The organism is Adhaeribacter aerolatus, from assembly GCF_007991635.1.
In the GTDB taxonomy this organism is placed as follows: domain Bacteria; phylum Bacteroidota; class Bacteroidia; order Cytophagales; family Hymenobacteraceae; genus Adhaeribacter; species Adhaeribacter aerolatus.
In genome coordinates this window covers 1-57671 of the sequence record NZ_BJYS01000029.1, presented here as the reverse complement: position 1 = coordinate 57671, position 57671 = coordinate 1, and the positions used below count along the sequence as shown (strand labels likewise).

The following is a 57671-nucleotide window of genomic DNA, read 5'->3' as shown; positions in this document are numbered from 1 at the left end:
ATCAATATCATCGTCGCTGATATCGTCTACGTCCACATCGTCCAAATCATCTTCTTCGTCTAAATCATCGTCATCACCCAGTTTGCTGGTTACAGCAGTTCTGGCGTTTAACTGCGAACTAATTTGCAAGCCATCGGTATGCCCGTTGGGATCTGCGGTGTCTTCGTTTATAGAAATAGCCGTGGCACCATCACCGGTATCTGTGCCAAAACCATTGCGTCCGTCGCGGTCGCCAAAACCACCCCGGGCATGGTCGTTCTTTGGCGGATCAGCGCCCGGAATAATGTGACCGGCTTGCATTTCTTCATAGTCGGTATTGCTTTCAATAACCCGAACACGTCTTTCGCTATTCTTTACTGGTGCCATAACTTTCTTAATTATTGCTGTATTAATTTACTAATTTGAGGTTTATAATTACACGAGAGTTGCAATTTCTGTTTTGTACTCATTTTCGGCTTGCGAGGTTTAATTTTTTAACCCGCAACCAATTCCCCGCCGTTTACATGTATCACCTGCCCCGTAACATAAGAGGCATCTTCGCTGGCCAAAAAAACATACGCCGGCGCTACTTCAGAAGGCTGTCCCATACGGCCGAGCGGCGTATTCTTGCCAAAGTCTTCTACATTTTCTAACGTAGCCGGAATCAGGGGTGTCCAGATGGGGCCGGGGGCTACCGCATTCACCCGGATGCCTTTACCGGCCAGATTTTGCGACAAAGAGCGGGTAAAGGTAGTAATGGCGCCTTTGGTAGCCGAATAATCTATTAAATGGCTGCTGCCCCGGAAAGAAGTTACCGAAGTAGAGTTAATGATAGCATCGCCTTTTTGCAGGTGTTTTAAAGCGGCCTGCGTTACAAAAAAGAACGAGAAAATATTGGTGCGGAAAGTTTTTTCGAGTTGCTCGCCGGTTATTTCTTCCAGCTCTTCCTTTTCGTGCTGTTCGGCCGCATTGTTAACCAGAATATTTAACTTACCCAGCTCTTTAACCGCTTTTTGTACTATGTTTTTACAGAACTCCTCCTCGCGGAGGTCGCCGGGCAACAGCAAACATTTACGGCCTTCCGCTTCTACCATCTTTTTGGTATCCTGGGCGTCTTTGTCCTCGTTTAAATATACAATGGCTACATCGGCACCTTCGCGGGCGAAATGTACTGCTACCGCCCGGCCAATCCCGCTGTCGCCACCGGTAATCAGGGCTACCTTGCCCTTTAGCTTTTCACTTCCTTTATAATTTTTCCGGATTATTTCCGGTTCCGGGTTCATTTTGTGCTCTTTACCCGGCTGCTCGGCCTGATGCTGATCGGGCACCGATGAGGGTTTCTTTTCCATAGCATAAACAATTAACGGCGCATTTAATATTAAAAGGCTATTCTATACGACCATCTATTATACTGGTTATGTCCAATCCGGTATTTAGCCCAAATAATTGATAAATATTTCCAACAAGTACCTCACGCTACCTATTTCTCCTTTATTCTGCTATCTTTTGCTATCTTACCCGAAATACATTACCGGTACGTTAATTACAAACTTTACGCGTACAATTTTCTTTTCTTAGTTCCGGAAAAAGGCGGCAAATTTTCAATTCTCCTGTAGCATATGAAAAAACAACTTTTGGTTTGGTACAATTATTTATTCATTTTTCTGCCGCTGGCCAGTTGGAGTCAGAACCAAACCGCGTTAAATAATCAAAACCCCGAATCCGTAACTATACAGGTAAATTTAGCCCAGGAAAAAGGCAGCATGGACCCGGTATGGGCGTGGTTTGGTTACGATGAGCCCAACTATACTTACATGAAAGATGGGAAAAAACTACTTTCGGAATTAGCGGCTTTAAGTCCGGTGCCGGTATACGTACGGGCGCATAATCTGCTTACTTCCGGCGATGGCACACCCGCCTTAAAATGGGGTTCTACCAATGCATACACCGAAGACCAGAACGGCAACCCAATTTATAACTGGACGATTGTAGATAAAATAATGGATACTTACGTGGAGCGGGGTATGCGGCCGCTGGCCCAACTGGGGTTTATGCCCGAAGCCTTATCGGTTAAACCGCAACCTTACCGGCATACGTGGCAACCCGGCCAGCCGTACGAAAAAATATACACCGGCTGGACTTACCCGCCCAAAGATTATAAAAAATGGGCTGATTTGGTGTATGCCTGGGTACAGCACTCCGTAGAACGCTACGGCAAAGAAAAAGTAGAAACCTGGTATTGGGAACTATGGAACGAACCCGATAGCCCATACTGGTCCGGCACGGTAGAAGAATATTGCAAACTCTACGATTACTCGGCCGATGCGGTAAAAAGAGCTTTGCCTACGGCAAAAATAGGCGGCCCGCACGTTACCGGTCCAGCCGGTAGCCGGGGCGCCAAATTCCTGCAAACCTTTTTAGAACATTGTTTACGCGGCACCAATTATGTAACCGGCCAGAAAGGCAGCCCTTTAGATTTTATTGCTTACCATGCTAAAGGCGCGCCTCGTCTGGTGGATGGCCGGGTACGCATGGACATGGGCCGGCAGCTTCGCGATATTTCTAAAGGCTTTGAGATTGTAGCTTCTTACCCCGAACTTATAAATTTGCCTATTATTATCGGCGAATCGGACCCGGAAGGTTGCGCGGCCTGCGGCATGCAAACCAACCCCGAAAATGCTTACCGCAACGGTACCATGTACGCCAGTTATACGGCGGCTTCGTTTGCCCGCAAATATGCCCTCGCCGATCATTTTGGTATTAATTTTAAAGGAGCCGTATCATGGTCTTTCGAGTTTGAGGAGCAGCCCTGGTTTTACGGGTTCCGCGATTTGGCTACGAACGGCGTAGATAAACCGGTGTTAAATGTATTCCGGATGTTCGGCATGATGCGCGGGAATAGGGTAGGAGTAAGCGGCAACCTGGCTTATGATTACTTAACCGTTCGCGACCAAAGTATAAGAGGCGCACAACCCGATGTAAATGCGTTAGCCAGCAAAGACCGGCAAACTGCTGCTGTTATGGTCTGGAATTACCACGACCTGGATGTGCCCACGCCAGCCGTGCCGGTAAGCATAAATATTACCGGTATACCGGCTAAAAAGGTAACCCTAACACATTACCGTATCGACCAGGAACATAGTAATTCCTATAGTGCCTGGCTGAAAATGGGCTCTCCGCAAAATCCGACAACCGAACAAATTGCGCGACTCGAAAAAGCCGGCCAACTACAAACAATGGGCAAACCCCAGAAGCATAAAACAAAAAACGGCGCGTTAGCTTTAAATATATCGTTGCCGCACCAGGGCGTTTCTTTGTTAAAACTAGATTGGCAAGAATAAAGTTAAAAATTATGAGTTGAAAGTTAAAGGTTAAAACTGTGATCGATTTTACGTAAAAGTAAAAATTAAGCGATTAGCCAACGCTCTCCTGTCATCCAGAAGGGACCTTGTTAGCAGGTAGTCAACAAGTTTCCTCTTGAATGACACGTATGAGAACCGAAATAAAAGGAGGTGGAAAATATCTCAACACTATAAACAACCCAAAATATGTGGCAGGAAGAAGACAATAAACTGAAGCGTTCTTTCACCTTCAGAAATTTTAAAGAAGCCTTTGCTTTTATGACCGAAGTAGCCGAGGTGGCCGAAAAAATAGATCATCATCCGTGGTGGGCCAATGTGTATAATAAAGTAGATATAGAATTATACACGCACGATGCCGGCAATACCGTAACGGTACGCGACCACCGGCTGGCCGAAGCCATAGACAAAATAGCTGCCAAATATACCTTAAAGGCTTAGCCAGTTTTTGAGAATATAAATATTAATTAATCCGCGATTCGAAACAGATCGCCTGAAATAATATTATCTAAATATCAGGCGTTGGCTCATTATTATCTCACGTCTTAATTATTTACCTTTGAGCCATGTCAGCAGACGAGGAAACCCGGTTATATTTAGTACCTACGCCCATTGGCAACCTGGAGGATATTACCCTTCGGGCCATTCGGGTATTGAAGGAAGTAGATACCGTACTGGCCGAAGATACCCGCACCAGCGGCAAATTGCTGCAGCACCTAGGCATTGATAAACGCATGCACAGCCATCATTTGCACAACGAACATAAAGCCGTAGCCCACTTAATTGAACGCTTAGGCAAAGGCGAAAAAATGGCATTGGTTTCGGATGCTGGTACGCCGGGTATATCAGATCCTGGCTTTTTGCTGGTGCGCGAATGCCTCCGGCATAATATTAAGTTTGAGTGTTTGCCCGGCCCAACGGCTTTTGTACCGGCCCTGCTGAAATCCGGTTTTAGTGCCGAGCGGTTTACGTTCGAAGGATTTTTGCCTCAGAAAAAAGGCCGCCAAACCCGCTTACAACAACTCGCCACCGAAGAGCGCACCATGATATTTTACGAATCGCCGCACCGGCTGCTTAAAACGCTTACCCAGTTCTCCGAATATTTAGGACCAGAGCGACAAGTCTCGGTGTCACGGGAACTAACAAAGTTCTTCGAAGAAACCATAACCGGCACCCTTACCGAAGTACTGGCGGCATTTGAACAGAAAGCGATAAAAGGGGAATTTGTAATTGTGGTGGAAGGCACCGATAAATAAAAAGAAATTACCTATGCACATTAAAGCATTTTGCTATACCCTAACATGGCTTATCTTATGCTTCTTTTCGGGCCTTGTCAATCCGGCCAAAGCTTTGGATTTGTCGCCGCAGGCCCAGATAAGTTTAATTACCGTCTCGCCCGGCGAGGAACTATATTCTATGTATGGGCACAGCGCCATTCGGGTTTACGACCCAGCTCAGGCCCTCGATATTGTCTTTAATTACGGTACCTTCGATTTTAATACCCCTAACTTTTACGTAAAATTTATAAGGGGCAAGTTGCCTTACCAGCTTTCCATTAATTATTACGAAAACCTGAAACAAGGCGCCATCCGGGAGAACCGGTCGGTTTACGAGCAGGTTTTTAGTTTAAATCCCGCCGAAAAGCAGAAGGTATTTAATTTTTTAGAGAATAATTACCTGCCCCAAAACCGGGCATATTTCTACGATTTTTTCTACGACAATTGCGCTACTCGCATCCGCGATGTCTTCATGACCGGATTAGGCAACAATTTAGATTTTAAACACAAGCCCCAGCCCGAAGCCCCAACTTTTCGGCAACTGGTAGATATTTATCAGCGCCCGCACCCCTGGGTAGATTTAGGCATTGATTTACTCATGGGATTGCCCGCCGACAAACTGGCTACGCCGCTGCAGCAAATGTTTTTACCTGACTTTTTAATGGAAGGCTTTGCACCCGCCCAGGTAACATCGTTGTTCCAACCGGCCCAGGCCGGCGGCCAAACAGGGGCCCGGCCTTTGGTAAGCCAGGTAAAGCAGGTGTATAAAGCCACGGCCCCGCCCGCCGTTCCAACTAAATTTACCCCCACAATATTTTTCTGGATTCTGTGCGCAATAATCGCCCTTATTACTTTCTGGAAGATAAGAAGAAAAGTGGCCAGTCACGGAATAGATGTCTTGCTTTTTGGCCTGGCCGGACTTTTAGGAATATTGTTAACCTTTTTGTGGTTCGGCACCGACCACCAGACTTTCGGGAATAATTTAAATGTACTGTGGGCTTTTCCGCTGCACCTGCCGCTGGCTTTTATGTTGCTGCGCCGGCAGCTATCGCCGTTTGTTAAAAATTATTACCTGGTTTTTTCGGTATTGCTGGTCATTATTGCTTTAATCTGGAAAATATTTCCCCAGGATTTTCATCCGGCCGTATTGCCTATTGTAATAATGCTGGCCTTGCGGGCCTGGTATATTGCCAAAGCTGCGCCCAAACTCCGGAAAGGTATTAACCCTTACAGATGATACGTTAAATATAAAACTATGAACTTAACCCAACTGTGCGACCAGGTAATTGCCATCACCAAAAAAACCGGTGCCTTTATCCGGACCGAGAGCAAATCTTTTGACCCCGGCAAAATAGAACATAAAGGCGTAAACGACCTGGTATCGTACGTAGATAAAACGGCCGAAGAGCAAATAGTAGCGGGCCTGAGAGAAATATTCCCGGACGCCGGTTACATTACCGAAGAAGGCACCGCCCAGGATAAACATGATATTTACAACTGGATTATCGACCCACTGGATGGCACCACCAATTTTATTCATGGATTGCCAATTTTCTGCATCAGCATTGCGTTAATGGAACGAGGCGAGGTAGTACTGGGTGTGGTGTACGAAATAAACCAGGACGAATGCTTTTACGCCACGAAGGGCGGCGGCGCTTTTTTGAACGGGAACCGTTTAGCGGTAACTAAAATACAGCACCTCCGAGATGGCCTGATGTGTACCGGCTACCCGTACACCGATTTTGGTTTGCTGCAGGTATACTTGCAAATGTTGGGTGCCTTTATGGCGAAATCGCACGGGGTACGCCGCTTAGGCTCAGCAGCCGCCGACCTGGCTTATGTAGCGGCTGGCCGGTTTGAGGGCTTTTTTGAGTATAACCTGAAACCCTGGGATGTAGCGGCCGGGGTACTGCTGGTGCAAGAAGCGGGCGGACGGGTGACCCTATTTGACGGCAGCAACGGTGACCCGGTTTTTGGCAAAGAAACCCTGGCGACCAACGGCCTGGTACACGACGAAGTAAGCAACCTCATTGGCGAATACTGGAACAAAACAGAAAAGTAAACTTTTATTTCTTTGAAGTAGTTATTAAAGCATCATGATTCAGCAACTAATCATTTTTCTGCTTTTTATTGCCGCGGCTGCTTACGTGGCCCGGCTGGTTTATAACAGCTTTAAAAGCAAAAGCGGCTGTGCCAAAGGTTGCGGCGCCTGCTCTACCATCGATTTTAGTAAAATAGATAAACAAATAAAGACTTCGGCGGGCAAGTAAACGATTATTACTAATAGCCATACAACGGCCGCTTTAAAAAGCAGAACCTTTTAAATAGTAACCATAATTTCCTTTATACCCGCGGGAGAATATATTTCTTTTTGCTTCGCCTATTCCGAAGCACTTTCGTTTAATAAACCAGGAGCGATAGCCGGGAAATTATTTTTTTTGCGGGCTTTTACTTAACTCTTACGGGTTTTTACGTATAGTAGCCATACTATTTTTGAATCAGACGCTTTAAAATATACTGCTATGCAAGACAAAGAAGAAGAAAGAACACTAATTAATGTAGAGGCCAAGCTAAACCGTGATGGATTTAAGAAAAACTTTCGGGTATGCGATAACCGCCTCCAGTCTATTGATGACACCGAAAAGAGCTATGGGGTAGAAGATGTTAGAATTGTAGACTTTTACCGGTTTGAGGGTGAAAGTAACCCCGACGATATGTCTATTTTATACGCCATTGAGTGCAACGACGGCACCCGGGGTACCATCTCTAACTCTTATGGTCCATTAGCCGACTCCGAAGTAGATGAGTTTTTACTGAAAGTACAGGACCTGGGCAAGAACCTGGATAAGAAACACAAGTAAAACTTTTACGGTATTATTATAATAAGTAAGCTGAAAGATTAAGTTCTTTCAGCTTTTATATTTTATTATTATCCCGATTATTCTGGCCGTTTTCGTTGCCCTCTTCTTTTAATACCTTTAACTGTTCCCGCAATTTTTCGCCGCCTTTAATAGCAAAATCCAACGTGCGAATGGGAAAGGGTATCTGCACATTATTTTCGTCGAAAGCCTTCTTGATTTTAATAATGGCTTCGCTACGAGCCGATACATAATCAAACTGCCGGCTATAATGAATCCAGAACCGCACCAGGAAGTTAACCGAGCTTTCGCCGAACTCTTCGTACACCATTTCTACGTCTTTGTGTTCTACCATGCCCTTAATATTTACAACAGCCGCTTTTACTAACTGCTGCACCCGCTCCAGATCCTCGGCGTACGATACGCTTCCTTTTACATCTACCCGCCGGATGCCGTAGTGGGTATAAATAACCATCACGTTTTCGAATACCTTGCGGTTAGGTACTTTTACCAACTCGCCGGTAACCCGCCGGATATCAATGGTGCGCAGGTTTACCCGCTCAATGGTTCCAAAATAATCATTCGACTCCACCACGTCGCCGACGCCAAAAGGCTTGCGTACCGCAATAATTACCCCCGAAATGAAATTGGTCGCAATATCCTGAAAAGCAAGGCCGAGGGCTAAACCAATAATACCGACCCCGGCCAGGAGCGAAGTAACCGTTTTATCGAGTTGTAAAATACTCAGCACAAAGAAAATGCCGATTAAGATGGAGGCAGTATAAACCAGCGAGGAAACCAGGTTATTCAGAGCCACACTGTGCGAAAAACGGGGCAGCAGTTTTTCGGTGGTTTTCTGGATAATCCGGGCTGCCACAAACGTAAGAACCAGCATTACCAGCGCTATTACCAGATTGGGCAGCATTAATATTAAATGCCGCACCCACAACTCCAGCTTATTATATAATAGACTAAAAGCTTTATTTATTTCCAGCATCATCCTTCATTAATTTTCAAGCCGCCACCGGTAGCCGCAGTTTAAGCAGGTTAATTTTACACGGGTACGCATTGGGTACAGAAATAAGATAGATTTTATCAGTGGCCAGATACCCGATATTTGTTTCTGTTTAAGATTCTGAGAGCTGCAAACCGGGCAGGTCAGCGGCTTGTAAGTCTCGCCTTCGTCTGTTTCGGCAATTAAACCGTGCCTGATTTCGTTAACCAGGGCCAACGCTTTTTCCTGATCCTGGGCGCGCACCCGCAGCTTTACGCCGCCGTAGGCAATAGAATGCCAGGGCTGGTTGCTAATAATATTTTCATCGGCAATTACGCTCGGAATTCCTTCGGCTTCGAGGCGATTACGGTAAATATGGGCTTCTATGGCCTCCGGAAAAGTAGCCACCGTTACCAGTACAATATTGTTGTCTTCTTTTCCTTCGTCCATATTTCAGCGGCATGCTATCCCCAAACCTTGGTACCCTGCGTACAATTGCGGCACATGTCAATTTCACCCCGCGACTTTAGAAGCGATTTACGGAATTGCCGGTAAGGAGTTCCACGCCATAATTGCTTAAAAGGTTGGGTTTTTAAATCGCCCAGGCGGTGTTCGGCATCTTTATCGAAACAGCAGGGTACCACCAACCCATCCCAGGTAATAACGCAGGAGTGCCACATTTTCCAGCAATGGTTAAGCAATTTATTTTTTATGGTGTACGTGCCGTTTGGCTGGTGCTGATACCGTGAATAATAATCAATGGTAGGTATCAGGGGCGAACCTTGGGCATAATCGTAAATCTGGGCCGTTTTAAACCACACATCGTCTACTTCCAATTCTTTAGCTAAAGTTTTTACATCTTCCAGTTGGTGTTCGTTGGGCCGGACCACCAAAAACTGAAAAATAATAAACGGCTTTTTCGACTTTAATTTTTTCTTCCAATTTACCAGATTACGCGTACCCTCCAGTACTTTATCCAGGCGGCCGCCCACCCGGTAGGCCTGGTACACGTCCTGGGTGGTACCATCTATCGAAATAATAATACGGTCCAGGCCGGATTCTACGGTTTGACGGGCATTATCGTCGGTGAGGTAATGGGCATTGGTAGAAGTGGCGGTGTAAATACCTTTGCCGGCCGCATAACCAACCAGTTCCAGAAACCGCGGGTGCAAGTAAGGTTCGCCCTGGAAATAAAATATTAAATACCACAGTTGCTGGTGCAGCTCGTCGATGGTTTGTTTAAATAAATCAGCGGGTAACATACCGGTAGGGCGGGTAAACGACCGCAAACCGCTGGGGCACTCGGGGCAACGCAAATTGCAACTGGTAGTTGGCTCAAACGAAATACTGATGGGGCTGCCCCAGAAACGCGGCTGTTTCGTAACTTTCGAAAGCAGGTAACTACCGGTTACCTGCACCACGTTTACCGCTCGCCGCAAAGTTAGTTTCGATAATAAATTAAGCCCATCAGTAATACTACTTCTCATGCAAATTAATTAGCGGCGGTTGCGTCCCCGAAAATAAAGCTAAAATTAAGATTAACTACGCAAAAAGAAGTACGTTGCTTCAATTATCCTTTAGACGGCGCCTTAAAAACAAAGCCCGATCAGGTTTAGTAAACCGACCGGGCTTAGGAGTTCTGCTACGGGTTCGTTACCAGGGAGGAGGTAAAGCAAAATATTAGTGTCTATGAAAAGACTATTCCCACTCATTCCGCAAGTTCTTCTGGATGGTAAGCGGCTCTTTTTCTAAATTAACTTTCCCGCAATACTTGAAAGCATTTACTCCTTTCCGAATGCTTACACTTTCAAGGGCTTTTTGAATATTGATATTATCTGCACCTTTCTTAATAATGGTTATCATATTAAATATGCAAATCCTAAATAGTAGATAAAGATTATGAATTTACCGTCTATTCACTTACTTCAACCCGCAACATTGGTATAGAAAAGTTATAAGGTTAGTTTTGTATTTTACCCATCCTGCCGTACAGGTTTTGTTGGATTTAGTATTCCTTTTTTTGTTTCTGCCTTGTTTTTAGCTTTCTCAGCTTGAATATAGTTGCTGATTGCTTTCTGTTCTTCTTCTGTTAAAGGACGTGGATCAACCGTAAAATCAATATCCAGTGGTTCTTTTATATGTCCCATAATATTAAGATCTAAAGTATGTATCAATAAGCTTAAGTGCACCCGTCGTATTTATTACCATCAAATGTCCGCCCACATGGGTGGCTTGTAATGTTTGCTGATAATGGTCTATTAATTTGGATTTAGCCAAAAAAGACACAAAACCATCATGACCTCTGTGAAAAGACAACTTACAGGCAAAGGCCACTAAGTTTCCTGGTACACCCGCGTACATCTTATTTCTTCCTTTATTAAACGGTGCGCTTTCAATAAGGTGTAAGTAAATGTGGTCTTCTTTTTCAGTCAAACTTATCAGTCCTTGAATAACAGAGGGATATTTGCTATGGTTAATTTATAGATGTCTCGGTTAGCTTCTTTAAACTCCTGCTTCCAGTTAAACTCCCACCCATTCTTTTTGGTAATATTTTTTAAATCTGCCTTTGTAAAAACAAGTATATCCGTTGAAAATTTATCACCGGTTACAATATTTTCTATAGAATTGGTAAGCTTGTCTATTTCGAAATCAAGTGGCTCGTTGTTCTTTTTCACTTAATAAAGATAAGCAACATGCGCGTATCTGTCAATTTAGTCGAAGCGCTAGGTATTACGTAAAGCCCATCTAAAATATTTAGCTGGTGAAAACACGGAACCAGGGCAGCGGCATTCCCCAATTTATAAAATCCTAAACACCTTCTACGCAAAAAAGTAGCCCCACTTAAATTATTGTTCCACACACCACGGCAAAAACAAAGCCCGGCCAGGTTTAATAAACCGGCCGGGCTTTGCCAAAATATATTAAACTGTGAGTACTATTTCTCCATAGCGTGCATAATCTGCTCTTTGGCGCCGGCATTGCTCGGGCGCTTGGCTTTGGTGCTGATAAAAGTACCGTCGGTATCAATCAGGAAGTAAGAAGGCATATCTTCTACTTTGTAGGCTTTGGTGATGGCCTCCTGGTTACCGCCGAATAACTGTACGCCTTTCAATTTGCGGCGGGCAATGGCATCGCGCCAGTAACCTTCGTTCTCATCCATGCCAATATTTACAAAAACCACGTTTTCGTTGGCTAGTTCTTTTTCAAGTTCCATGGCATAAGGCACATCCAGTTGGCACAAACCGCATTTGCTGTTCCAGAAGTTCAGGTAAACCAATTTGCCTTTAAAATCGCGCATGGTCATTTCCTGGCCAGTGCTGGATTTGAGTTTAAAATCGGGAGCCGGGCTACCCAGCGCAAAAGCTTTGCCGGTGTTGTACGACGAGGCGATAAACTCATTCAGGTCTTTGTTGGTGTTCAGCTTTTCGAAGTCGTCGAACATGCGGCTGGTGTACTGAATAAAGCCATAGCGGATAGATTCGTGCAGTACATTTGCCAGTACCAGATTACGCGGCTCGCCGGCCAGCTTGGCTTTTGCCAGGTTGTAAATTGCCTCGTAATAATCTAAATCGGCGGGGCGGTGGTTAGCGGCAGTGGCCTGAAAACGAATATAATTTTTTAGGTAGCTTAAATAAGAGTGGCTTTTCACGCCCGCTGCATTATCTAGTTTTACATCTTTAAAAAAGCCGTAATAATTTTCGGTTAATTTAATGGGGCCGCCCAGTACCTTCGTCCGCATCTCGTTAAAAGTAAGCCGGTCGTTGGCATAAGAATATTCTATTTCGGCGAGGATGTAATTTTTGAAGGCATCGGAAACCGGGTTTTTAGCGGTATGTTTTTCGAAGAAGTTCAACTGGTCTTCTTTCCGGAAATCCAGAAACTCGATAAAGCTTTTCTCATTCAAAGTAATATTTTCCGGCAGCACCTGGTAATCTTCATTTTCCAGGAACTTCTGGTTATACGCCAGCAGGAAATTATTTTCAGAAGCGCCTTTGCCTTTAAATTTAAGCGATTTCATGAGGCTGCCGCCGGTAAACCGGGCTTCCAGTTCATCGCCGGGCTGCAGAAACAAGCTCACCGATTCGTCCTCGTATACAAAGTCAACCACCGAAGCTTCTTTCAACGGCACCTCTATCGAAAAGCTTCCCTCGGTATTAATCTTCCCAATGCTTTGCGCTTCCTGGGCACTCAACGGATTCGGGTTGACGCCAATCTGAATACTATCACTTTTTGGTTTTGTTACTTTTCCAAGCAATAAGGCCCGCTGGGCCCACGATACATTTGCTAACAACAAAAAAGAAATAAGGAGTAAATGTTTTCTCATACCAACAGAATATAATTTTGTGATTTAAAAATAAGTGCAATTAATTAATAACGCACAGTTTTAGTTTAAAAAATATAACTTTCTTTATGCGGTGCAATAATTTACAAAAATGATTAAACTTAATTAAATACAAGATTGATTTGGTTTTCCAGAAATTGGAAAATCAGGAATAAACCGATTATTGAGAATCCAAAATATATAAATAAAAAAAGCTGCCCCAATGGAGCAGCTTTCTAAAATTAAGCGCCGGCAGGTAGCTGGCCACCCGATAATATTAGCTAAATAAGCCGCTGATTACCTCGTCGAGTTTACTAACGGCGTGTACTTTTATGCCGTAGCGTTTCAGGTCGAGGCCGCGCACGTTAAACTTAGAAATATAAATTTCCGTGAAACCCAGTTTCTCCGACTCGGCAATGCGCTGGTCTACCCGGTTTACGGCGCGTATTTCGCCGCTTAAACCCACTTCGGCCGCAAAGGCAGTGGTATTGGGCACCGCAATATCTTCAAACGAAGACAGGATAGAGGCACAAACCGCCAGGTCGATGGCCGGGTCTTCAATCTTGAGTCCACCGGCAATATTCAGGAACACGTCCTGCGTGCCCAGTTTAAAGCCGCCGCGCTTTTCGAGTACGGCCAGCAGCATATTCAGGCGTTTGGCATCGAAACCGGTAGAAGACCGCTGCGGCGTACCGTAGGTAGCCGGACTGACGAGGCTCTGCACTTCTATTAATAGGGGCCGGTTGCCTTCTAAAGTAGCGCCAATGGTAATGCCGCTAAAGTTTTCTTCACGCTGCGAGAGCAATATTTCGGAAGGATTGCTCACTTCGCGCAGGCCGGTGCCCTGCATTTCGTAAATACCCAACTCGGAGGTAGAGCCAAAGCGGTTTTTGGTGGTACGCAATATGCGGTAAGTCATGTGGCGGTCGCCCTCGAACTGCAGAACCGTATCTACCATGTGCTCCAATATTTTGGGGCCGGCCAGGTTGCCTTCTTTGGTGATATGCCCGATTAAAAAAACCGGTGTACCGCTTTCTTTCGCGTACTTCAGCAACTCGGCAGTACACTCCCGCACCTGCGATATACTGCCGGCCCCCGACTCAATAAAAGAAGAATGCAGCGTCTGGATAGAATCAACTATTAACACGTCGGGTTGCAGTTGTTCTATTTGCTTGAAAATATTCTGCGTACCGGTTTCGGTTAAAATAAAGCAGTTGGGGTGTTTGGCCCCCAGGCGCTCGGCGCGCATTTTTATTTGCTGGTCGCTTTCTTCACCCGATATATACAGTACCCGGTTATTCTTCAGGCTCAAGGCAATCTGCAGCATCAGGGTAGATTTACCAATACCGGGTTCCCCACCAATCAGCACCATTGAACCCGGCACAATGCCGCCGCCCAATACCCGGTTTAATTCCCCGTCTACGGTTTGGATGCGCGATTCTTCGAGATAACTGATTTCCGAGATAGGCCGGGGCTTGGCCGCAACCTGTAACGAACTGGACGATTTCCAGGAACCGGCCGTGGTTACATCTTCGCGCTGCAGCACTTCTTCTACATAGGTGTTCCACTCGCCGCAAGCCGGGCAGCGCCCTATCCACTTCGCCGACTGTGCTCCGCAATTCTGACAAAAATAGGATGTTTTTAATTTAGCCATTAATTATATAAATCCCGGTTTAAGGGGGTAAGTTAAAACTTTACAAACCCTACAAGATACGTAATTTTACCGTTTTTAACAATTCTAAACCCGCTTGTGCCGGATATAAGCTGAAAAGCCGGCAATCGGGAAAAGCAGGATAATTTGCCTAATTCAGGAGTCCACGGAGAAGGTACGTTCACAGTGTAGTTATTCTCTGAGGAGATCCGGGATACTTTTAATCTTTATAAAATAATGATGAACCTACGTGGATTTTTGGGTTTATTAGCCATTACGCATTTATCTCTAAAATAAATGGTTGGCCCATGATATTACCGCAAGAAAGAGACCCCAGATTTATAACGATAAGACGCGGCGGAACGCTAACCGATACCAACCACCGCTTACTGGCCTTATGGGCGGCTACTTGTGCCGAACACGTACTGCACCTGTTTGAGCAAGTCAACCCGGAAGATAAAAGGCCGAGAAACGCCATCGCATTAACCCGGGCTTGGGTAAAAGGGGAGATACCCATGAAGGTAGCGCACCAGGCGGCTTTTACGGCCAATGCGGCGGCCAAAGGCTTGCCGGATGCCGCTAAGTTTGCGGCCCTGGCCACCGGACAAGCTGTGGCGGTAGCGCACGTGGCGGCCCATGAACTGGGTGCCGCGGCCTACGCCATCCGGGCAGTAAAGGCGTCTGTGGCAGAAAAGGAGCAGGATGAAATGGGACGAAAAGAAGGGGAATGGCAACGCAACCAACTACCGGAGGCTATTCGGGAACTTGTCCTGGATGACCAGAAATTAAGAAATCACCTCTGCTGGTTTGTGTTTGATTGTTGAACAGTTTGAATAAACACCAATGACTTTCAAGGCGAACACTACTATGGCGCGGAAGTTACTTCCGTGACTTTGCGATAAGGGCAACGGTCCTAATAATTATATTATATATTTATTTTAATATTAATTATTAAGGATAATAAATTTTAATTAAGTTGTAGGTTCAGCAAGGCACGGAAGTAACTTCCGCACCATAGAGGGCAATAAAGGGTAAACAGCATCTTCGGCCTAAGGCCGCCGCTAACACGAGGCCGTTGGCAGTAACTATAAATTTACATTATGGCACTTTTAAAAGTTTTTGTTTCTTCAACTTGTTATGATTTGAATATTGTAAGAGGGCAGTTAAGAGCTTCCTTACAAGCATTAGGACACGAGCCTGTAATGAGTGATTATAATGATGTATTATTTGATCCGAGAAGTCATACACACGAAAGTTGCATCAAAGAAATCGCCAATGCCGATGTAGTAATATTAATAATAGGATCCCGTTTTGGAGGAACAGCAATACCTAAAGCGGTAAATTCTTTAGACATTGACAGCTTGAAAAGCATGTCAAAGGGGAATAAAATATTAGAAGCGCCTAATAAGATTTCAATAACGCAGCTTGAAATATTCAAAGCGATAGAGTCGAGTATTCCCATATTTACTTTCATAGACAGCAAAGTCTTACATGATCATTTATTCTATGAAAAGAATAAGGATAAAGGAATTTTAGATTCTCTGGAGTTCCCCTCTATTGAAAAGAAGGAGTCAGCCGTATTTATCTTTGAGTTCATAAACTTTTTGCGACTTCGCTCCAAAAATAACAGTTTAGTTGAATTCAGCAGGCTAGCAGACATCGAAGAATATCTCAGGAAACAATGGTCAGCTCTTTTTCAAAGATTATTGTTTGAGCAGAGGATAATGAAATCTGAGTCACGAAGGCTTGATGCATTTTCTGAGGAATTGAAAGATATTAAGTCTCTAATACTATCAAGCATTTCCGTTGGGCAAGCTAAAGAGGTTGGTAGAGGGGTTTTGCGATACAGGCGGCTTATTGATTTCCTTAATAATTTCATTCATCCAAACATCCAAGAAATCCTTTTGTCTGACATTTCATGGGAAGAATTGCTTAAATGCTTAGATATAAAAGAATTAAAGGTTGTAGAATTAAATAGTGGGATCAGACCAACCGTTTATCTTGTCAAAACGGACGGTACATTCTACATTACGAGATATCCCATTCATTTAATTCAAAACATAGCTAATGAATGGAAAACATTCAAAAATCTTGCTACTCCGGTAAAACAAGAAGTAGTAGCAGCTCTCACTGAAAACTTAACCAATTCTTCTATAGGAGGACCTGTATCTTACAGAAATAAGCAACTTGAAGATTATTTGAGAGAACGAACAGAATCTACAGAAAATGCGACAATAATTACTGCCACTACTATTAGTCCAAATACTATGAGCGATTCCGGAATAACCACCGAAGAGGAATAACTACTGTCAACATGGTAAAAACGGCAGCCTCGGCCGATGGGCTTGCAGTCGTTTAAACTAGCCGTTACCTTTCATTTTATGACGACTCCAAAACGATATAGAGCAATAATTTCATCTTCACATGTTGACAGACATGGAGATATGATGACCAAGCAAGCTTTAGAGCAAATGGTAAACTCTATTAATTGCACAGATAAGATGATTAGATTGGGAGTGGATCATAGAAGGGATTTTCCTCCAAGGGGCAGACTTGAAAATGCAGAACTATTAGAAAAAGATGGAGATTTCTATGTTGAAGCGGATATTGTAGAATATGAAAATACAGATGCCGTAGATTGGCACGACAATTACATCATCCAATACTTTGACAATGCATTTCAATTTGCTGAAGTTGAACAAGAAGAAAGTCTTGAAAATTCCATTTCAATAGACCCGCATAACTTTAACTCATTTCTTGAAGCAAAGAATTTTTCCGACAGCCTAAAAGCAAATCCTAATTTTACCCCTAAGATTAATTTTCATGGGCGTAAATCAGAAATTCCTGATCCTGAAATTATTTTCAAGTTTGCTACTGCTGGCATCCTGTATCAAATATTAAAACCAACTGCCAAAAAGCTGGGTGAAAAAGTTGCTGATGCTATAACTAACAAAGCAGTTGAGGAAGCAAAGAAACTATCATCTTTTGTAGAAAAGTCCTTAAAAGAATTATTTTATAGATGTGTCCCTAAAGCAAGACCAGTAACAATCGTTTTTGATTTACCAGGCAAGCCACACATCGAATTGATTGCAAGGACAAGAGATGAAAAACTGGTTTTGAAGGGACTGCGTGAGAAAAAATTAGAAGCCATCCGAGATGAGATTGATAGTCTAAGTAAAAATGTGAAAATAGCAAAAGCCCAATTCATTTTGACTAACAAAGGCAATTGGAAATTCAACTATTTAATTACGGAAATTGGTCAAACTATTGGCACAAAAGAAGGTATAAAAAAACGAGAGCATCAATTAGAAATAATGTCTTCAAAGCAGAAAAAAAACGGCAGGTAACATGGTATTGCCAATAGTGGGGCTGCCGCAATACTCTTGGGCTGACGGCGGTAATTCAATTTTTGTAATCCTTTTAAGCGGTAGTGCTGAAATTACCCGCCTTCGGAGATACCTGAACCGTTATACGATTCCTATAACCCACCAAACAAAAAAGCCATTTTACCCATTAGGTAAAATGGCTTTCCCATTCTAAGACAACCTCCTACTGCCAGCCACCACCCAATGCCCGGTAAATATTCACCGTGGCATTCAATTGCTGCATTTTGGTTTCAACCAGGTCGAACCGCGATTCCAGGGCTTCCCGTTGGGTCAGCAACACTTCCATGTAATCGGCGCGGGCTGACATAAACAAACGATTGGAAATATCAACCGACTGCGTGAGCGCCTGTACCTCCCGCGATTTGGTATCATAGCTTTTCTCCAGGTTGCTGATGTTCGATATCTGATTGGCCACTTCCAGGTAAGCATTTAAAATGGTCCGTTCGTAATTGTAAACGGCCTGAATCTGCTGGGCATTGGCGCTGTAATAAGTTGCTTTTATCGCGTTCTTGTTTATCAAAGGCCCGGCCACATCGGCCGTCAGGGTTGCCAGTAAAGATTCCGGAAAATTAGCCAGGTAGGCCGGGTTAAAAGCCTGCAGGCCCAGCCCGGCCGAAATACCCAGCGAAGGATAAAAGTTGGCGCGGGCCACCTGTACATCCAGTTTAGCGGCGGTTAGTTCCTGTTCGGCCTGCCGGATATCCGGCCGGTTAGCCAGTAACTGCGCCGGTATACCAGCCTGTACTACCTGGGGCACCAGGTTATCAAAACCCTGGCTGTTCCGGGCAATGGGCTGCGGATACCGGCCCAACAGGAAATTAATCCGGTTCTCGGTTTCGGTAATCTGCTGCTGAATGGCGTACTGCCGGTTCTGGGTATTCAGTACCTGGGCTTCAAACCGGCGCACCGCCAGTTCCGTTACCCGCGTGGCTTCTTTCTGCAGCTTCACAATGCGTAAGGCATTATTCTGAATCTCCATATTTTGCCTGACAATATCCAGTTGGCTGTCGAGGGCCAGCAACTCGAAATAGGAATTGGCTATTTCGGCAATCAGGTTAGTGGTCATGAAGTTTTTTCCTTCCACCGACGCTAAATACCTTGATACGGCAGCTTTCCGGGCCGTCCGCAGCTTGTGCCAGATATCTACTTCCCAGCGGGCAAAGAAGCCACCCACAAAATCCGGCAGCGGTTCGGGCATTTCTTTGCCCGGCTCTATATCGGTGGTTGCTTCGCTGGCGCCAATATGGGTGTAACGGGGTGCTTTTTCCAGGCCGGCCCCGGCTCTTACGCCTACAAAAGGCAAATATTCCCCCTTCCGGGCCCGAACTTCATTGCGGGCAATTTCAATTTCCTGCAGGGTAATATTCAGCTCCTGGTTGTGTTGCAGAGCCGTATCAATCAGGGCCGCCAGGTTCGGGTCGGTAAAATATTCCTTCCACCGGAGGCGGGCGGTATTGGTGGTATCCTGCGCGTTGTTGTAACGCGCAGGCACTTGCTTATTCTCGGTTTTTTGTACCACCGCGGGTACGGTACAGGCGGTATAGGTTAGGGCAACCAGTATTATCCCCACCCAATTTTTTACTTTATTAACGAACATTATCTTCAATTTCTACAGGTTGGGGAAAACTGTCTGTGGCATAAACATACTCTTCGGTCAGCGGCGTTTCGTGTTCATCTCTAATCAGGTGACGACCATCGGCCAGACTGGCGAATATGTAGTACAAGCCCGGGATGATGATAACCCCGAAAATGGTCCCGAATAACATACCACCCAACGCCGATGCACCAATCGTCCGGTTACCAATCGCCCCGGCCCCGGTTGCCACAATTAACGGTATTAAACCGGCCACAAAAGCAAACGAGGTCATTAAGATAGGCCGGAAACGCACCCGGGCCCCTTCAATGGCGGCTTCGCGGATAGAAGCGCCCTGCTGACGTTTTTGTACGGCAAACTCAACGATAAGCACAGCATTTTTACCCAATAACCCGACGAGCATGATAAGACCAACCTGGGCATAAATATTGTTTTCTAGTCCCATCAGCTTCAGCAATAAAAACGAACCAAATACCCCCACCGGCAGCGAGAACACGACGGCCAACGGAATAATAAAGCTCTCGTACTGCGCCGCCAACACCAGGTAAACAAACAACAGCACAATCAGGAACACGTAAAGCGATTCATTTCCCCGGATAGATTCGTCGTAAGAAAGGCCTTCCCAGGCAATGTCGTACCCTTTGGGCAAAGTCTGGGTGGCAACTTCCTGCACGGCCTGGATGGCATCGGCGGTGGTATAACCCTTGGCCGGCAGCCCCTGGATAGAAGCTGAATTATACAGGTTGAAACGGGTAACTTCGTTGGGGCCCTGCGTTTTCCTCAGCTTCATAAACGACGAGTAAGGCACCATTTCCCCGGCTTCATTCTTAACAAACAGCTTTAAAACATCCGATGGCAACCTTCTGAACTGGGGATCGGACTGCACGTAAACTTTAAAAAACTGGTTAAATTTAATGAACCCTTGTTCGTAGGTACTGCCAATTAAAATATTCAGGTTTTCCATGGCTTTGCCAATAGACACGCCTTTTTGCATGGCCAGATTATTGTCTATCTCCAGTTCGTACTGCGGATAATTGGCGGCGAAAAAGGTAAACAAGCCCGAAAGCTCTTTCCGCTTGCCTAAATTATCCATGAACTCCTTGTTTATCTTATCGAACTCATGATAGTCCGTACTGGAATTTTTGTCTAATAAACGCATCGAAAAACCGCCGGAAGAACCAAAGCCCGGAATGGCCGGTGGTTCGAAGAATTCAATAACGGCTCCCAAGCCTCTCGATTTTTCTTCTAATTCTTCCATGATTTCTTTCACGGTGTGGTGGCGGTTTGACCAGCTTTTTAAGTTAATCAAACAGGTACCGGCATTGGAACCCCGACCTTCGGTCATGATTTCGTAACCGGCCAGCGAAGATACCGATTCTACCCCCTCTACTTCTTCGCAGACTTTCTGCAGCCGTTGCGAAACCTGGTTGGTGGTTTCCAGGGTAGAACCCGGTGGCGTTTGAATAATGGCATAAATGGTGCCCTGGTCTTCGTTCGGAATAAAGCCGGCCGGCAGAATTTTATTTTCGAAGAATATTCCCACCCCGAAAGCCAGTAATATTCCGAAAGTAAGCACTCTTCTGGTCACGATGGATCTTAATAAGCCTACGTACCGGCCGGTGAGTTTCTCGAAACCGCGGTTAAAGCCATCGAGCCCCCGGGAGAGGATATTCTTCTTCTTGGGTTTGCCATGATTATTTTTTAATAACATGGCGCACAGTACCGGGGTGAGCGTAAGCGCGATTACGGCCGAAATGATAATGGAACTTGCCATGGTAATAGAGAACTGCCGGTAGAAAATACCCACCGGGCCGGACATAAATACAAGGGGCACAAATACGGCGGTCATTACTAGCGTGATGGCAATAATAGCGCCCCCGATTTCCCGCAGTACTTCTATGGTAGCCTTGTAAGGCGAAAGATTTGTTTCTTCCATTTTGGCGTGCACGGCTTCTACCACCACAATCGCATTATCTACCACAATACCAATGGCCAATACCAGCGCGAATAAGGTAATCAGGTTAATGGATAGCCCAAAGAACTGAATCACAAAAAACGCCCCGATTAACGATACCGGCACCGCCAGAATAGGAATTAAGGTAGAACGCCAGTCGCCGAGGAAGATGAAAACCACAATAGCTACCAAAATAAACGCGTCGCGTAAGGTATGCAGCACCTGATCGATAGAAGCATCCAGGAATTGAGAAACGTCGTAGCTGATTTTATAATCCATGCCCGGCGGGAAAGAGGCTTTCATCTCTTCGAGTTGGGTTTTTACTTCAGCAATTACATCGCTGGCATTACTGCCGTAGTTCTGCTTTAATACAATAGCGGCCGACGGGTGGCCATCCAGGTTCGAGTAAATATCAAAGAATTCACTGCCTAATTCAACGGTACCAATATCTTTCAGGCGGATGCTTTCTCCTTCGGCATTGGCCCGGATAATAATACTTTCGTACTCTTCGGGTTTGTTGTACCGGCCTTTGTAGGTAAGCACGTATTCCAAAGACTGGGCGGCTATACCGGAGCTTTGGCCAATCCGGCCGGGGCGGCCAATAATACTTTGCTCAGCTAAAGCCTCCATTACTTCCTCAACCGATATTTTATAGGCCCGCATCCGGTCCGGGTTTAGCCAAACGCGCATGGCGTACCGGCGGCTACCTAATATCTGGGCCCGGGCTACCCCTTTAATCCGTTGTATTTCCGGAATCATCTTCACGGTGGCGTAGTTGAACAGGAACTTTTCGTCCATACTCTCTTCCTTAGAATAGAGATTAACGTACATCAACATACTGGGCTGAATGGGCGTAATTACCACCCCTTCCCGTTGCACCAATTCGGGCAAAAGCGGCATTACCTGGTCTACCCGGGTTTTCACCCGGATAACCGCATCGTTGGGGTCGGTGCCCGGTTCAAAAATAATCCGAAGGGTAGCCTCACCGGCGCTGGTGGCATCCGAGGCGATGTACCGCATTCCCTCCACACCATTTATAGCCTGTTCCAGGGTAATGAGCGTAGATTGCACCAAAACATCGGCACTGGAACCGGGATAGGCAATAAAAATATTAACAGTAGTGGGGGCAATATCCGGAAATTGCGAAATGGGCAACTTCTTAATCGCCAGGCCACCTACAAAAATAATCATGACCGATATTACAATAGCGAATACGGGCCGATGTATAAACTTACTAAACATGTCTGTTGCTCTTTAATACTCTACTATTCGGCATATAATTCTAATCCAGACATAACTTTGCGAGGTGCCACGAATTTGGTATGGATTTTTTCGTTTTCCCGAACCAGTCGTAAGCCTTCCAGCAAAATCTTGTCTCTTTCGGCCAGGCCTTTATCCACTACAAAAATGTGCGGCAACTCGGCGGCTACCGAAATTTCCCGCGACCGTATTACATTGTCTTTGTCTACCACGTACACGTACTTTTTGTCCAGTACTTCGAAGGTGGCTTTCTGCGGAATAAGCAACGCATTTTTCATCGGCACTTCCATTAAAATATTACCGGTTTCGCCGTGCCGCAACAGCCCTTTGGGGTTGGGGAAAACTGCCCGGAAGGCAATATTTCCTGTTTCGTTGTTAAAGTCGGCTTCAATGGTTTGTACCTTTCCCGGGTACTCAAATACCTGGTGGTTGGCCATTAAGAGTTTTACCTGGGTCATATTATTGTTTTTCAGAGTGGTTTTATAGTCCAGGTATTCGGCTTCCGGCACATTAAAATAAACCCACATCTGGCTGTTGTCGGATAGAGTTGTCAGCAAATCGCCTTCGTCTACCAAACTACCTAACCGTACCTGGAAATGGTCCATAATGCCGTCGAAAGGCGCTCTGATTTGGGTAAATCCTAAATGCACTTTGGCTAAAGAAACTTCTGCCTTCGCCTTGTTTAGTTTGGCCTTTGCCATGGCCAGTTCGTTGGGCGCTACCACGTTGCTGGCGGCTAACGAACTGGTATTCTGGTATTCAATCTGGGCAAAACTAGCTTCGGCCTGTGCTTTTTGTAGTTCAGCCTGGTACATGGTGGGCATAATCTGGAACATCAATTGCCCTTTTTTAATAGATTGCCCTTCGTCTACAAAGATTTTCTCTAAGTACCCCTTTTCCAGGGCTCTTACCTCAATATGACTAATGGCGCGAATTTGGCTGACGTATTCCTTCGTAATTAAGGTGTCTTTTTTTAGAGGGCTGGTTACTAAAAACTTAGTTTCCTCTTCTTTTTTTACTTTTTCCGATTGGCAGCTTGTATGCCACAACAAAGCAAACAAACCCATGAGAATGGATATTCTCTTCATAACTAATTTGATTATATAAAATGATTTAAAAGGCGAACAGTGCGATACACGGCTGCACCCATTTGCTTCTTATTTGGGGTGCCGGGCCGTAGAAATTAAGTGTAAGTTTAGGCAAACGCCGTTGCCTGGCTTGTTTAAAGATTATAACCAGAAACCTGGAATGGGAATGGCTTGCCTGATTTTTAGAGGGAAGATAAAAATGCACCCTGGGGCATCTTTTTAGCACAAATGCTTATAGATGCCGCTGTATAAAAACCAACAAGTCAGCAATAGGGAAGGCCGGCAATAGGATATTACCTGCGGGGAAAATTAAATCAAATCCGGAAAACCCGGAATAGGAGATACCATCTGTGCGATGAGAAACTAGAATAGCTCTTACAAAAAGCTAAATATTTTTCGAGGGATTTAAAAAGATACGCGAATATTTGGCCGGATAAAACAGCCGTAAAGAAGGTACTGCTCTCCAAAAATTTTTTAGCAGAGCTAGATTCTACTTCCTCGGCCTCCTTTTCAACGGTAGCAACAATTTTACTGCCTTTCCGGGTATCGGAATCGGTAGCCTTAATTAAAAAGGAATATTCGGGCTGTCCCAGGGCCAGGCTGGCCTGTACAGAACGTTTAAGCTGATTAACAGGAGAAAGATAAGCACTATCGGTAGGCGCATGCGCTGTCAGTTGGCCCAGAAAGGCTAACAGGACTATGCACAAGGGCAGCAGATATTTCAGAAATGCCTTAATCATTCAGGATTGTAAAATTATATCAGGTTATCCATAAAGACAAGCATGGTAGTAAATATTTATAAATAATTATTCTCGTTTGTTAATAATTTTTCATCTTAAAAGATAAAAGATTAGATATTAACAATTTGTCTGAAAATAAATTCCATTATTTAGCCCGCCTGCACTGCTGCTAAACTAGATTATTCTAAGCCAATAACACCGGTTCGGGTAATCTTTGCCAGCGCCACGGAATACCTCTAAACCAAAGATTATTGCAAATCTATCTAAGATATACCTTGAAAAGATAAAGTACCGGGGATAAAAAGCCCCGCCATACAAATTAGCAATAACTTAGTTGCAACGCCAACGGGGTAGCGCAGCAGCACAAATCCGTCAACATCCATTTTGTAAAGAGCAGCCGGCTAATTATCTTTCATCTGCAAAAAACGGATAAACTACTAAACAGAAGTGTGGCAATAGCCTTTGGTTTACTGCCTGCGCATAAAGCTGTTGAGCGTTAGCGCAAGTGGTTAAACTAAACAGACGTAAATTAACTCGAGCGTAAATGATTATACCAAAAGACAGACAAATTTTTGAGGGGGAAATAGCGACGTATTGGTTTGAGGCGGGTATATTGGTTTCTCTTTCTAAAAGCCCCAAACGTACCGTTGAAAACATAAAAGGGAATGTGGCTTTGGTAAAACAAATTACGAATAATCAAAAACACCCATTATTAATTTATCTGACCGATTCTCCTGTTCCGGATAAAGAAACCCGGAAGTTTTCAACCGAACAGTTACCCACTATTTATTCGGCAATGGCCATGGTGGCCAAACCCGGACTTTCCAAACTTATTATGAATTTACTGTTTGCCTTAAAACCACCACCAATTCCGATGAAGAGTTTTACGGACGACCAAGCCGCCAAACAGTGGTTACAACAGTTTATTTAAATAATTTCTCGGCGAACCAGCTTTTGAGAAAAGCCCGGCTCTTAAAAATAACTTTACGGTAAGCGCGTTTAATTCCGGCGCTCAGGCTATATAACCAGGATGTTCTTCAGTTAACTTTTTTGGGTTAGCCTGGCTTAATTTTTTCCTAGCAGCGGCCTTAAGCCTTAACAACTAAAAAATTGGTAAAACTCCGAATTGTTCAACCCTGTTCGCGCCCTCCCGTACATCCGTAGCTATGTAAAAAACTATAACAATGGATATTAAGATAAATCACGATAAAGAAGCGCAGGAATTTACCGTTCAGTTAGACGACGACCAGGCCGAGCTGGCGTATGCCTTACCCGAAGAGGAGGTCATCGACTTTCAGCATACCTTTGTACCGGAAGATTACCGCAACGAGGGCGTGGCGAACCAACTCATCGAAGCCGGCCTGAATTATGCAAAAGAACAAAAACTAAAAGTAATTGCTTCGTGCCCGGCCGTATCGGCCTATGTGCGGCGGCATAAAGAGTACCAGCCGCTTTTAAAGAATTTTCTGCCATAACTACCTTTTATAGAAAAGCGGCCGGAATATTTAACATAACCAGCCGCTTTTCTGTTAAAACTAAGCCAGCATTTTCCCGGAAAAGCATTCATGTATGAAGGGCATTTGGTTTTACCATTTCTTTTCTACTTTCTTGTCTTTATCAAAAGAGAAAACCCGCGAAATATTAAAGCCAAAATATATGCCGCCATCGCCCCACTTACCGGCGGTTTGTGGAATAAAGAATTTCTCGATCATGCCCTGGGCGTTGGTTAGGTGCAGTTGAAATACGTGCCCCCCGGTTTCAATATCAAAGCCTAAGGAAAAGGAATTAATATAATCGTCGGCGGTAGCGCCGGGCAGCAGGTAAAAATATTCGGCGTTAAAAGAGGTGCGCTTGGTTAGCTTATAGCGGCTGCCGGCCCCAATGGCATACACGTTGTTTTCGTCGCGGGTGGTGGTTACCAGGTTGCGGTGCACCAAGGTAGGGGAGAGTTGCAGCGAGAACCGGTCGTTAAACTTACGGGCAATAAGTAACTGGTACGTATAAGCCAGCCGCGAAGAGAAATCTTCGTTTTTTTCGGCATTATCGTACCGCAGGGTAGTAATGGCGGTGCTGGCAAAACCGGTTACCGTAACAGGCGCTGCCCAGGTACCCTCTTTTTGCCGCAACAGTTTATATTTTAAATAGCCATCGTACGTTTTTTCCAGCGAGCTGCGCCCAACGCCCACCGAAAACCGGTCGGTTAAGCCGTATTCCAAAGCCAGCCGGATGGTAGCCGCATCCAAACCAAAGAAATTATAAGCCCCGCCATCTAAGGTGCCAAACCGGTGCGAAATCATAAAAAGCAATTCTTTACCCGGTATGGTTTGCACCGAGTGGCCATTAATGATGCGGGTAGTTTTAAACGTAGCCGTGGTAAAATCCGAGGTAACCGCGCTATCAGCATCGGCTAAGGCCAGCAGGTCGTCTTGGGCCGCCGCACTGAAGGGCAACAACAAAAAAGAGGCGAGAATAAACTGGTATATCCTTTTCATAAGCAGGGGGTTTATAATCAAGGCTGTTTGGCAGCATTGGCCTGGTAAGGCTCGTACAGCAAATCAATAGTAACCTGGATAATTTCGGCAATGTGACCCCGCACCAGGAGCGGGATCTGAATATTGTAATCTTCGGGCTTGACGTTAATGACGGATTTCGCACCGATGCGACCGCCTTTTACCTCCAGGGTACCATCGGCATCGATGGGTTTGGTAACGCCGTGAATGGTTAGCTGGCCGTTTACTTTTACTTTATAAGTACCATCCTGCTGCAGGTTTACAGCTTGCATGTTCTGAATATTGCCCTTAAACGTACTCTTCGGGTACTTATGCGACTCGATATAGTTTTCGTTGAAATGTTCCTGCATTAAAGATTTCCGGAACTGGAATGCTTTCATGGGAACGGAAAAAACGAGATCTCCGGTACTTACATCCAGAAAAGAAGAAACCTGCTTGTTATGGGCCTCAATATTTTCGAGTACTTCTTCGGAGAAAAAAGAAATACTACCGGTACGGGTGAAATAGCGGCTTTGGGCGTGGCCGGCGCAAATGGTCAGCCAAAATAGGAGCAATCCTGATATCCATTTCATAAGCTAAAAATTTAATTGTTAAGCGTACCGGTTTCTACCCACTTGCGAATTCTGGCAATGTCGCAGGCCGGTAATTTGGCACCGCCTTGCGGCATGGGCGGGTGGCCCGGTTCGTGGTTAATAACGGCCAGCAAATCACCCTGGGCTTGTTTCTTCACGCCTTCGTACGTGTCCAGTATTACGCCGGCTGTTTGAATATTGGAAGCATGGCAGGCGTAGCACGCACGCTGCAGAATAGGTTTTACATCCGTCAGATAGGTAGCACTGGTTACCTGGCAGGTGCTTTCTTTATCTCCGTACAGTTCTTCTTCGTTCTCGTTGGTGCAGGCCATTACGAGCAGCAGTAGCAATCCGGGCAAGTACTTTTTCATAGTTCACTATCTATATTAAAACAGCAATTCTAAAATATTTGAGGAATAAATATCCGAAGTCTGCCGGAACGCAGGCTTAAAAAGCATAAGAGGCAACTGTTTATTGCGGATACCGGTAACTCAGCGAGAAGAAAACGCCTGCACTAGCCAGTTTTACTTTACCCGCGCCCACCCCGGCCAGCGGTACTTTTACAAAAGGCTCCACGCCAGCTATTACACTCGGGCTCAGAAAGCGGCTGTAGCGCCCCGACAGGTTGTAAATGCTGAACAAGTGCCGGTTTTTATTATTTATTTCGTAATAGCTGGTATACCCTTTTTTGCCGCCGTAAGGCTTGTATTCGTAGGCATATTCTTCATTCAGCATCAGGTAGCTCGATAAACCGGTTTGCACCGAAACCACCGATTTTTCTTTTTGCCAGATGTTATACCCAATATTTACCGGAATATCTATTACCTGGCAAACCGCCGAAATAGCATCGGGCTTGTGGCGGTTGTACCAATAACCAGCACTACCGTAATCGTCGGGTTTGGCATCGTAAATTTTGCGGGCCTTTACGATACCGGTAGCCAGGCTCCATTTACGGTTTAAACTGTAACCCAGCATTAACCCCGCATTGGTACTAATGCCGCCGGGGTTGGCAAAGCCCACTGTACTTAAATCGGGGGCAGCCATTACGCTTATCGTGAACCGGTTTAAGGCCAGCAGTTTGCCGCGTTTGTTAGTGGCGGCGCTATCGCTGAAACGTTGGGTCGATTCTGTTTTAGCCTGGCTGCTATCAACAACCGCAGGTTTATCTGCTTCTGCTATTTTAGTTTCTGCTATTTTTTCCGTTGCCGAATCAGCGGCTGGTACGGAGATATTTAAAGGCTGCTTAACTTCTCCGGTTGTAAGTTGGTTATCGGTTTTATCGGCGGTATTAATATTTTGGTGCACCTCTGCTTCGTTAGCCGCCGCCGGGTTAGCCGGTAGTAAACTACCGTTCCGGTTGTGGTTGGCCGGCTTAGCCGAAAACCGGGAAACCTGTTTACCCGAACCTGGCCTTTGTCTTTGGCTATGCTTTATTTCCGTTTCATTACCTGCCAAACGATTAGTTGGTACATCAGTAGTCTGTAAATTTGGCTGACTGAGCGCTGTTGTTGAGCCGCTACTATTCTCTATGGTTTCTGCGGTTGCAACTTTATCCGGAGCAATCGGATTAATATTAATGCCTTCCGTCTTTGCGGGTGCAGGCGGGTTCAGGATTGCTGGCTCGTTAGTTTCTTTATTTGCGGCAAGAACCGGCGGCTCTGTTCCGGTTGTTGTGTTATTTCTATCTAACTGGTTATAACCTACCCAAACCCCGATGCCGGTAAGTAAAAGGAGTAATATCAGCCCGCTCCACCGCCGCCAGTTGGTTTTAGCAGCCGGCGCAGGCGCCCCAAACTGGGCATCCAGCTTCTTCTCCATCGCCTGCCAGGCTTCCGGGTCAAATTCCGGATGATGTCCCGAAGCCGCCCGCCGGAAAAGGTCGTCTAATTCTTCTTCAGGCATATTTTCGGTACTCATCCTTTAAACTTTTTTTTAAACGGGCCTGCAAATTGGCGCGGGCCTTCGATAAATTTGATTTAGACGTTCCCACCGAAATCGACAAGATCTCGGCTATTTCTTCGTGGGTATAGCCATCTATTACATACAGGTTAAAAACCGTTCGGTAAGCCGGCGATAATTCCTGTACCAGCCGAATCAGGTCCTCGTAGCCCAGTTGGGCTTCTACACTCTGGATAGTAGTGTCCGGTTCCAGCTCTGTCACATCGTGGGCGTAATAATGTTTTAAATTATGCCGGTAATTATCCAGCGCCGTGTTTATCATTATTCGCCGTACCCAGCCCTTAAAAGACTTTTCCGGATTGTACTTGCTCACTTTTGTAAAAATTTTTAAAAAACCATCATTCAACACCTCCGTCGCCTCTTCACGGGTTTGGGAATACCGCAGGCAAATGCTCATGGCATAGCCATAAAAAAGCTTATACAGCTTTTTCTGAGATTCCCTGTCCTCCCTGATACAGGCCTGTACCAGGTTCAGCAAATCAGTATTGCTAATTTCCCCCACGCGTTTATGTTGTTTGCGCCCCCAGCACGGATACTTTTCCGGAACGGTTGCCTGTGTTCTCTTAAATTATAGAAATTTATTTCAACTATCTGAATAGTAAGGAATAAATATTCTTCAACCTGCCTGGGTCGTCGCTGCTTTTTTATACCTATCCTATCAAATTCCCTTTATTTTTCTATCCGGAAAAGTTTACCGCACGTAAATATAACCTTACTTAACCTCCTGCTAAACAGGCAGGGACCATACCACTTAAGCCGGGCGAACAGGCGTGCATCTGCGGGAAGAGAAAAAAAAGATTGAAATATTGTCTTTTCCACGGCCGATAACCGGAACCCGGCAAATCCTTATGTTTAACTAAAAAGTTTAGAGCGATGAAAAATTTTCTGAAAATAATACCGGCAGTAGCCTTTGTGTTTTGTTCCTATGCAAGCTTTGGCCAGAGCAGCGGTACTACCACCAAAGAAACCAAACAATCCAGCACCAAAACTACCACTTCTAAGAAAGCGGGTTCGGCTACCCGTACCGAGAGTGCCGTGGGTGCTCCTACCCGGGCCGATGACCAGTTAAACCAAGGTAACCCCGGCAACCCGGAAAACAATGCCACTTCTACTCAGGCCGGTACCAACAACGCGAGTCAGGGCTTAAACAAAAAGGCTACGAAATCTACCAAAACCATGAAAACCAAAAAGAGCAGCAGTACCGGCGGGGGTAACGGTACCAGCGGTGTTTTTGAAAGAACCGGTACTAACCGGGCTGGGGGTATGGCCACCATGGTAAACGCGGCCGAAGCCGATGCCATGACCATTCAGATGCAGATGATGAGCGATAAAATGCGCTATATGAACCGTAAAATGGAACTCATGAACAGCGTAATGACCAAGAAAAAGAACCTGAAAGAGGTACAGCAGGAATTAAAAGAAATTGACCAGGAAATCGCCAGCCTGGATAACCAGATGAGCCACCTGGACGAAGATACCGGGCATCAGAATTGGTAATTATTTATTTAATTAAAGCCAGCTTTCATGCTGGCTTTTTTTAGGCATTATAGCTAACTGGTTTACGGGCATATTTACGTTTTGCCAGCCTGCCGGTGAAAATTATGGTATGTCCGGCGATTATACAGTCCATTTTACAACTAAAAATCTGGTCAGGCCGTAAATAAAGCTATATTAAAATACCTAAAGGAATGATTATAAATATATTACCCTCCAAAAAGCTAACTGGCCTACTAATTCTACTGTTGCCTTTCCTATTTAGCTGCTCAGCCCTAACCGGCGGGTCGGCCTCCAACGACCCCAATGTTATTGCCCAACAGCAACAGGTAGATTACCTGGAGCAGGAACTGGAAGCCCAAAAGCGCCGCACCGATGAAGCCGAACAACTGTATAAGCGGGAGCGAGATTTATTAGATGCCAAAAAGAGTGAGTTAAAAGCAGCCGAGCGCCTTTTAAAGGTTTACCGCGACCAGGCTAAATAAGTGCCCCGGTACTTGCCCGGCAAACCCGAATATATGCTAAAATGAATAAATAAAAGCCAGCCAACTGCTGGCTTTTTTAATGATAATACAATTAGGCTATAAATTTTATACAAATTTTACCCCCCGGCTTGTTCACTTTAACCGCGATATCACGTAATACAATCCGGAAGTACTTTTTACTTATTATACCCCCTTGACAACAGAATCAACTCCTGCCAAAAAATCGACGGGCCGTACCGTCCTGAAAGTCCTCTTGTGGATTATCGGGATACCCTTGCTTTTGGTTTTGCTGGTAATAATTGCCTTACAATTTACCGCCACCCAGAATTTCCTGGCCGATAAAGGCACGGCTTGGCTATCAGATAAATTAAAAACCGAAGTAAAAATAGGCCGCGTTAAAACCGACTTTCGGAACAGCTTTGTGCTGGAAGACTTTTACATGGAAGACCAGCAACGGGACACCTTGCTGTATGCCGGTCGCCTGGGCTTGGATATTAATTTCTTTTCGTTGCTGAACAGCGAAATTAATATCAGCTCGGTTTCGCTGCGCAATGCCACGGCGCACATTAAAACCTTTATGCCCGACAGCACCACCAATTACGATTTTGTGCTGAACGCCTTTGCTACCGATACAGCTACGGCCCAACCCGTAGATACCACCGCCGCACCTTTTACCTATAATATTGGCAATATCGAGCTGGAGAATATTTTCTTCACCATGACCGACCAGATTTACGGCAACAACGTCCGGAGCCGCATTGGCACCCTAAAGGCTAGCATGAACGAGCTGAACCTGGAAAAGGAAATTTACCGCCTGAACGACATCAACCTGAAAAACAGCTACGCCAATATTATACAAACCAAAGCGGCCCCACCCGATACCACCGAAGCCAAACCGCTGACCATGCAGTTTGGGATGGGGAAGGTAACCTTAGAAAATATTAAGCTGAATTATCAGAATACGGTTGCGTTGCAGCGTATCTTATTAAATGTCGGCCGCACCGAACTCGAACCCGGCAATATTGATATACCTAACGCCAAAATAGATTTAAATTCCTTTACGCTCCGCAACACGTCGGCGGCATACTTCCAGGACAAATATGCCCCCGGCGATTCGCTGGCTATTAACCCGGTCCGGACCGCCGAAAACCTGGACGAAGCCGTTGAGAAAAAAGAAGGTGAGCCGGTTAATTGGGCCATGAGTTTGAAGAACCTGGATGTAGCGGGGCTGAATGTGCAGTTTGGCAATTACAACACGCCCGAACTGAAACGAGGCATGGACTTTAACCACCTCGATTTCTCAAATATTACCCTCAACGCTGATAATATTTATTACAGCGTAGATCGCATGGCCGCCGACCTGAACAAAATGAGCCTGAAAGAAAAAAGTGGTTTTCTGGTGAAAAATTTCACCACCGATATTACGGTAGACTCTACGCAGGCCCAAATGGCTAACCTGAACCTGGAAACCGGCGAGAGCATTATCCGGCGGCACCTGGCCATTGGCTACCCTTCTTTAGCCACCATTGCCGATAATATTAACCGACTGACCATTAATGCCGACATGGCTAATTCTAAAATCGGTTTCCGTGATTTACTGTACTTCCAGCCAACTTTAGCCGATAACCCTTCGTTCCGGAGCATTTTGAACAAGCCGCTCTACGTGGATGGCCGCGTTACCGGCCGCGTAGATAATTTACGGATTGAACGCTTGCAAATGGCTGGTTTAAATGGTACTGCCGTAAATGCCAGTGGTACCATTACGGGTTTGCCCGAGGTAAATAAAACCCGGCTTAACTTAGATATTAACCGCTTTACCGTAGCGAGGGCCGATGTAATGGCTTTCTTGCCGCCCGGTACTTTACCGGCAGGTTACCGCATTCCGGAACGGATTACGGCTAGTGGCGGTATTAACGGGGGCATGGAAAACCTGGAGCTGCAAAATCTGCGGATTACCGCCGCACCAGGTACCAACTTGCAGGCCAGCGGTACCATCCGCAATCTTACTAATCCCGATAACCTTTACGCTAACCTGAATATTCAGAATTTCTCGACCACCCGCCGGGATATTCAAAATTTATTACCCAAAGACCTTATTCCGGCCACCATTCAGTTGCCCGATCGCATGGCCCTGAAAGGAGGCTTTACCGGCTCGTTAGAGAATTTTACTGCCACTCCGGTAATTACTACTTCGTTTGGTAATGCCACTGCTAACCTGCGCATGCAGCCCGGCGAACGCTACAACGGCACCGTAAGTCTGGATGGGTTGGATTTAGGTAAAATAATGAAGGATACCACCATGGGTAAGCTTACCGCCGATGCCCGTGTTAACGGTACCGGCTTAACCCCCGAAACCATGCGGGCCGACATTGATGCCACGGTGCAATCGGTATTTTACAATAATTACACCTATAATAATATTGCCATTAAAGGCACCGCCGACCGGAATTTATTTGACGGTACGGTAAACATGAAAGACAATAACCTGGCTTTCAACTTTGATGGGGCAGTTAACCTGCGCAACGCCGAGCCGAGCTATAATTTTACCCTAAACCTGGACGAAGCCAACTTACAAGCCCTGAATTTTTACGGGCAGCCGCTGCGCCTGCAAGGCAAAGTAGTAGCCGATATGCGCGGTGCTTCGCTGAATACGTTGAACGGCACTTTCGATGCGGGGCAACTCAACATCCGGCAGGGCGCCAAAACGTATCAACTCGATACGATGTTTGTGCGCCTGGCTAACCAGGTAGGCCGCACCGATATTACGCTGCGTTCCGATTTAATGAATGGTTTTTTCCGGGGTGAGAACAGCGCCGAAGATTTAGCTACCGCTTTTTCCAAGAAAATAGATTCTTACTTTAATATTCAGGATGAGCCGTTTCCGGCCAATATTAACCTCGACGATTTTAACTTCGACTTCCGTTTCCGGCGCACCGATTTATTAACCTCCGGTTTAATTCCCGAACTGAAAAAATTTGGTCCGGGTGTTGTGTCAGGCTCTTATACACAAGCCAGCCAGAACCTGCAGGTAAACGGTTATTTGCCGCGCATTGTGTACACCACCTATAACCTCGATAGTTTGCAAATACGCCTGAACGGCGATGCGGATAAATTGGACTACGCCGTAACCCTGAACGAAATATCGGATACTACTTTGCTGGTGAAAAACCTGAAATTGGGCGGCTATGCGCAGGATGATAATTTAAAAGTGCGCTTAGCTATTTCGGAAGATAACGGGAAAGAACGGTTTGCCTTGGGTGGCTTGTTAAATTCGCTGCAAAACGCCTACCAGTTTAAGTTTACGCCCGGCGATGTAATATTTAACGGTGAGCCCTGGAATGTAACGCCCGATAATTACCTGCAATATTATAACACCGGTTCTATCTACGCGAACAATATTCGGCTGGAGCAAGGCGGCAATTCGTTGGCGATAACTAGTTTGGGCGCCAGCCGTACCAATGCGCCGCTACAAATTACGTTTGGCAATTTCGACCTCACCAATATTTCGCGGGCCATTGAACGCAACGACAGCTTAATAAACGGCTCGATTAACGGCAATATTACCTTGCGCGATATTACCACCAAACTGGGCTTTACCTCCGATTTAACTGTTAAAAACTTTGCTTTCCAGAAAAACCTGATTGGTGATATTGGTTTGCAGGCCAGCACCGCCCCCGGCGACCGCTACAATGTATTGGCTACTTTGGCCGGCAATGGCAACAACTTAACCGTAAACGGGTATTACGTAGCCCAAACCACCGACAATGCCTTAAACCTCACGGCTGATATTACTAATATCAACTTGGCAGCTTTCCAAGGTTTCACAATGGGCCAGTTAGAAGATATGTCGGGCTCTTTGGTTGGCCGTTTAAATATTACAGGCAGCCTGGCGCAACCCAATATTCGGGGGCAGGCTACTTTTGCCAACGCTACTTTTGTGCCTACTATGTTGGGTTCCCCGTTCCGCCTCGCCAACGAAACCATGACCTTTGATGAACGCGGTATCAACTTCTCTAACTTTACATTGCTCGATTCGGTGAATAACAAGGCCGTGGTAAACGGTACGGTATTTACCCGCGATTACCTGAACTACCGCTTCGCGCTGGATGTAACCACTAATAATTTTGTGGTAATGAACTCCACCGCCGAAGATAACCCGCTTTATTATGGCAAATTAATCCTGGACACCAACGCTAAAATTGCCGGCGAAGAAAATCAACCGGAAATCACCGGCCGCATAAAAGTAATCGAAGGCTCGGCCATGACCATGGTAATTCCGTCTACGGCGGCCGGCATGGTAGAACACGAAGGCATTACGCAGTTTGTAGATATGAGCGATACGTTGGCTGCCCGTTTAGCCGAACTGCAAAAACGCGATACCTTAACCCAAACCGGATTGCTCGGCTATAATATTAGTGCGGTTATTGATGTATCGGATGATATTCCGTTTACCGTAGTAATGGACGAAGCTACCGGTGACTTTATTGAGATTCGAGGTAGGGGTGAGCTGAATACCGGCATGGATGACGATGGTAATATTAGCCTGAGTGGTCGCTACGTAGTAACCAGCGGTAAATACAAGCTCCACTTTTACGGTTTAGCCCAGCGCGAATTCGAAATTGCCCGCGGCAGCAGCATTACCTGGGCCGGCGATCCGCTTGTAGCCGATTTGGATATCAAGGCCATCTACAACGTAAAAACCGCGCCTACCGAATTAATAGAAGCCCAACTCGAATCTGAACTAGCCCGTAACCAGTCGCGCAACCAGTTACCTTTTCAGGTATTGATTAACTTAAAAGGCGACATGCTGAAGCCTGATATTTCATTTGATGTGGAATTACCGGAGAACGAACGCCGGACCGAGTTTGGCAATTTAGCTTATAACCGGTTACAACAAATCCGGCAAGACCCTTCCGAAGTTAACCGGCAAGCTTTTTCGCTGATAGTACTAGGACGATTTATGGGTACCGATCCACTGCAATCGGCAGGCGGCGGTTCGCTGGCTTCTACGGCCCGCTCCAGTGTTAGCGCGTTACTCAGCGACCAATTAAATAAACTTACCGGGCAATATTTAGGCGGCTTGGGTCTGGAATTAGGCTTAAACTCCTATCAGGATTTTTCTTCTACCGGCACGGGACAAAACCGCACGGATTTAAACGTGGCCCTGAACAAGGAATTCCTGAACAACCGGCTGGTAGTGCGGGTAGGTACCGATGTGGGTATTGAAGGGAAAAGCTCCCAGAGTGGCAACAGTGGCTTTGCCGGAAATTTATCCGTAGAGTACCTGATTACGCCTAACGGCCGTTTGCGCGTGCGGGGCTTTAAACAAAATTCTTACGAAGACCTGGCCGAAACTGAAGTACAGGAAACCGGCCTGGCGCTTGTCTTTACCCGCAACTTCGATAATCTTTCCGATATGTTTAAAAACCTGGGAAAAACCCGAAAAGGCAACCGTAATAAAAACGAAATAGAACCGCTTGTTCAGAATTAAATTTTACCGCATAAACATGATTGGCTTACGCCTTAACCTAGAAACACGCCGGCTTACTTACCCAAAACTGGCTTTGTCGGTTTTAAGTATCTTTTGCCTTTTTTACTTAAGTGGCTGCAGTGGCACCAGCAAGCTGCCCGAAGGCAAGCGCTTATACACCGGCGCTACCGTTAAACTGGAATCGAAGGAAAAAATAAAGGACGAAAGTGCTTTATCTACCCAGTTGGCTGCTACCATTACGCCCAAACCCAATACTTCTTTTTTCGGCATCCGCCCCGGCTTGTTCTTTTATAACCTGGCTGGCACCCCCAAAAAGAAAAAAGGTTTGCGCAGTTTTATCAAAAACAATTTAGGCGAAGAGCCGGTCTTTTACGATTCGGTGAACAACACCCATATTACCGCTTTAATGGTAAACCGCTTAAACAACGCCGGTTATTTTAACTCTACAGTGGGATATAAAGAAAACGTAAAAGATAAAACCGTAAGTGTTACCTACATCGCTCAGGTAGCCAAGCCCTACACCATTAGCAGCATTATTTATCCTGCCGCCAGCGATTCTCTCGGTCCGATTTACCGCGATATAGCCGCCTCGCGGGAAGCCAGTTTATTAAAAGTGGGCGATAATTATAACCTGGCTACGTTTACGGCCGAGCGGGTTCGTGTCGACGCCGACCTGAAAAACAAAGGCTATTTTTATTTCGATCCGGACCTTATTCTGTATAAGGTAGATACTACCCAGAATAATTATACCGTAAATATTTACCCTACCATCAAGCCCGAAGCACCCGCGAAAGCCTTAGTACCTTACAAGTTAGGCGACATCAGGATTTATACCAATTATACTTTGCGGCTCGATAGTACAGCTTACTCGAATCCGCCGGTGCGGGTACAAGGTTACCATTATTACCCCGATGAAAAATCGCTGAAAGCTAAACATTTGCTGCCGTCCGTTTTCCTGGAAAAAGACAGCCTTTATAGCCGCCGCGACCACGCGCTTACCGTCAGCCGCCTCATGGGCTTAGGCTTGTTCCGGTTTGTAGATCTGCAGCTACGCGACAGCGACAGCCTGGCGCAAGCCCTGAACGTAAATATTCGGTTAACGCCTTCGCGGTTGCAATCGATGCGGGCAGAATTTGAAATGGTTACGAAGACCAACGGCTTTGCCGGGCCGGGCTTTAATGCCCGCTATCGCCACCGTAACTTAATGCGTGGCGCCGAACAACTACAGATAAATTTCAACATCAACCAGGAATCACAAGTAGGCGGGAATAAGGGCCGGAGCGGTACCGATACTGGAACCAGTGAAACCAAAAGCGGTATTAACTCCTTTACCTTTGGCACCCAGGCCCAGTTGGATGTGCCGCGTTTCATGACGCCGTTTAAAATGCATAACCTGCGGTCTGAATTTGTACCTAAAACCCGTTTTACGCTGGGCTACAGCTACATAAACCGCGTAACTTTTTACCAGATGAATGCCTACAACGCTACCTACGGCTATGTGTGGCGACCAAAATCGCGGATTACCCACGAAATTACGCCGGTAAACCTGCAATTTGCGCGCTTGTCTAAGGTAGGACCGGAATTTCAGGAGAGATTAAATGAAAACCTTTTCCTGCGCCGCAGCTTCGAGGAGCAATTTATTGTGGGTTCTATGTATAATTTCACATATAACACCCAGAACCAGCAGCAGCACAGAAACGATTTTTTCTTTAATGCTAATATTGATTTATCGGGCAACTTACTCAGCCTGTTTACTTCTAAAATTCAGCGGCAAACCGAAATTCCAAATACTTTTGTAAAACAGCCTTTTTCGCAATATTCCCGTTTGGCCCTGGAAGGACGTTATTACCAGCAACTTACGCGCGGCAGCCGTTTGGCTTCCCGTATTATTATTGGCGCCGGTATACCTTATAAAAATTCCGAAACCTTACCGTACATCAAGCAATTCTTTATTGGCGGCTCTAACAGCATCCGCGCTTTCCGGCCCCGCGAAGTTGGTCCGGGCACTTACTCGGTTACCACCGACCCCAACCTACAAGATAACGCCAGCAATGGCTTTTTTGACCAGACCGGTGACATAAAATTTGAAGCAAACGCCGAGTACCGCTTCGATATTATTCCGTATCTGAAAGGCGCCGTATTTGTAGATGCCGGTAATATTTGGCTGGCGCGGGCCAGTGCCGACCGTCCTGGCGGAGAGTTTATCTTCAGCAAAGCTTTGAGCCAGTTAGCTGTAGGCACGGGTGCCGGCTTGCGCATCGACGCTGAGTTCTTTGTACTCCGTTTTGATTTAGGTGTTCCGGTGCGCGATCCAATTCAGGCAAGCCCTTACGTCTTTACTTTCCCCCCCGAACGTAAAAGCATGGTACTCCACATAGCTGTCGGCTATCCGTTTTAATAATGAACAGTTAAACAATAACTTTAAAGGATCTCACCACTGTCATTCAGAAGGAACCTATGTAGCAGGTAGCCAAATAGTTTCCTCCTGAATGACAGTGGTTGGATCAGGATGTAAAAAGGATAGTGTAGGTTCATTTTATTCCGATAAAAGCATCAACCTCCCCAAATTAATTAGTCTAAAAATATATTAAGATATAAGCTAAACATTGAGCGGGATTTACATTGGAACATCGGGTTGGCATTATAAGCACTGGAGAGGCTTGTTTTATCCCGATGGTATGAAGCAACAGGATTACCTCCAATATTACCTGACCTTCTATAATACGGTTGAAATAAATAATTCTTTTTACCGCCTGCCTTCTGCCGAAACCTTTGCCAACTGGCGCCAGTCAGTACCTGATAATTTTGTGTTTACGGTAAAAGCCAGCCGGTTTATTACCCACATGAAAAAGCTGAAAGACCCGCAAGCTTCTTTAGCTAACTTTCTGCAAAACGTAACCGCTTTAGAAGAAAAACTGGGGCCTATCCTGTTTCAACTGCCTCCCCGCTGGCATTGCGATCTGGAGCGTTTCCGCCAATTTTTACAAGCCCTACCCACTGGTTTGTTATACACCTTCGAGTTCCGCGACCACACCTGGTACAACGAGCCGGTGTACGATTTACTGCGGCAATACAATGCCGCTTTCTGTATTTACGATTTAGAGCAGCACCTGTCGCCGATTATCGCCACCGCCAATTTTGTTTACATCCGGCTCCACGGCCCAATAGGCAAATATAACGGCAGCTACTCCGACGAAGTTTTAAACAATTGGGCCGAAGCCGCCCGCACCTGGAACGCCGAAGGCAAAGCGGTCTATATTTATTTCGATAACGATATTGGCGGCCACGCTGTAACCGACTCCCGACGGTTAATTGCTCTTGTAAATCCCAGCTAAGTTTCAGTCTCTCTGGTCTAATTTTTGCATAATTCTCCTACAGCTTAATAAGCAGTTCATTTCCGATATATGGCACCTGCAAGTAAATGATTTTATTTGATTATTTATTAGGCTTGCATACTATATAATAATCTAAGAGCAACCGCGTTATTTAAATGTATAATCCTAATTCACTCAGCTTAACTCCAAAGCCGAAAAGGATTATAATACCCTTCTGTTCAGTCTATTTAACTAATATTATAAACCAGGTTGAATATTTAACTATTTATAAAATCCTAAATCCAAAAGAATCAAAAACACCTAAAAAACGTAAATTTTAAGGCACTAATTAGATATTGAAGAAGATGAAAAAGCGATATTTTACCCTGGTGGTGCGCAGGCTTTATTTAGTGTTGCTGGCCGTAGGAGTTTCTGCTCCGGTGGCCTTCGGGCAATATTTTGGCCGGAACAAAGCGCAATACAAAAAACTAAATTTTGAAGTATTAGAAACGCCGCACTTCGAAATTTATCATTATTTAAGAAACAAAAACGTACCCAACGAACTAGGTCAGGCCAGTGAGCGCTGGTATACCTGGCATAGCAAAATATTAGGGCACCGGTTTAAACAGCAAAACCCCTTAATATTTTATAACCACCACGCCGATTTCCAGCAAACTACGGTTATTTCGGGCTTACTGGGCACCGGTACCGGTGGGGTTACCGAGGGCTTGCGCAACCGGGTTATTATGCCGCTTACGGCTTCTAACCAGCAAACCGACCACGTACTGGGCCACGAACTGGTACACGCCTTCCAGTATGATATGCTATTGAACAACGACTCTACCAGCGCCAACAACCTGAATAATATTCCGCTCTGGATGGTTGAGGGTTTGGCCGAATACATGTCGATTGGCCGGGTAGATGCCCATACGGCTATTTGGATGCGCGATGCCGTGCTGAACAAAGATATTCCAAGTGTAGATGACCTGTACCGCAAGCAGCATTTGTACTTCCCGTACCGGTACGGACAAGCTTTGTGGGCTTACATTGCGGGCTTGTACGGCGATAATATTATCTCCCCGTTGTTCCGGGCCACGGGCAAATACGGAGTTACCAGAGGCATGCTATTAACGTTGGGTTCCGATGATAAAGGAATTTCCCGGGCCTGGAAAAATGCCTTAACTGATTATTATACGCCCTTCATGAAAGATACCACTGCCGTAGTGGGCAAGCGTTTAATTTCGGAAAAGAACGGCGGCCAAATGAACGTATCGCCAGCGCTAAGTCCGGATGGCAAATACGTGGCTTTTATTTCGGAGAGGAATGTTATTTCTACCGACCTGTATATTGCCGATGCCCAAACCGGTAAAATAATCAAGCGCATTTCGAATAATTTCCAGCGCTCACATATTGATGAAATTAGCTTTTTGGAAGCCGCCGGTACCTGGTCGCCGGACAGCAAGCAGTTTGCGTCTATTATTTTCTCGAAAGGGCGAACCAATTTATTGGTGTTGGACATAGCGCGGGGCCGTACCGTGCGCGAAATAGAAATACCCGGTGTAGAATATATTAACAATGCCGCCTGGTCGCCAGATGGTCGCTCTATCCTGATCTCGGGTTTGGTAGAAGGCCGCAGTGATTTGTATTTGTATGACCTGAACACCAAAAAAGTAGAAAATTTAACCAACGATGCCCATTCGGACCTGCAGCCGGCCTGGTCGGCGGATGGCCGACAGATAGTTTTTGCTTCTGATAGGGGCGGGGCCGAGCGGATTAACCTGGGCGGTTACAGCGCTTACCGTTTATCTACCCTGAATTTAGCTACCCGCCAAGTTAATGTTTTGGATGTTTTTTCGGGTGCCGATAACTTAAACCCGCAGTTCGGCCCGGATAACGACCGCATCTATTTCTTGTCCAACGCCGATGGTCTGCGCAACCTATACGAGTATAACCTGGCTGAAAAGCAAGTTTACCGGCTTACCAATTACTTTACCGGTATCAGCGGTATTACCGCTTTCTCACCGGCGTTAAGCGTTTCTACCCAAACCGGACAAATGGTTTATAACGTGCTGCGCAACCGGCAGTACAATGTATATGGGGCGAATGTAAACCAGTTTACCCGGCAGCCGGTAGCTGCTAATCAGGTAAACTTAGCGGCAGCTACTTTACCGCCCGCAGATAAATTAGTGAACGACTTGGTGGGTAATAATATTCGTACCCAGGCCCGCAACAAACTAGCCGATTCTACGGCGTTTACTACCCGCGCTTACGACCCTAAATTTGAGCTGTCTTACATTGGTGGTTCGGCTGGTGGCGGTACGGCAACTTACCGGGGTCAGGGCCCAGTAGCAGCCGGTGGCGTTGCAACCTTGTTTACCGATATCCTGAACAACCACCAGGTAATGGGCGCGGTGCAGCTCAACGGTGAAATTTATGATTTGGCCGGACAAGTGGCTTATCTGAATCAGAAAAGGAAATTTAAATGGGGTGCCAGCATTGGCCACATTCCGTACGTATACGGCGGCGCTTTTTATGCCCAGGACACGATTAAGGTAGGCGATGGGCAAATGGAGGTTTTAAACTCCGGATTGGTGTTGCAGCGGATGTTCCAGGACCAGGTAGCTCTTTTTGGTTCTTATGCTTTTTCGCAGACCAAACGTTTCGAGGTTAGTACCAGTTTTGCCCGCTACAGCAACCGCGTGGATATTTACAACACGTATTACGATGCCTTGGGCCGGTATGTCGGGGAAGACCGGGAAAAGGGAGAATCGGCCCCCGGCTTTAACTTAGGCCAGACTAATATTGCTTTTGTCGGCGATAATTCTACTTCCGGCGTTACCTCGCCGCTCAACGGCCACCGGTTCCGGTTCGATATTGGCCGTACTTACGGCGGTATCAACTATAACACCATTTTGGCCGATTACCGCAAATATTGGTTTACCCGGCCGGTTGGGTTTGCATTGAGAGCCATGCACTACGGCCGTTACGGCGGGGATGCCGAGCGCATGTTCCCGTTGTATTTGGGTAACGAATATTTTGTACGCGGCTACAACAACGCTTCTTTCCGGGGCGATATGACTCCCGATGAAAATAGCTTAAGCATTAACCAGGTTATAGGTAGCCGGTTGGCCGTAGCCAATGCCGAAGTACGTTTGCCTTTTTCCGGACCAGAGCGGTTATCACTGATTAAATCGGGCTTTTTGTTCTCGGACCTGGTATTTTTTGCCGATGGTGGTTTAGCCTGGAGCAAAGGCGACGAGGTAAGCATGAGTGCTAAAACAGCTAACCGCAATATGCATTTCCCGGTTTACAGCACCGGCGCTTCGTTGCGGATTAACTTGTTTGGTTACATAATTGTAGAACCGTATTACGCTATTCCGTTGCAACGAAACGGGTTCCAGCCAAACTTTGGGTTCTTCCTGTCGGGTGGTGGTTTCTAAATTTTAAAAATAAAATATATATAAAGTTTTTATAATATAATATACCTTATATATTTATGTAAATATCGGTAAAGAACTTCCTGTTTTCATACCTATATAAGCCTGGTGGTACAAAACGCCAGGCTTTTTTATGATCCAGAGTTATTATTTTCTTCCCAAGTTCTTAAATTAAAGGCGCCAGCACCAAGTGCTTGCACATAAAACAGAGCATTAAAGCCCTCGGCGTAGGAGGGAACTTCCAGGCGTTTACGGGTACCAAAAATACCCACCTCCGGCACCCGGGCTTTCCCGGTTCTTTCCATATTCCGGACCACGGCCTCCTGCACATTCGATTTAAAATAATACCCGACAATTTCGTAACCGGCTGCTTGGGCCAGTTGAATATATTTTGCTCTTTCTAGGGCAGTAGGGTTGGTATTATCCACTACAAAACGTTGGCGGGTTTGCAGGCAGGCTTCTAAGAATATATTCTCGCGATGGCGGGTACGCAGTAAATCCAGACTGATGCGCACGTGCGATTGCAGGAAATTTTCTTTGTAAAAAGTGGTTTTACCGGTGGCCTGTATGCCGCAGAAAATAATAGCCTGCATCTATAGCTTTAATAAATTGTTGTTTCTGGGCTATACGCAAAACCGGCATTTATTTCCCACAAGCTTGATAGTTTTGAAATTTTAGACAGTTTGATGAAATAAAAATATCTTTTACCAACCTTTCCTGAGCCTAACGAATCCCTCAGAATCGTATTTAGCCACTCTTTAAATAAATCAACAAAATGGGGTTAAAATCAGCCTGGCGTGTGTTGTATGCGGTTTAACCTGTAAAACTTTAGCTTTAACGAATATTCTCTTGCCATTGCGTTAGCCATACTACTTTTGAGTAAACCAATTAAAAAACCCAAACTTACTGCATAAACATGAAAAAAATATTTACAGTCTTGGCTCTTGTATTTTCGTTTAATCTCGGCACGATGGCGGCTGACAGAACACCACAAGCCATAGATACCGAAGCAACTGCCCAAACCCGGACAATGGAAAAATCGCTTAACTTTAACGAGTACGAGTATATTCAAATCAAAAAATTAAATAAGCAGCGCCTGGTAGATTTGTACACGGCCCAAGCCGAGTTGACTACCGATAGCAGTGCATTAGCTTCCCGGCTGGCACAAATCGAAAAGACCTATGATCAGTCAATTTTAAAAGTATTGCATACCAATGTGCATACAACTTATGCGCAACTACGGCAAACCACCAATCCTGCCGGAACAGCAAACGGCGTTTTGTAATAACTGCTAAATTTTTAAACAAAAAAGAGAAGCCTGTAAAAAACAGGCTTCTCTTTTTTACAACTAATACCAACCTCGGCTGTTAATAAATTTATACCGAGAAAGCTGTAATTTGCCACCGGGTATATGCCGGCCCGCAAAACAAAATGACGAAAGCAACTTCCAGCCTATCCGATAAAATATTGGCCTTTATTTATTTTATTGGCTTCGAAGTTCTGGTTTACTCAATTTTATCGTACCTGCTCTTCGACCAGGTAGAAAAGAACCCGGATGAAAGCCAGTCTGTTATTGTACAGAACTGGAATAGCTTTGTATACTTTGTGCTGCTGTATGCCGCTATTGTTATTGGTACCATGCTGTTGCTTACTTCGGCCTTGCCACGAAAAAATAAACCCCGCATAATGCGTTATTTCTGGCTTTCGTGGTTGGGTTTATTAATAATGCTGGTACTGGCTTTTAATTAAAGCGGCCGGTACGTAAAACAATATTTAAGTGCCTTGCAAAACTATTCTTATTCATTATTCCGTTCGGCGGCATTATCGTGAATGGCCTGAGCCCAACCGGGCACTTTGTCTGATTTGCTTTCTTCGCCGGTGGCCCGCTCGTTGGTGCTACCTGGGTCAGGCAATATTTTATCCATCAAAGCGAAATATTCAGTCATAAAGCCCGGTGAGATGCCGTGTACCAGTTTCGCTAACTTCCCGTAAACACTCAGCGTTAGTTCGGCATCGCCGCGCCGGCAGGCCCTTACAATCTTCTTCGCCGACTTTTCGGCACTCATCGAAATAAGCGGGAAAGCGCCAATGGTAGCAAACCAGGCATATTCTTCTTCGTGTTTTCCTTTTACAATTGCATGTCCTACACTGCCGGTCCGCATTAACCAGGGGTTTATGGTAGTAACCGGAATATTATAATCGCTCAACTCGGCCCGTAACCCTTCCGATAAACCTACTAAGGCAAATTTGCTGCCGCTGTAAGGGATCATATGCGGCACACTTACTTTACCCCCAATTGAGGCGATATTCACAATGCGTCCTTCCTTCCGTTTTTTCATGCCCGGTAATACGGCCAAAGTCATATAGAGCGGCCCCCAGTAGTGCGTATCCATGGCTTCACGGAAATCAGCCAACGTTTGGTTTTCCAGCGGCCCCGCCTGAATAACACCGGCATTATTTACCAATACATCTATGCGGCCAAAGTGCGCTTCTACTTGTTGTACAAAGTTGTTTACTTCGTCTTCGTGTCGCACATCGCACGGCAACGCCAGCACCTCGGTACCGCTGCCGCTTAATTCCTGGCGGGCAATTTCCAGTTCTTCGGCATCGCGGGCACAAATGGCCAGGCGCGCACCTTCTTTGGCAAAACGCCGGGCCAGCACCAATCCCAACCCACGCGAGCCACCGGTTATTATTACTACTTTGTCTTTAAAGTTATAGCTGTTGCGTTGACTGGTGAGTACCTGGTAACCCAGGAAAGCACCGGCTCCAGCCAGGGCAATCCACGTATTTCTGCGTTGTTGATCGTTCATGTTATTTAGGGTTAAGGGTTTCTGGGTTGTACGCCCCACACACCTATATCGTTCCGCAGAAAATAAACTAACTGTCTCTGTTATTATCCAACCCATTAAAACATTTCTCTAGCCGCTGTAACATAACTTTTATTTGTTATCGTTAAAGTAAATTTCCAGGCAATTGGCTGCGAGATAAGGAATATTCTTTTGGGCGGCGAAGCTAAATTGTAAACATTAAAATTAAGCTACCGAAATATGGCTACTGTTGTACAAAATTTACCTTTTCTAGATGCAGAAAGTGGAGCTTACAATGTAATAATTGAAACCCCTAAGGGTAGCCGGAATAAATATACTTACGACGAGCACCTGCAATTATACCGGCTGAAAGGCGTATTGCCTGCCGGAGCCAGTTTCCCGTTCGATTTTGGCTTTTTACCGGGTACCCATGGCGAAGACGGCGACCCGTTGGATGTGCTGCTGCTGATGGATGAACCGGCTTACCCCGGCGTTTTGGTACCGGCCCGGTTAATTGGCGTTATTGCGGCGGAGCAAACCGAGCATGGCAACACTGTCCGGAACGACCGGTTACTCGCTGTTTCCAGTATTTCGCGCACGCACCAGTCTTTGCAGGATATTAAAGATATAGATAAGCATTTACTCACCGAGATTGAGCATTTTTTTAAATCATACAATGCTATTAAAGGCTTCGACTTTGAAGTGGTAGGGCGCTTCGGGGCGAAACGAGCCCAGGCGCTGGTAGCCGCCGGAGGTAAGTTATTTCAGAAAATGCAGAAAGAAGGAGGGTAAGAATGATTGTTTTCTTTGGATAAGCTGGTTTTCTTTTGAAAGATTTCATCTTTCAAGTCGCAGGTGCTAACTTCATTTTAAAGCCTAAGTTTGCTCCAGGCCGCGCGGCCCCGTTTGGTCATTCGGGCTGCTCATCTTTCCTTTCCTCCTTCGTCGGAATGCCTCGTACCTCGACACCGGAAACCTGAAAGGCCCTCATCGCCCAAACTAGTGTAGTTTGCTTCGTAGCTACCGCTTTTCTGAATGATACTTGTTTTACTAATTCCTTAATTTTTCTGAAAGGACTAATTTAGAAAAGACTTTAACCCAAACTAAATTCAAAGGATTGATTTTAAATTCACTAAATATAATCCATTAGAATTCGCTAAAATACTTTAAACCTTAGCTACAAAGACTTAATGCTAGTCTGTGGGATGAGGGCCTTCTAAGATTCCGGTGCGCAGCATTGCGAGGTACGAGCAAAGGGATATTAGACAGTCCGAAGCCCATTGACGGGGCCCGCCGGCCATGAGGCTACTTAGACCTTTAAAGTCAGTTAGCACTTGTGCATTGAAAGATGAAATCTTTCAAAAGAAAACTTCCGCAATAGTCTCAAATAACGCAATAGTTTTAAATGAATATTGCCTCTAATTTAATTATGTAACTTCTTCCGGCACAACCTCCGGCTTTGGATTCTTGGCTTTAGCTCGTAAAATCAGAATAACGCCGGGTAAAATAAAAGCACCGGCTAGCAGCATCTGCCAGGTAATGGCTTCGCCGCCAAACAGCCAGCCTAAAATTACGGCTACCAGCGGATTAACATACGCGTAAGTAGAGGCCTGACTGGGCGGCACCACCCGGATAAGCCAACTGTAAGCATTGAAGCCCACCAAGGAGCCAAAAACAATGAGGTAGCCAAAAGCCAGCCAACTCTTCAGCGATACTTGTTCCACGTGAAAGTTAGCTACTTCGCCGCGCAGCGTAGCCATTAAAAGCAAGAAAATACCGCCGGCAAGCATTTGCAAAGCCGTATGGATAAGCGGCGGAGCCAGTGTTTTAGAAACCGACGAATACAAAGACCCAACCGTCCAGCCAATAGTACTGAAAACAATTATGCCAAGACCAAGCATATCTAAGGCATGACCGGTTAACTGGCCCGGGCCAATTAGTACCACCATACCGGCTAACCCTAAAACCAAACCACTTATTACTTTGCTATTAGGCCGGGCATTACCAAAGAACAGCCAGCCCAGTAACACAAACCAAACCGGAGAGGTAGCAATGAGTAAGGCCGCAATACTCGACGGAATGGTTAACTCGGCGTAGGCCACCCCGCCGTTACCAATTAATATCAGCAGAAAACCCACCATGGCTGCTGCTTTTATGTTGGGCCAGGTAGGAGCGGGGGCTTTATTTACAATTCGGGCATACAAATACAAACAAGAACCGGCAATTACAAACCGCATACCCGACATTAAAAACGGCGGGATAGATTCGTTCGTAAACCGGATACCCAGGTAAGTAGAACCCCAAATAACATAAATAGCGGCAAATGCCAGGTAAATCTGCCATTTGGGCGGTTGGGGTATTGCGGTTTGCATGGGCGATGCAGCCATAAAATTTAATCTGAAATATTATAATCGCAAACTTACTATTCCTGTCTTGTTTACCGCTACATTTAATTTAATTATTGTGGTTTATGCGGATGCAGAATTGTGGGAAATTCGAAAAACTCCGGGTTAAAGTTGCGTATAGTAGGCCCTATGGATATGATACAAATTTTAGGATTAGTGGCGGGGGCTTGTACATCTCTGGCGGCCGTACCGCAGTTAATTAAAACCTGGAAAACGAAAGAAGTAGAGAATATTTCGCTGAAAATGTTTCTGCTTTACGTGGTTGGTATGAGTATGTGGCTCACGTATGGCATCATTAAATCGGATGTGCCCATTATTATTACCAATGCCATCGCCTTGGCTTTCCATGCGTTAATGCTTTTCTTTAAACTGAAGTACAAAAATAAAGCCGGAACAGCCACTGTTCCAGCCTGATGATTATTGCCCCCTACGTGCCCCACGGATACAAATCCGGGGGCTCATTGCCTTTAACCAGCGTACCCAGTGGGTGCAAAGCATGGGTTTGGTCTATAAATAAAAACGCATCGTAGCGCTTCGGCATTACCGAGGGCACGTAGTTGCCGTACTGCTCGCGGCGCGGATCATACACCACGCCAATAGCCCGGTGACCAATCGGTTTTTTCAGGTTCTTTTCGTCGCGGATGGCTTTTGATAATATTATTTTGTTGGTTGGGCCAAGCTGATGCAAGATACCTTCCCAGCTTCCGGCCGGAGCCGGCGGTACTTCCATCTTTTCCAGCGGGGCACCCCAGCGGTCAGCTGCAATTACAGAACCTTGGTAAGAGCCAAAACCCACAATAAATACATTTTCAGCGCCATACTCTTTCCGGGCCAGTTGACCAACGTTTATCAAGCCTTCGCGGGCCATATCGGTGTAACGGGCATCGCCAACGTGGGTGTTATGCTCCCAAATAATAGCTTTGGCATCAGGCCCATGAAAATCCAGCAATCTTTTTAGCGTTTCGGCCATGTGGTTATCCCGGATATTCCAGGACTCCTGACCGCTGGCCATGGTGCGATAATAGCGTTCGCCGTTTACCGCAACCAAGGCATTTTGCTCGGCTACGAAATGGGCTTCGTTTTTCTGGCCGTCACCCATTTTCCGGACGGCCTGTAGCAGCCGGTTAGTTTCGGCCCGGCAATTAGCCTCGGCATTGGCTACGGCTATGGCGTATTCCTGGGCATCGGCGCTATAAGGCTGAAAACATTTATGTGCCTGGCGGGCAGCTTTTAAAGTGGCAGCATCAGCCTTCTGTAAATAGGGCATCATTTCGGTCATCGACTCCCACAAGCAATACACATCCAGCCCAAAGAACCCCGCTTTCTCCCCCGCAGATTTTTGCTGATTATAATTATTCAGCCATTGTACCAGAGAGGCGACTTCGTAATTGCCCCACATCCAGGTTGGCCACCTATTATATTGTTCCAGTAGCTTCACTACAGCCGCACTGTCTTTCTTAGGGCCTTTTATAAAATTATTTACCCGATATGAATCCGCCCATTCGCCTTCTACCGCTATAAAGTCAAAGCCTTTTTCCTGAATCAGGCGCTTAGAGATGGCGGCCCGCCAGGTATAATATTCCGAAGTACCGTGCGAAGCTTCGCCCAGTAACACCACTTTGGCGCTGCCAATCTGGTTCAGGAGTATATTTAAATCTTTTTCGTTGCGGAGGGGATAATTCGGAATTTTTAATCGAACCGGCTTATCCTGGCTAGCCTCACTAACCAAAGTTACCGGCGTATTTTCCGGTACTCCGGCAATATTTTCCGGTTTTGCGCTCTCTTGCTTTATCGGCTGGTTACAGCCGATGCAAAAACAAAATATTAGAAGAAAATAAACTTTGATTTGCCAACTTCTGATTTGTATCTTTTTCATATCATCCCACTTTCAGGTAAAACCAAAACAGCTTATATAGTACCTTTTGCCTGGCGTTGGGGTTACTTCTTGCGGAATATTTAAGTATTTTTTCAACCTGGATACAAAAGATTGTATTTATCTAACCTACGGGGTATCTTTTTTTGCGTATGTGGGGTATCCGTATTTAATTTGTTTTATCAAGTCTGAACACTATGAAAAAATTTACAAACGTTTCCTCTTTATTTGCGCTGCTGATTTTTACTTCGATGCTGTTCTTTAGCTCGTGCTCCAGCCACAAGCAGCATTTCTCTTTTACCCCAGCATCACCTGCTTATGTTAAAAAACAACCGTCAGCGGATGTAAATATTACGCCAACCACAACAGAAACTCCAGTAACCGAAAATACTGTTTTAACGGCCAGCACAGCGCCTGAGCAAGCTGTGACACTACCCGAAATAGTTGCCTTAACAGAAAAGGCGCAACCCACACTTGCTAAAATAGCCCATTCAAAAGCAGCTACTTCGGCTACCGCTGAGGTTAAAACAACTCAGAAATTAACGCTGGCCCAAAAAGTAATGCTGCACAAAATACAAAAGCAAGCCAAAAAGCTCAGCAACCAAAGCCAAAAGGCCGAAAGCGCTGCCGGACCGGTATCTAACCGCAATGCCATTGCTTTAATTTTAATCGGTTTAATTGTGGCCGTATTTGGATCGTTCCTGGGCTCTTTATTTTATACCCTGGGTGTGCTGATATTACTGGTGGGTTTAGTACTGCTCATTCTGAACTACGTTTAACATTCTGAATTTAAATATTATTAGCCGTTTCGTCAGCAATCACTTATTCTGGCGGAACGGCTTTATTCTTAACTGCAAGTAATCCTCCGGCTAAAGCCGGAGGCAATTCAGGTCCTGAATAAATAGGCAAGAAACTAACCCTAATTTCGCTGTTCTTTTAAGATTGAAAAAACAGCAGCTACTGGCATCTGACATCAGTTTGGGCGATGAGGGCCTTTCAGGTTTCCGGTGCGCAGCATTGCGAGGTACGAGCAAAGGAAAGATGAGCAGCCCGAATGACCAAACGGGGCGCCGCGGCCTGGAGCAAACTTAGACAGTTACTAACAATTAGCACTTGCGCATTGAAAGATGTAATCTTTCAAAAGAGAAACAATAGCTAACCTTTTCTCTATAGGAAGTTAATAGGAGGCACAGCCGCCAGACCGCTAAATTATTTTACGTAATACAAGTTATAAATTATATTCCTTAATTTCGCAGCCGGTTTTTAAACATAAAACATCCACTACTATGAGTAATTTCCGCATCGAAAAAGATACAATGGGACCGGTAAATGTACCGGCCGATAAATATTGGGGCGCTCAAACCCAGCGCTCAAAAGAAAACTTTACCATTGGCGGCCAGTTAATGCCCAAAGAAGTAATTCAGGCATTTGCTATTCTTAAAAAATCGGCCGCATATGCCAATACGGAGTTAGGCGTGCTGCCCCGCGAAAAAGCCGATATTATCTCCCGTGTATGCGACGAAATATTGGCCGGCGACCTCGACGAAGAATTTCCGTTGGTAGTGTGGCAAACCGGTTCGGGCACGCAAAGCAACATGAACGTAAACGAAGTAGTAGCGAACCGGGCGCACGTATTGCTGGGCGGCAACTTACTGGACGAGAAAAAACAAATTCACCCGAACGATGATGTAAATAAATCGCAGTCGTCGAACGATACGTTCCCGACCGCCATGCACATTGCCGGTTATAAAATAGTAGCCGACCACACGCTGCCGATGGTACAAAAGCTGCGCGACACGCTGCACCAGAAATCGCAAGAATACATGAACGTGGTAAAAATTGGCCGCACTCACTTAATGGATGCTACGCCCCTTACCTTGGGTCAGGAATTATCGGGTTACGTATCGCAACTCGACCACGGCATGCGGGCCCTGCGCAATACCTTAGACCATTTAAGTGAATTGGCTTTGGGTGGCTCGGCGGTAGGAACCGGTTTAAATACACCCAAAGGTTATGCCGAACTGGTAGCTCAAAAAATTGCTGAATTCTCGGGTTTGCCGCTGCGCACCGCCGAAAATAAATTTGAAGCCTTGGCTTCGCACGATGCTATTGTAGAAACTTCCGGTGCTTTAAAACAACTGGCGGTTAGCCTGATGAAAATTGCGAACGATATCCGCTTATTAGCTTCCGGCCCGCGTTCCGGTATTGGCGAAATAATTATTCCGGAAAACGAGCCGGGTTCTTCTATTATGCCGGGCAAAGTAAATCCCACCCAAGCCGAAGCCATGACCATGGTATGCGCCCAAGTAATTGGGAACGACGTAGCCATTAGCGTAGGTGGCATGAACGGCCATTTCGAGCTGAACGTATTTAAACCCGTTATGATTTACAACCTGCTGATGAGTGCTCGTTTGTTAGGCGATGCCTGCGATTCTTTTGACAAGCATTGTGCCGTAGGCATTGAGCCAAACTACGATGTAATTAAGCGGCAATTAGAAAACTCTTTGATGCTGGTAACCGCCCTAAACCCGTACATTGGTTACGATGGTGCCGCTAAAATTGCAAAAAAAGCTCACAAAGAAGGTACTACCCTGCGCCAGGCCGCCATTGATTTAGGCTTACTTACCGACGAACAGTTTACCCAATGGGTACGGCCGGAAGATATGATTGGCAGCTTGAAAGATTAAACTGATAATATATATAACTACTTTATTTCTAAAGAATAACCTTCCCGTAATATACGAAAAGCAGCCCCCAAAGGCTGCTTTTTTGGTTGTAGTGGCGCTGGCTAATTATAATATTTTTCATTATATTTAATAGTATTAACCAGCCAATTATTGCTATTCTGGCAGCTTTGAAAGGAATGTCTGTAACCCTTTTCATAAATAAATAGGAATGCACAAAAAGGAGTAACTATGTCGAATGCGAGAAGAAAAATTCCCAATAAGGCTCCCCGTTCGACAGGTAAAGAGCAAGGCCAGGAAACATCATTCCCTTGGTTGAAATGGATTGGCGGCATTACCGCACTGCTATCGCTCATCTTTGCCATCAGACAAGCGACTTTACTCATCTCTGACTACGGGGAGCGGCAGCGGCAGATTGAAGAGTTATACCAGGTTGGCAAAATGCAACAAAATGCAGGAGACTACCCGGCCGCCTGGACTAGCCTGGAACAAGCACTAGAAAAAGCAGATGAAAACAACTTAACGTCGAAGGTATTTAGCCGATTAAGCAAAGACCGGCGACGCTTACGCGAAGCACAAGAAGACCTGGCTTTGTTATGGTTGCAGCGTATTCGTGTTTCACAAGGGCAAACCTTTTCTGACATAGTTGATAAATTGATTTTCGTTTTAAACCGGGGTGTGGCAAATGTCAAAGGTACCCGGCAAGCAGATTTACTGGCACATATTGGTTGGGCTTACTTCCTGAAAAGCCGCGATAGTTCAGCGGCTCCTGACCCGAAACCAGTATATCAACAAGCTCTACAAATAGACCCCAGTAACCCGTACGCGCATGTGTATTGGGCCCACTGGCTGATGTGGCATGGAGGAGAACTGGCTGAAGCTAAACCGCACTTTCGGGCAGCTCTTGCTGCTGGCCGAAAGCGGGAGTATGTACGGAACATTCAGATAGCAGCCCTGCTAAATGCCCGTTCTGATGAAAACGAAGCAGAATTTCTTCGGGTGGTAAACGATATGCGGAAAAATAATGAGCCCATAGATGATAAAATTCGGAATCAGCTCTACAGCATTTATTATTTCTCGTGCGATTGGGAAGACTCTCGTTTCCGGAAATTTTTAGCAGTAGTACCAGCCAATGAGCAAATCCAGCTTTTCAGGCTGTTGTTTTATGCATCGGATTTTAATCAGGGAAGAGAATTATCGCGCGATGCCTGTTATGCCACGCTTTTAGAGGCTGCCGGTCGCCAGGAAGATGCGCTGAATGTCTGGTTAACCCTACGAGAAAAATATCCGAATGCTGGCACTAGTATTACTAACCGCAGCGAAGCTGCCAGAAAACGATTATCTCCTTCCCGGTAGCAAACCAGCCATTCTAAATAAATTAAGTACCACCGTCCGTTCCTTCTCCTGCATAGGCAACTATCTGGCTTCCTAAAAACTTAACCAGCAAGCTTCCCTTAGAACGTTATTGCAATTCAGCCCATTTTTTATTAACTTCCATTACCGTGTACAAAGCATCCGGAATCTGAACAAAGTTAGCCGGAGGTGTTCTGTCCAGACCAAGGTTTGTAAGGTATTTAATCCTTTGGTTTATGAAACTGCTGCTGCTATTTCGATGGGTGCTGGTAACCACTTTAACCTTGGTTGCCATGTTTTACCTATTTATGTCGCGCGCCGAAAAGGATAAAACCCCTAATATTATTACTGCTAATAAGAATAAGTTCCCGCCGCTAATGCTTACCGGCGATTACCGCGCTTTAATCCAGCTAAAAGATACCACCATCCTGCTGAAAGAATCTATCACTTTCTTAAAATCAGATTTAGATACGCTGGTAGCCAAAGATTTGTACGGCGGCATAACCGATAGCGCTTACCTGAAACACATGGGCACTTTAGGCTGGCGCCAAGATAGGGCTGCGGCCGGCAAAATAACTTTAAAGAAAATTAAAGAAATTCCTTACCGCATTAGCCTGCTGCAAAAAACCAAAAATATTGCCGTACCGCTACTCTACACTCCCGATAGTGTGGTACTGAATAAAAGCACCCAACAATGGAAAAATATTAGGGCGGTAAACGGAGCCGCCAACACGGCTTACGGCATGGGCCTGGATTATATTCCTTCGAATAACTCAGAAATTAAGCTGTTAGCCCGTCGCGGCCGGGTGTTAGCTACTTATCCGCCTACCACGCCCCAAAGTATACTCGATGCAGAAGATAATGAATTATTTACCTTCGACCCAGCACAAATTCAGCCCTTAGCCATAAACGATGAAGAAATTCATACGACTACAATAAATTTCCGGCTACTACATCCGTTTTACAACAATGCCATTGGGCAAATAGTAAAAGATTGGTCGGCGGGTAAAATTATTGGCTGGCTCCTGGTTAGCCTAGCCGCACTTTTTGCCGATAAAATTAAAGAGTATCTGTTACAGCCCCTGGTACAAAAAATATTTACCTCGCCGAAGAAAAAAGTAAGTCGCGCCAGAAATCAGGCGCACTAAGCTTCTTTAAATATATCTCATTAAATCAGGCAAAAGCAATAAATTATTGACGGGCATTGTAGCTGATTTATCTAATATTAGGCGGCAATGGTATTAATTCTACAGTAAGTGCCTAAATGTGTAATACAATTAGGAGACAAGCAACGAATTATTATAACTTATTCCAGAAGGTTCGTAGATTAACTAGCCTAAAAAGAGAACAGACGAAATTAATTAAGAATATTTCCTGATGACTTTTTATATTATTTTAGAGCCGAGCTAAACCAAAATTATTTAAATTGAGCTCAGGAGTTCGTTCGAAAGTAAATACAATAATTTTTCTTAAAGGCTAAATAAATATTAAATACCCTATTAACACCTAAACCCAGCAACTATGCATATAACTTCTCGCCGCGATATTCTTAAAACCCTGGCTTTGGGCAGCGCCGCTGCACTCTTCTCACCCCACACACTTTTATCAGCTACTTTACCACAGAAAACCCGCTTAGGTGTGGCCTTGATAGGTTTGGGTTATTACAGCACCGATTTGCTGGCTCCGGCTTTGCAGCAAACCAAGAACTGCTACTTAGCGGGTATTGTAACCGGTACGCCGTCTAAAGCCGAAGCCTGGCAGAAAAAGTACAATATTCCGGAAAAGAATATTTACAACTACCAGAACTTCGAACAGATTGCGAATAACCCCGATATAGACGTGGTGTACGTGGTACTGCCGCCATCTATGCACCGCGAATATGTGGTAAGAGCCGCCAACGCCGGCAAACACGTATGGTGCGAAAAACCCATGGCCATAACGGTGCAGGAATGCCAGGCCATGATTGATGCCTGCCGCAAAAACAAGAAAACCTTAGCCATAGGTTACCGGCTACAGCACGAGCCCAACACCCAGGAATACCGCCGCATTGTGCAGAAAAAACTATTGGGCAATGTGCAGAGCGTAAGCTGTGCCGCCGGTTACCGCGAAGGCCGAACCAATCACTGGAAGCAAGATAAGGCCATGGGCGGCGGGGTGCTGTACGATATGGGCGTTTATGCTATTCAGGGCGCCCGCATGGGTGCCGCCATGGAACCGATAGCAGTAATTTCGGCCAAAACATCTACTACCCGGCCGGAGATTTACAAAAATGGCCTCGACGAAACCACGGTAGCAACGCTGGAATTCCCCGGTGGCGTACGCGGCGATATCAAAACGAGCTTTGCCGAAAACGTAAACTTCCTGAATATTAATTGCCAGAAAGGTGAAATTAAAATCGCGCCTTACCAAGCTTACGCCGGCGTAAAAGGCACCAGTCCGCTCGGCGAAATAAACCACCCTTACGAAGTACCCTGGCAACAGGCTAAACAAATGGACGATGATGCGCTAGCAATTATGCAAAATAAACCGTTGCTGGTTCCCGGCGAAGAAGGTCTGCGGGATATAAGAATAGTAGAAGCTATTTACAAATCGGCGGCTTCGGGTCAGCGGGTTAAAATATAACATAGCTGCGGCTACAAACCATTCTCCCGCAATGGCAAACTTCTACCAAAACAAATAATATTATCTACCTTAAAGAATATTTCATAGAAAATCTGGCCAAGCATTAGTTCTAAATTAAGGTTGTTTTTAGTCTGCCTAGTGCTTCACCAAATTAATTATTAGAATTACTATTTAGCGGGTTTACCTTTGTGTACTGGTTTG

The 57671-nt window shown here is 45.5% G+C and carries 51 protein-coding genes (1 of these 51 running past the window's edge); 27 read left to right on the top strand and 24 right to left on the bottom strand.

From position 1 onward, the window contains the following. Positions 1–366, bottom strand: the 5' portion of a protein-coding gene (locus AAE02nite_RS26490; protein WP_146901110.1) for a hypothetical protein. The gene continues 96 nt to the left of window position 1, outside the view; the window shows 366 of its 462 coding nt (coding positions 1–366); it begins with the start codon at positions 364–366; its stop codon lies off the left edge, out of view. A gap of 107 nt (positions 367–473) precedes the next feature. Beyond that, positions 474–1328 (bottom strand): SDR family oxidoreductase, encoded by an 855-nt coding sequence (locus AAE02nite_RS18335; protein ID WP_146901107.1) that lies wholly within the window; start codon positions 1326–1328, stop codon positions 474–476. A gap of 270 nt (positions 1329–1598) precedes the next feature. Here AAE02nite_RS18335 and AAE02nite_RS18330 point away from each other — a divergent pair, with 270 nt between their 5' ends. The 7 genes from AAE02nite_RS18330 to AAE02nite_RS18300 all read left to right on the top strand — a co-directional run bounded on the left by AAE02nite_RS18330 (position 1599) and on the right by AAE02nite_RS18300 (position 7476). Further along, the gene (locus AAE02nite_RS18330) at positions 1599–3320 is read left to right on the top strand and encodes a GH39 family glycosyl hydrolase (protein WP_146901104.1); all 1722 of its coding nucleotides are present in this window, start codon (positions 1599–1601) and stop codon (positions 3318–3320) included. A 207-nt stretch (positions 3321–3527) separates the two neighbouring features. Beyond that, positions 3528–3779, top strand: a complete 252-nt coding sequence (locus tag AAE02nite_RS18325) for a 4a-hydroxytetrahydrobiopterin dehydratase (protein WP_146901102.1) — start codon at positions 3528–3530, stop codon at positions 3777–3779. Between the two features lie 125 nt (positions 3780–3904). After that, the gene (gene rsmI, locus AAE02nite_RS18320; protein ID WP_146901099.1) at positions 3905–4594 is read left to right on the top strand and encodes a 16S rRNA (cytidine(1402)-2'-O)-methyltransferase; all 690 of its coding nucleotides are present in this window, start codon (positions 3905–3907) and stop codon (positions 4592–4594) included. Positions 4595–4607: 13 nt separating this feature from the next. Beyond that, entirely contained in the window at positions 4608–5852 is a 1245-nt protein-coding gene (locus tag AAE02nite_RS18315) for an Lnb N-terminal periplasmic domain-containing protein (protein WP_146901096.1), read from the top strand. Positions 5853–5870: 18 nt separating this feature from the next. Continuing rightward, on the top strand, positions 5871–6677 hold the full coding sequence (locus AAE02nite_RS18310) for an inositol monophosphatase family protein (RefSeq protein ID WP_146901093.1): 807 nt from the start codon (positions 5871–5873) through the stop codon (positions 6675–6677). A gap of 34 nt (positions 6678–6711) precedes the next feature. Beyond that, positions 6712–6885 carry a FeoB-associated Cys-rich membrane protein gene (locus AAE02nite_RS18305; RefSeq protein ID WP_146901090.1) on the top strand — a complete coding sequence of 58 codons (174 nt, stop codon included), beginning with the start codon at positions 6712–6714 and terminating at the stop codon, positions 6883–6885. Positions 6886–7137: 252 nt separating this feature from the next. Then, positions 7138–7476, top strand: coding sequence for a hypothetical protein (locus AAE02nite_RS18300; protein WP_146901087.1), 339 nt, complete (start codon positions 7138–7140; stop codon positions 7474–7476). A 55-nt stretch (positions 7477–7531) separates the two neighbouring features. Here the strand turns inward: AAE02nite_RS18300 and AAE02nite_RS18295 are convergent, their stop codons facing one another. From AAE02nite_RS18295 to radA, 9 genes are all read right to left on the bottom strand, one after another. Further along, complete coding sequence (locus AAE02nite_RS18295) at positions 7532–8473, bottom strand: mechanosensitive ion channel family protein (RefSeq protein ID WP_246151145.1); 942 nt, start codon at positions 8471–8473, stop codon at positions 7532–7534. Positions 8474–8479: 6 nt separating this feature from the next. Beyond that, on the bottom strand, positions 8480–8917 hold the full coding sequence (locus tag AAE02nite_RS18290; protein WP_146901084.1) for a putative signal transducing protein: 438 nt from the start codon (positions 8915–8917) through the stop codon (positions 8480–8482). 14 nt (positions 8918–8931) lie between these two features. Further along, on the bottom strand, positions 8932–9954 hold the full coding sequence (locus AAE02nite_RS18285) for an SPASM domain-containing protein (protein WP_146901079.1): 1023 nt from the start codon (positions 9952–9954) through the stop codon (positions 8932–8934). A gap of 211 nt (positions 9955–10165) precedes the next feature. Next, the gene (locus AAE02nite_RS26365) at positions 10166–10330 is read right to left on the bottom strand and encodes a hypothetical protein (protein ID WP_170252641.1); all 165 of its coding nucleotides are present in this window, start codon (positions 10328–10330) and stop codon (positions 10166–10168) included. Positions 10331–10440: 110 nt separating this feature from the next. Continuing rightward, on the bottom strand, positions 10441–10614 hold the full coding sequence (locus AAE02nite_RS26360) for a hypothetical protein (protein ID WP_170252640.1): 174 nt from the start codon (positions 10612–10614) through the stop codon (positions 10441–10443). Positions 10615–10618: 4 nt separating this feature from the next. Next, a complete protein-coding gene (locus tag AAE02nite_RS26740) occupies positions 10619–10900 on the bottom strand; it encodes a hypothetical protein (protein WP_246151143.1) in 282 nt (93 codons plus the stop codon). A gap of 5 nt (positions 10901–10905) precedes the next feature. Then, positions 10906–11142: a hypothetical protein gene (locus AAE02nite_RS26735; RefSeq protein ID WP_246151141.1), complete on the bottom strand. Its 237-nt coding sequence runs from the start codon at positions 11140–11142 to the stop codon at positions 10906–10908. A 260-nt stretch (positions 11143–11402) separates the two neighbouring features. Beyond that, positions 11403–12791, bottom strand: coding sequence for a TlpA family protein disulfide reductase (locus AAE02nite_RS18275; protein ID WP_146901074.1), 1389 nt, complete (start codon positions 12789–12791; stop codon positions 11403–11405). Positions 12792–13065: 274 nt separating this feature from the next. Continuing rightward, positions 13066–14442, bottom strand: coding sequence for a DNA repair protein RadA (gene radA / locus AAE02nite_RS18270; RefSeq protein ID WP_146901071.1), 1377 nt, complete (start codon positions 14440–14442; stop codon positions 13066–13068). A gap of 305 nt (positions 14443–14747) precedes the next feature. On the opposite strand from radA, the gene AAE02nite_RS18265 reads away from it, so the two are divergent. From AAE02nite_RS18265 to AAE02nite_RS18255, 3 genes are all read left to right on the top strand, one after another. Further along, entirely contained in the window at positions 14748–15263 is a 516-nt protein-coding gene (locus tag AAE02nite_RS18265; protein ID WP_146901069.1) for a putative immunity protein, read from the top strand. 276 nt (positions 15264–15539) lie between these two features. Beyond that, positions 15540–16742 (top strand): DUF4062 domain-containing protein, encoded by a 1203-nt coding sequence (locus tag AAE02nite_RS18260; protein WP_146901066.1) that lies wholly within the window; start codon positions 15540–15542, stop codon positions 16740–16742. A gap of 141 nt (positions 16743–16883) precedes the next feature. After that, positions 16884–17786, top strand: a complete 903-nt coding sequence (locus tag AAE02nite_RS18255; protein ID WP_170252639.1) for a hypothetical protein — start codon at positions 16884–16886, stop codon at positions 17784–17786. A gap of 202 nt (positions 17787–17988) precedes the next feature. Here AAE02nite_RS18255 and AAE02nite_RS18250 read toward each other — a convergent pair whose 3' ends face one another. The 4 genes from AAE02nite_RS18250 to AAE02nite_RS18235 form a co-directional block, all read right to left on the bottom strand. After that, positions 17989–19422 carry a TolC family protein gene (locus AAE02nite_RS18250; protein ID WP_146901060.1) on the bottom strand — a complete coding sequence of 478 codons (1434 nt, stop codon included), beginning with the start codon at positions 19420–19422 and terminating at the stop codon, positions 17989–17991. Continuing rightward, positions 19412–22615, bottom strand: coding sequence for an efflux RND transporter permease subunit (locus tag AAE02nite_RS18245; protein WP_146901057.1), 3204 nt, complete (start codon positions 22613–22615; stop codon positions 19412–19414). The genes AAE02nite_RS18250 and AAE02nite_RS18245 overlap by 11 nt, the downstream gene beginning before the upstream one ends. A gap of 23 nt (positions 22616–22638) precedes the next feature. Next, complete coding sequence (locus tag AAE02nite_RS18240) at positions 22639–23721, bottom strand: efflux RND transporter periplasmic adaptor subunit (protein WP_146901054.1); 1083 nt, start codon at positions 23719–23721, stop codon at positions 22639–22641. Positions 23722–24035: 314 nt separating this feature from the next. Next, positions 24036–24461: a hypothetical protein gene (locus tag AAE02nite_RS18235; protein WP_146901051.1), complete on the bottom strand. Its 426-nt coding sequence runs from the start codon at positions 24459–24461 to the stop codon at positions 24036–24038. Positions 24462–25005: 544 nt separating this feature from the next. Between AAE02nite_RS18235 and AAE02nite_RS18230 the strand changes: the two genes are divergently transcribed. Both AAE02nite_RS18230 and AAE02nite_RS18225 read left to right on the top strand, forming a co-directional pair. After that, on the top strand, positions 25006–25392 hold the full coding sequence (locus AAE02nite_RS18230) for a DUF7793 family protein (protein ID WP_146901047.1): 387 nt from the start codon (positions 25006–25008) through the stop codon (positions 25390–25392). A 253-nt stretch (positions 25393–25645) separates the two neighbouring features. Further along, positions 25646–25936 (top strand): GNAT family N-acetyltransferase, encoded by a 291-nt coding sequence (locus tag AAE02nite_RS18225; RefSeq protein WP_146901044.1) that lies wholly within the window; start codon positions 25646–25648, stop codon positions 25934–25936. Positions 25937–26047: 111 nt separating this feature from the next. Here AAE02nite_RS18225 and AAE02nite_RS18220 read toward each other — a convergent pair whose 3' ends face one another. The 5 genes from AAE02nite_RS18220 to AAE02nite_RS18200 form a co-directional block, all read right to left on the bottom strand. Continuing rightward, positions 26048–26953 carry a DUF5777 family beta-barrel protein gene (locus AAE02nite_RS18220; RefSeq protein ID WP_146901040.1) on the bottom strand — a complete coding sequence of 302 codons (906 nt, stop codon included), beginning with the start codon at positions 26951–26953 and terminating at the stop codon, positions 26048–26050. A 17-nt stretch (positions 26954–26970) separates the two neighbouring features. Continuing rightward, entirely contained in the window at positions 26971–27543 is a 573-nt protein-coding gene (locus tag AAE02nite_RS18215) for a YceI family protein (RefSeq protein WP_146901037.1), read from the bottom strand. An 11-nt stretch (positions 27544–27554) separates the two neighbouring features. Next, a complete protein-coding gene (locus tag AAE02nite_RS18210; RefSeq protein WP_146901033.1) occupies positions 27555–27914 on the bottom strand; it encodes a hypothetical protein in 360 nt (119 codons plus the stop codon). Between the two features lie 100 nt (positions 27915–28014). Next, entirely contained in the window at positions 28015–29460 is a 1446-nt protein-coding gene (locus AAE02nite_RS18205) for a hypothetical protein (protein WP_146901030.1), read from the bottom strand. Further along, positions 29438–30004: an RNA polymerase sigma factor gene (locus tag AAE02nite_RS18200; RefSeq protein ID WP_146901027.1), complete on the bottom strand. Its 567-nt coding sequence runs from the start codon at positions 30002–30004 to the stop codon at positions 29438–29440. Before AAE02nite_RS18200 ends, AAE02nite_RS18205 begins: the two co-directional genes overlap by 23 nt. Positions 30005–30375: 371 nt before the next feature. Here AAE02nite_RS18200 and AAE02nite_RS18195 point away from each other — a divergent pair, with 371 nt between their 5' ends. From AAE02nite_RS18195 to AAE02nite_RS18170, 6 genes are all read left to right on the top strand, one after another. Further along, positions 30376–30999, top strand: coding sequence for a hypothetical protein (locus AAE02nite_RS18195; protein ID WP_146901024.1), 624 nt, complete (start codon positions 30376–30378; stop codon positions 30997–30999). Between the two features lie 191 nt (positions 31000–31190). Further along, positions 31191–31481, top strand: coding sequence for a hypothetical protein (locus AAE02nite_RS18190; RefSeq protein WP_146901021.1), 291 nt, complete (start codon positions 31191–31193; stop codon positions 31479–31481). A 193-nt stretch (positions 31482–31674) separates the two neighbouring features. Then, positions 31675–36972, top strand: coding sequence for a translocation/assembly module TamB (locus tag AAE02nite_RS18185; RefSeq protein ID WP_146901018.1), 5298 nt, complete (start codon positions 31675–31677; stop codon positions 36970–36972). Beyond that, on the top strand, positions 36959–39370 hold the full coding sequence (gene tamL / locus AAE02nite_RS18180; protein WP_146901015.1) for a translocation and assembly module lipoprotein TamL: 2412 nt from the start codon (positions 36959–36961) through the stop codon (positions 39368–39370). The genes AAE02nite_RS18185 and tamL overlap by 14 nt, the downstream gene beginning before the upstream one ends. Before the next feature lie 208 nt (positions 39371–39578). Then, on the top strand, positions 39579–40307 hold the full coding sequence (locus AAE02nite_RS18175; RefSeq protein WP_503826135.1) for a DUF72 domain-containing protein: 729 nt from the start codon (positions 39579–39581) through the stop codon (positions 40305–40307). Between the two features lie 344 nt (positions 40308–40651). Continuing rightward, the gene (locus tag AAE02nite_RS18170) at positions 40652–43726 is read left to right on the top strand and encodes a PD40 domain-containing protein (RefSeq protein WP_146901009.1); all 3075 of its coding nucleotides are present in this window, start codon (positions 40652–40654) and stop codon (positions 43724–43726) included. A gap of 128 nt (positions 43727–43854) precedes the next feature. Here the strand turns inward: AAE02nite_RS18170 and AAE02nite_RS18165 are convergent, their stop codons facing one another. Continuing rightward, complete coding sequence (locus AAE02nite_RS18165) at positions 43855–44316, bottom strand: bifunctional polynucleotide phosphatase/kinase family protein (protein ID WP_146901006.1); 462 nt, start codon at positions 44314–44316, stop codon at positions 43855–43857. A gap of 323 nt (positions 44317–44639) precedes the next feature. Here AAE02nite_RS18165 and AAE02nite_RS18160 point away from each other — a divergent pair, with 323 nt between their 5' ends. Further along, positions 44640–45008: a hypothetical protein gene (locus AAE02nite_RS18160; protein ID WP_146901003.1), complete on the top strand. Its 369-nt coding sequence runs from the start codon at positions 44640–44642 to the stop codon at positions 45006–45008. Positions 45009–45154: 146 nt separating this feature from the next. Then, a complete protein-coding gene (locus AAE02nite_RS18155; RefSeq protein WP_146900999.1) occupies positions 45155–45472 on the top strand; it encodes a hypothetical protein in 318 nt (105 codons plus the stop codon). 47 nt (positions 45473–45519) lie between these two features. Here AAE02nite_RS18155 and AAE02nite_RS18150 read toward each other — a convergent pair whose 3' ends face one another. After that, positions 45520–46536, bottom strand: a complete 1017-nt coding sequence (locus AAE02nite_RS18150) for an SDR family NAD(P)-dependent oxidoreductase (protein ID WP_146900996.1) — start codon at positions 46534–46536, stop codon at positions 45520–45522. 237 nt (positions 46537–46773) lie between these two features. On the opposite strand from AAE02nite_RS18150, the gene AAE02nite_RS18145 reads away from it, so the two are divergent. After that, on the top strand, positions 46774–47325 hold the full coding sequence (locus tag AAE02nite_RS18145) for an inorganic diphosphatase (RefSeq protein ID WP_146900993.1): 552 nt from the start codon (positions 46774–46776) through the stop codon (positions 47323–47325). 635 nt (positions 47326–47960) lie between these two features. Here AAE02nite_RS18145 and AAE02nite_RS18140 read toward each other — a convergent pair. Then, positions 47961–48920, bottom strand: coding sequence for an EamA family transporter (locus tag AAE02nite_RS18140; RefSeq protein WP_146900990.1), 960 nt, complete (start codon positions 48918–48920; stop codon positions 47961–47963). A 153-nt stretch (positions 48921–49073) separates the two neighbouring features. Here AAE02nite_RS18140 and AAE02nite_RS18135 point away from each other — a divergent pair, with 153 nt between their 5' ends. Then, positions 49074–49352 (top strand): SemiSWEET transporter, encoded by a 279-nt coding sequence (locus tag AAE02nite_RS18135; RefSeq protein WP_218033520.1) that lies wholly within the window; start codon positions 49074–49076, stop codon positions 49350–49352. A 13-nt stretch (positions 49353–49365) separates the two neighbouring features. On the opposite strand, the gene AAE02nite_RS18130 is transcribed toward AAE02nite_RS18135, so the two are convergent. Further along, positions 49366–50814 carry an erythromycin esterase family protein gene (locus AAE02nite_RS18130; protein ID WP_146900985.1) on the bottom strand — a complete coding sequence of 483 codons (1449 nt, stop codon included), beginning with the start codon at positions 50812–50814 and terminating at the stop codon, positions 49366–49368. 194 nt (positions 50815–51008) lie between these two features. Between AAE02nite_RS18130 and AAE02nite_RS18125 the strand changes: the two genes are divergently transcribed. From AAE02nite_RS18125 to AAE02nite_RS18105, 5 genes are all read left to right on the top strand, one after another. Next, entirely contained in the window at positions 51009–51590 is a 582-nt protein-coding gene (locus AAE02nite_RS18125) for a hypothetical protein (protein ID WP_146900981.1), read from the top strand. Between the two features lie 507 nt (positions 51591–52097). Next, positions 52098–53498, top strand: coding sequence for a class II fumarate hydratase (fumC, locus tag AAE02nite_RS18120; RefSeq protein ID WP_146900978.1), 1401 nt, complete (start codon positions 52098–52100; stop codon positions 53496–53498). Between the two features lie 228 nt (positions 53499–53726). After that, entirely contained in the window at positions 53727–54851 is a 1125-nt protein-coding gene (locus tag AAE02nite_RS18115; RefSeq protein ID WP_146900975.1) for a tetratricopeptide repeat protein, read from the top strand. Positions 54852–55084: 233 nt separating this feature from the next. Beyond that, complete coding sequence (locus AAE02nite_RS18110; protein WP_146900972.1) at positions 55085–55996, top strand: hypothetical protein; 912 nt, start codon at positions 55085–55087, stop codon at positions 55994–55996. A gap of 373 nt (positions 55997–56369) precedes the next feature. Continuing rightward, the gene (locus tag AAE02nite_RS18105; RefSeq protein WP_146900968.1) at positions 56370–57470 is read left to right on the top strand and encodes a Gfo/Idh/MocA family protein; all 1101 of its coding nucleotides are present in this window, start codon (positions 56370–56372) and stop codon (positions 57468–57470) included. Positions 57471–57671 lie beyond the last annotated feature (201 nt).

Excerpts from the sequence above, each read along its gene's own strand:
- AAE02nite_RS18335 (WP_146901107.1), bottom strand. The coding sequence starts at position 1,328 with ATGGAAAAGAAACCCTCATCGGTGCCCGATCAGCATCAGGCCGAGCAG.
- AAE02nite_RS18145 (WP_146900993.1), top strand. The coding sequence starts at position 46,774 with ATGGCTACTGTTGTACAAAATTTACCTTTTCTAGATGCAGAAAGTGGA.
- AAE02nite_RS18210 (WP_146901033.1), bottom strand. The coding sequence starts at position 27,914 with ATGAAAAAGTACTTGCCCGGATTGCTACTGCTGCTCGTAATGGCCTGC.
- AAE02nite_RS18135 (WP_218033520.1), top strand. The coding sequence starts at position 49,074 with ATGATACAAATTTTAGGATTAGTGGCGGGGGCTTGTACATCTCTGGCG.
- AAE02nite_RS18315 (WP_146901096.1), top strand. The coding sequence starts at position 4,608 with ATGCACATTAAAGCATTTTGCTATACCCTAACATGGCTTATCTTATGC.
- AAE02nite_RS18300 (WP_146901087.1), top strand. The coding sequence starts at position 7,138 with ATGCAAGACAAAGAAGAAGAAAGAACACTAATTAATGTAGAGGCCAAG.
- AAE02nite_RS18105 (WP_146900968.1), top strand. The coding sequence starts at position 56,370 with ATGCATATAACTTCTCGCCGCGATATTCTTAAAACCCTGGCTTTGGGC.
- AAE02nite_RS18215 (WP_146901037.1), bottom strand. The coding sequence starts at position 27,543 with ATGAAATGGATATCAGGATTGCTCCTATTTTGGCTGACCATTTGCGCC.
- AAE02nite_RS18245 (WP_146901057.1), bottom strand. The coding sequence starts at position 22,615 with ATGTTTAGTAAGTTTATACATCGGCCCGTATTCGCTATTGTAATATCG.
- AAE02nite_RS18285 (WP_146901079.1), bottom strand. The coding sequence starts at position 9,954 with ATGAGAAGTAGTATTACTGATGGGCTTAATTTATTATCGAAACTAACT.
- AAE02nite_RS18310 (WP_146901093.1), top strand. The coding sequence starts at position 5,871 with ATGAACTTAACCCAACTGTGCGACCAGGTAATTGCCATCACCAAAAAA.
- AAE02nite_RS18240 (WP_146901054.1), bottom strand. The coding sequence starts at position 23,721 with ATGAAGAGAATATCCATTCTCATGGGTTTGTTTGCTTTGTTGTGGCAT.
- AAE02nite_RS18260 (WP_146901066.1), top strand. The coding sequence starts at position 15,540 with ATGGCACTTTTAAAAGTTTTTGTTTCTTCAACTTGTTATGATTTGAAT.
- AAE02nite_RS18220 (WP_146901040.1), bottom strand. The coding sequence starts at position 26,953 with ATGAAAAGGATATACCAGTTTATTCTCGCCTCTTTTTTGTTGTTGCCC.
- AAE02nite_RS18295 (WP_246151145.1), bottom strand. The coding sequence starts at position 8,473 with ATGATGCTGGAAATAAATAAAGCTTTTAGTCTATTATATAATAAGCTG.
- AAE02nite_RS18110 (WP_146900972.1), top strand. The coding sequence starts at position 55,085 with ATGAAACTGCTGCTGCTATTTCGATGGGTGCTGGTAACCACTTTAACC.
- AAE02nite_RS18255 (WP_170252639.1), top strand. The coding sequence starts at position 16,884 with ATGATGACCAAGCAAGCTTTAGAGCAAATGGTAAACTCTATTAATTGC.
- AAE02nite_RS18205 (WP_146901030.1), bottom strand. The coding sequence starts at position 29,460 with ATGAGTACCGAAAATATGCCTGAAGAAGAATTAGACGACCTTTTCCGG.
- AAE02nite_RS18125 (WP_146900981.1), top strand. The coding sequence starts at position 51,009 with ATGAAAAAATTTACAAACGTTTCCTCTTTATTTGCGCTGCTGATTTTT.
- AAE02nite_RS18235 (WP_146901051.1), bottom strand. The coding sequence starts at position 24,461 with ATGATTAAGGCATTTCTGAAATATCTGCTGCCCTTGTGCATAGTCCTG.
- AAE02nite_RS18225 (WP_146901044.1), top strand. The coding sequence starts at position 25,646 with ATGGATATTAAGATAAATCACGATAAAGAAGCGCAGGAATTTACCGTT.
- AAE02nite_RS18170 (WP_146901009.1), top strand. The coding sequence starts at position 40,652 with ATGAAAAAGCGATATTTTACCCTGGTGGTGCGCAGGCTTTATTTAGTG.
- AAE02nite_RS18130 (WP_146900985.1), bottom strand. The coding sequence starts at position 50,814 with ATGAAAAAGATACAAATCAGAAGTTGGCAAATCAAAGTTTATTTTCTT.
- AAE02nite_RS18140 (WP_146900990.1), bottom strand. The coding sequence starts at position 48,920 with ATGGCTGCATCGCCCATGCAAACCGCAATACCCCAACCGCCCAAATGG.
- AAE02nite_RS18290 (WP_146901084.1), bottom strand. The coding sequence starts at position 8,917 with ATGGACGAAGGAAAAGAAGACAACAATATTGTACTGGTAACGGTGGCT.
- AAE02nite_RS18160 (WP_146901003.1), top strand. The coding sequence starts at position 44,640 with ATGAAAAAAATATTTACAGTCTTGGCTCTTGTATTTTCGTTTAATCTC.
- AAE02nite_RS18165 (WP_146901006.1), bottom strand. The coding sequence starts at position 44,316 with ATGCAGGCTATTATTTTCTGCGGCATACAGGCCACCGGTAAAACCACT.
- AAE02nite_RS18150 (WP_146900996.1), bottom strand. The coding sequence starts at position 46,536 with ATGAACGATCAACAACGCAGAAATACGTGGATTGCCCTGGCTGGAGCC.
- AAE02nite_RS18190 (WP_146901021.1), top strand. The coding sequence starts at position 31,191 with ATGATTATAAATATATTACCCTCCAAAAAGCTAACTGGCCTACTAATT.
- fumC (WP_146900978.1), top strand. The coding sequence starts at position 52,098 with ATGAGTAATTTCCGCATCGAAAAAGATACAATGGGACCGGTAAATGTA.
- AAE02nite_RS18250 (WP_146901060.1), bottom strand. The coding sequence starts at position 19,422 with ATGTTCGTTAATAAAGTAAAAAATTGGGTGGGGATAATACTGGTTGCC.
- radA (WP_146901071.1), bottom strand. The coding sequence starts at position 14,442 with ATGGCTAAATTAAAAACATCCTATTTTTGTCAGAATTGCGGAGCACAG.
- AAE02nite_RS18155 (WP_146900999.1), top strand. The coding sequence starts at position 45,155 with ATGACGAAAGCAACTTCCAGCCTATCCGATAAAATATTGGCCTTTATT.
- rsmI (WP_146901099.1), top strand. The coding sequence starts at position 3,905 with ATGTCAGCAGACGAGGAAACCCGGTTATATTTAGTACCTACGCCCATT.
- AAE02nite_RS26365 (WP_170252641.1), bottom strand. The coding sequence starts at position 10,330 with ATGATAACCATTATTAAGAAAGGTGCAGATAATATCAATATTCAAAAA.
- AAE02nite_RS18115 (WP_146900975.1), top strand. The coding sequence starts at position 53,727 with ATGTCGAATGCGAGAAGAAAAATTCCCAATAAGGCTCCCCGTTCGACA.
- AAE02nite_RS18330 (WP_146901104.1), top strand. The coding sequence starts at position 1,599 with ATGAAAAAACAACTTTTGGTTTGGTACAATTATTTATTCATTTTTCTG.
- AAE02nite_RS18275 (WP_146901074.1), bottom strand. The coding sequence starts at position 12,791 with ATGAGAAAACATTTACTCCTTATTTCTTTTTTGTTGTTAGCAAATGTA.
- AAE02nite_RS18265 (WP_146901069.1), top strand. The coding sequence starts at position 14,748 with ATGATATTACCGCAAGAAAGAGACCCCAGATTTATAACGATAAGACGC.
- AAE02nite_RS18325 (WP_146901102.1), top strand. The coding sequence starts at position 3,528 with ATGTGGCAGGAAGAAGACAATAAACTGAAGCGTTCTTTCACCTTCAGA.
- AAE02nite_RS18230 (WP_146901047.1), top strand. The coding sequence starts at position 25,006 with ATGATTATACCAAAAGACAGACAAATTTTTGAGGGGGAAATAGCGACG.
- AAE02nite_RS18305 (WP_146901090.1), top strand. The coding sequence starts at position 6,712 with ATGATTCAGCAACTAATCATTTTTCTGCTTTTTATTGCCGCGGCTGCT.
- AAE02nite_RS26360 (WP_170252640.1), bottom strand. The coding sequence starts at position 10,614 with ATGGGACATATAAAAGAACCACTGGATATTGATTTTACGGTTGATCCA.
- AAE02nite_RS18195 (WP_146901024.1), top strand. The coding sequence starts at position 30,376 with ATGAAAAATTTTCTGAAAATAATACCGGCAGTAGCCTTTGTGTTTTGT.